The 57,671-nt window shown below is 72.8% G+C and carries 48 protein-coding genes and 1 tRNA gene (1 of these 49 running past the window's edge); 37 read left to right on the forward strand and 12 right to left on the reverse strand.

Annotated features, from left to right (window positions below; genetic code table 11):
- Both E4622_RS18535 and npdG read left to right on the forward strand, forming a co-directional pair.
- Window positions 1–681, forward strand: a 681-nt coding sequence (locus tag E4622_RS18535) for an NAD(P)-dependent oxidoreductase (RefSeq protein WP_209022016.1), incomplete at its 5' end; no start/stop codon positions are given.
- Entirely contained in the window at window positions 678–1,364 is a 687-nt protein-coding gene (gene npdG / locus E4622_RS18540) for an NADPH-dependent F420 reductase (protein WP_134741747.1), read from the forward strand. The genes E4622_RS18535 and npdG, both read left to right, overlap by 4 nt.
- Before the next feature lie 23 nt (window positions 1,365–1,387).
- On the opposite strand, the gene E4622_RS18545 is transcribed toward npdG, so the two are convergent.
- A complete protein-coding gene (locus E4622_RS18545) occupies window positions 1,388–1,744 on the reverse strand; it encodes a YciI family protein (RefSeq protein WP_134741748.1) in 357 nt (118 codons plus the stop codon).
- A gap of 98 nt (window positions 1,745–1,842) precedes the next feature.
- On the reverse strand, window positions 1,843–2,751 hold the full coding sequence (locus tag E4622_RS18550; protein ID WP_134741749.1) for a hypothetical protein: 909 nt from the start codon (window positions 2,749–2,751) through the stop codon (window positions 1,843–1,845).
- A gap of 107 nt (window positions 2,752–2,858) precedes the next feature.
- Between E4622_RS18550 and E4622_RS18555 the strand changes: the two genes are divergently transcribed.
- The 5 genes from E4622_RS18555 to thpR are packed head-to-tail and all read left to right on the forward strand — an operon-like array spanning window position 2,859 to window position 6,067.
- Window positions 2,859–3,470 (forward strand): class I SAM-dependent methyltransferase, encoded by a 612-nt coding sequence (locus tag E4622_RS18555; RefSeq protein ID WP_134741750.1) that lies wholly within the window; start codon window positions 2,859–2,861, stop codon window positions 3,468–3,470.
- A complete protein-coding gene (locus E4622_RS18560; protein ID WP_209022017.1) occupies window positions 3,467–4,153 on the forward strand; it encodes an NAD-dependent deacylase in 687 nt (228 codons plus the stop codon). The genes E4622_RS18555 and E4622_RS18560 overlap by 4 nt, the downstream gene beginning before the upstream one ends.
- 35 nt (window positions 4,154–4,188) lie before the next feature.
- Window positions 4,189–4,710: a DUF3592 domain-containing protein gene (locus E4622_RS18565; protein WP_134741752.1), complete on the forward strand. Its 522-nt coding sequence runs from the start codon at window positions 4,189–4,191 to the stop codon at window positions 4,708–4,710.
- A gap of 42 nt (window positions 4,711–4,752) precedes the next feature.
- Window positions 4,753–5,481, forward strand: coding sequence for a VIT family protein (locus tag E4622_RS18570; protein ID WP_134741753.1), 729 nt, complete (start codon window positions 4,753–4,755; stop codon window positions 5,479–5,481).
- Between the two features lie 13 nt (window positions 5,482–5,494).
- Window positions 5,495–6,067 carry an RNA 2',3'-cyclic phosphodiesterase gene (gene thpR / locus E4622_RS18575; RefSeq protein ID WP_134741754.1) on the forward strand — a complete coding sequence of 191 codons (573 nt, stop codon included), beginning with the start codon at window positions 5,495–5,497 and terminating at the stop codon, window positions 6,065–6,067.
- Between the two features lie 101 nt (window positions 6,068–6,168).
- On the opposite strand, the gene E4622_RS18580 is transcribed toward thpR, so the two are convergent.
- From E4622_RS18580 to upp, 5 genes are all read right to left on the reverse strand, one after another.
- Window positions 6,169–6,354: a hypothetical protein gene (locus E4622_RS18580; protein WP_134741755.1), complete on the reverse strand. Its 186-nt coding sequence runs from the start codon at window positions 6,352–6,354 to the stop codon at window positions 6,169–6,171.
- Between the two features lie 53 nt (window positions 6,355–6,407).
- Window positions 6,408–7,199 carry an inositol monophosphatase gene (locus E4622_RS18585; protein ID WP_134741756.1) on the reverse strand — a complete coding sequence of 264 codons (792 nt, stop codon included), beginning with the start codon at window positions 7,197–7,199 and terminating at the stop codon, window positions 6,408–6,410.
- A 49-nt stretch (window positions 7,200–7,248) separates the two neighbouring features.
- Window positions 7,249–8,706 carry a Re/Si-specific NAD(P)(+) transhydrogenase subunit beta gene (gene pntB, locus E4622_RS18590; RefSeq protein WP_134741757.1) on the reverse strand — a complete coding sequence of 486 codons (1,458 nt, stop codon included), beginning with the start codon at window positions 8,704–8,706 and terminating at the stop codon, window positions 7,249–7,251.
- Between the two features lies 1 nt (window position 8,707).
- On the reverse strand, window positions 8,708–10,237 hold the full coding sequence (locus tag E4622_RS18595; RefSeq protein ID WP_134741758.1) for a Re/Si-specific NAD(P)(+) transhydrogenase subunit alpha: 1,530 nt from the start codon (window positions 10,235–10,237) through the stop codon (window positions 8,708–8,710).
- Between the two features lie 117 nt (window positions 10,238–10,354).
- Window positions 10,355–10,996 (reverse strand): uracil phosphoribosyltransferase, encoded by a 642-nt coding sequence (upp, locus tag E4622_RS18600; RefSeq protein WP_134741759.1) that lies wholly within the window; start codon window positions 10,994–10,996, stop codon window positions 10,355–10,357.
- A gap of 109 nt (window positions 10,997–11,105) precedes the next feature.
- Between upp and E4622_RS18605 the strand changes: the two genes are divergently transcribed.
- The 3 genes from E4622_RS18605 to E4622_RS18615 are packed head-to-tail and all read left to right on the forward strand — an operon-like array spanning window position 11,106 to window position 13,287.
- Entirely contained in the window at window positions 11,106–11,591 is a 486-nt protein-coding gene (locus tag E4622_RS18605) for a tRNA adenosine deaminase-associated protein (protein WP_134741760.1), read from the forward strand.
- 26 nt (window positions 11,592–11,617) lie between these two features.
- Entirely contained in the window at window positions 11,618–12,067 is a 450-nt protein-coding gene (locus E4622_RS18610; RefSeq protein ID WP_134741768.1) for a nucleoside deaminase, read from the forward strand.
- A gap of 38 nt (window positions 12,068–12,105) precedes the next feature.
- Window positions 12,106–13,287 carry a hypothetical protein gene (locus E4622_RS18615; RefSeq protein WP_134741761.1) on the forward strand — a complete coding sequence of 394 codons (1,182 nt, stop codon included), beginning with the start codon at window positions 12,106–12,108 and terminating at the stop codon, window positions 13,285–13,287.
- Between the two features lie 34 nt (window positions 13,288–13,321).
- Here the strand turns inward: E4622_RS18615 and E4622_RS18620 are convergent, their stop codons facing one another.
- A complete protein-coding gene (locus tag E4622_RS18620) occupies window positions 13,322–14,350 on the reverse strand; it encodes a LacI family DNA-binding transcriptional regulator (RefSeq protein ID WP_134741762.1) in 1,029 nt (342 codons plus the stop codon).
- A gap of 208 nt (window positions 14,351–14,558) precedes the next feature.
- On the opposite strand from E4622_RS18620, the gene E4622_RS18625 reads away from it, so the two are divergent.
- The 12 genes from E4622_RS18625 (at window position 14,559) to E4622_RS18685 (ending at window position 37,913) form a co-directional block, all read left to right on the forward strand.
- The gene (locus tag E4622_RS18625; protein ID WP_134741763.1) at window positions 14,559–19,208 is read left to right on the forward strand and encodes a glycosylhydrolase-like jelly roll fold domain-containing protein; all 4,650 of its coding nucleotides are present in this window, start codon (window positions 14,559–14,561) and stop codon (window positions 19,206–19,208) included.
- A 118-nt stretch (window positions 19,209–19,326) separates the two neighbouring features.
- Window positions 19,327–20,844, forward strand: coding sequence for a sugar ABC transporter ATP-binding protein (locus tag E4622_RS18630; protein ID WP_134741764.1), 1,518 nt, complete (start codon window positions 19,327–19,329; stop codon window positions 20,842–20,844).
- Window positions 20,841–21,875, forward strand: a complete 1,035-nt coding sequence (locus E4622_RS18635; RefSeq protein ID WP_134741765.1) for an ABC transporter permease — start codon at window positions 20,841–20,843, stop codon at window positions 21,873–21,875. Before E4622_RS18630 ends, E4622_RS18635 begins: the two co-directional genes overlap by 4 nt.
- The gene (locus E4622_RS18640; protein WP_134741766.1) at window positions 21,862–22,962 is read left to right on the forward strand and encodes an ABC transporter permease; all 1,101 of its coding nucleotides are present in this window, start codon (window positions 21,862–21,864) and stop codon (window positions 22,960–22,962) included. Before E4622_RS18635 ends, E4622_RS18640 begins: the two co-directional genes overlap by 14 nt.
- A 142-nt stretch (window positions 22,963–23,104) precedes the next feature.
- Window positions 23,105–24,094, forward strand: a complete 990-nt coding sequence (locus tag E4622_RS18645) for a substrate-binding domain-containing protein (RefSeq protein WP_134741767.1) — start codon at window positions 23,105–23,107, stop codon at window positions 24,092–24,094.
- 171 nt (window positions 24,095–24,265) lie between these two features.
- Window positions 24,266–25,429 carry an L-rhamnose isomerase gene (gene rhaI / locus E4622_RS18655; RefSeq protein WP_134740967.1) on the forward strand — a complete coding sequence of 388 codons (1,164 nt, stop codon included), beginning with the start codon at window positions 24,266–24,268 and terminating at the stop codon, window positions 25,427–25,429.
- Between the two features lie 64 nt (window positions 25,430–25,493).
- Entirely contained in the window at window positions 25,494–27,530 is a 2,037-nt protein-coding gene (locus tag E4622_RS18660; protein WP_134740968.1) for a bifunctional aldolase/short-chain dehydrogenase, read from the forward strand.
- A 31-nt stretch (window positions 27,531–27,561) separates the two neighbouring features.
- Window positions 27,562–29,007, forward strand: coding sequence for an L-fucose/L-arabinose isomerase family protein (locus tag E4622_RS18665; protein ID WP_134740969.1), 1,446 nt, complete (start codon window positions 27,562–27,564; stop codon window positions 29,005–29,007).
- A 1-nt stretch (window position 29,008) separates the two neighbouring features.
- Window positions 29,009–30,520, forward strand: coding sequence for an FGGY-family carbohydrate kinase (locus tag E4622_RS18670; RefSeq protein ID WP_134740970.1), 1,512 nt, complete (start codon window positions 29,009–29,011; stop codon window positions 30,518–30,520).
- A complete protein-coding gene (locus E4622_RS18675; protein WP_134740971.1) occupies window positions 30,517–31,746 on the forward strand; it encodes an alpha-hydroxy acid oxidase in 1,230 nt (409 codons plus the stop codon). The genes E4622_RS18670 and E4622_RS18675 overlap by 4 nt, the downstream gene beginning before the upstream one ends.
- A gap of 7 nt (window positions 31,747–31,753) precedes the next feature.
- The gene (locus E4622_RS18680; protein WP_134740972.1) at window positions 31,754–31,990 is read left to right on the forward strand and encodes a helix-turn-helix domain-containing protein; all 237 of its coding nucleotides are present in this window, start codon (window positions 31,754–31,756) and stop codon (window positions 31,988–31,990) included.
- Window positions 31,991–32,105: 115 nt separating this feature from the next.
- On the forward strand, window positions 32,106–37,913 hold the full coding sequence (locus E4622_RS18685) for a family 78 glycoside hydrolase catalytic domain (protein ID WP_134740973.1): 5,808 nt from the start codon (window positions 32,106–32,108) through the stop codon (window positions 37,911–37,913).
- Between the two features lie 92 nt (window positions 37,914–38,005).
- On the opposite strand, the gene eda is transcribed toward E4622_RS18685, so the two are convergent.
- Genes eda through zwf form a run of 3 tightly spaced genes read right to left on the reverse strand, consistent with a single transcriptional unit; the run spans window position 38,006 to window position 42,004 of the window.
- Window positions 38,006–38,644, reverse strand: coding sequence for a bifunctional 4-hydroxy-2-oxoglutarate aldolase/2-dehydro-3-deoxy-phosphogluconate aldolase (gene eda, locus E4622_RS18690; protein WP_245156042.1), 639 nt, complete (start codon window positions 38,642–38,644; stop codon window positions 38,006–38,008).
- The gene (gene edd / locus E4622_RS18695) at window positions 38,628–40,499 is read right to left on the reverse strand and encodes a phosphogluconate dehydratase (protein ID WP_134740974.1); all 1,872 of its coding nucleotides are present in this window, start codon (window positions 40,497–40,499) and stop codon (window positions 38,628–38,630) included. Before edd ends, eda begins: the two co-directional genes overlap by 17 nt.
- Window positions 40,496–42,004, reverse strand: coding sequence for a glucose-6-phosphate dehydrogenase (gene zwf / locus E4622_RS18700; protein WP_245156043.1), 1,509 nt, complete (start codon window positions 42,002–42,004; stop codon window positions 40,496–40,498). The genes edd and zwf overlap by 4 nt, the downstream gene beginning before the upstream one ends.
- Before the next feature lie 113 nt (window positions 42,005–42,117).
- Between zwf and E4622_RS18705 the strand changes: the two genes are divergently transcribed.
- Entirely contained in the window at window positions 42,118–43,293 is a 1,176-nt protein-coding gene (locus E4622_RS18705) for an ROK family protein (protein WP_134740976.1), read from the forward strand.
- Window positions 43,294–43,358: 65 nt separating this feature from the next.
- Here the strand turns inward: E4622_RS18705 and E4622_RS18710 are convergent, their stop codons facing one another.
- The gene (locus E4622_RS18710; RefSeq protein ID WP_134740977.1) at window positions 43,359–44,153 is read right to left on the reverse strand and encodes an AraC family transcriptional regulator; all 795 of its coding nucleotides are present in this window, start codon (window positions 44,151–44,153) and stop codon (window positions 43,359–43,361) included.
- 48 nt (window positions 44,154–44,201) lie between these two features.
- Here E4622_RS18710 and E4622_RS18715 point away from each other — a divergent pair, with 48 nt between their 5' ends.
- The 14 genes from E4622_RS18715 to E4622_RS18780 all read left to right on the forward strand — a co-directional run.
- Window positions 44,202–44,642 carry a DUF2000 domain-containing protein gene (locus E4622_RS18715; RefSeq protein ID WP_134740978.1) on the forward strand — a complete coding sequence of 147 codons (441 nt, stop codon included), beginning with the start codon at window positions 44,202–44,204 and terminating at the stop codon, window positions 44,640–44,642.
- A gap of 50 nt (window positions 44,643–44,692) precedes the next feature.
- Window positions 44,693–45,742 (forward strand): LacI family DNA-binding transcriptional regulator, encoded by a 1,050-nt coding sequence (locus E4622_RS18720; protein WP_209021957.1) that lies wholly within the window; start codon window positions 44,693–44,695, stop codon window positions 45,740–45,742.
- The gene (locus tag E4622_RS18725; RefSeq protein ID WP_134740979.1) at window positions 45,739–46,791 is read left to right on the forward strand and encodes an aldose epimerase family protein; all 1,053 of its coding nucleotides are present in this window, start codon (window positions 45,739–45,741) and stop codon (window positions 46,789–46,791) included. Before E4622_RS18720 ends, E4622_RS18725 begins: the two co-directional genes overlap by 4 nt.
- Before the next feature lie 123 nt (window positions 46,792–46,914).
- Complete coding sequence (locus tag E4622_RS18730) at window positions 46,915–47,907, forward strand: ABC transporter substrate-binding protein (protein ID WP_134740980.1); 993 nt, start codon at window positions 46,915–46,917, stop codon at window positions 47,905–47,907.
- Window positions 47,908–47,979: 72 nt separating this feature from the next.
- A complete protein-coding gene (locus tag E4622_RS18735; RefSeq protein WP_245156044.1) occupies window positions 47,980–49,560 on the forward strand; it encodes a sugar ABC transporter ATP-binding protein in 1,581 nt (526 codons plus the stop codon).
- On the forward strand, window positions 49,553–50,575 hold the full coding sequence (locus tag E4622_RS18740; protein WP_134740981.1) for an ABC transporter permease: 1,023 nt from the start codon (window positions 49,553–49,555) through the stop codon (window positions 50,573–50,575). Before E4622_RS18735 ends, E4622_RS18740 begins: the two co-directional genes overlap by 8 nt.
- Window positions 50,572–51,582 carry a galactofuranose ABC transporter, permease protein YjfF gene (gene yjfF / locus E4622_RS18745; protein ID WP_134740982.1) on the forward strand — a complete coding sequence of 337 codons (1,011 nt, stop codon included), beginning with the start codon at window positions 50,572–50,574 and terminating at the stop codon, window positions 51,580–51,582. The genes E4622_RS18740 and yjfF overlap by 4 nt, the downstream gene beginning before the upstream one ends.
- On the forward strand, window positions 51,579–52,634 hold the full coding sequence (locus E4622_RS18750) for a LacI family DNA-binding transcriptional regulator (protein ID WP_209021959.1): 1,056 nt from the start codon (window positions 51,579–51,581) through the stop codon (window positions 52,632–52,634). The genes yjfF and E4622_RS18750 overlap by 4 nt, the downstream gene beginning before the upstream one ends.
- A 5-nt stretch (window positions 52,635–52,639) precedes the next feature.
- Window positions 52,640–54,325 carry a ribulokinase gene (gene araB / locus E4622_RS18755; protein WP_134740983.1) on the forward strand — a complete coding sequence of 562 codons (1,686 nt, stop codon included), beginning with the start codon at window positions 52,640–52,642 and terminating at the stop codon, window positions 54,323–54,325.
- Window positions 54,322–55,011, forward strand: a complete 690-nt coding sequence (locus E4622_RS18760; protein WP_134740984.1) for an L-ribulose-5-phosphate 4-epimerase — start codon at window positions 54,322–54,324, stop codon at window positions 55,009–55,011. Before araB ends, E4622_RS18760 begins: the two co-directional genes overlap by 4 nt.
- Window positions 55,008–56,519: an L-arabinose isomerase gene (gene araA / locus E4622_RS18765; RefSeq protein ID WP_134740985.1), complete on the forward strand. Its 1,512-nt coding sequence runs from the start codon at window positions 55,008–55,010 to the stop codon at window positions 56,517–56,519. The genes E4622_RS18760 and araA overlap by 4 nt, the downstream gene beginning before the upstream one ends.
- A gap of 75 nt (window positions 56,520–56,594) precedes the next feature.
- The gene (locus E4622_RS18770) at window positions 56,595–57,077 is read left to right on the forward strand and encodes a hypothetical protein (RefSeq protein WP_134740986.1); all 483 of its coding nucleotides are present in this window, start codon (window positions 56,595–56,597) and stop codon (window positions 57,075–57,077) included.
- A gap of 171 nt (window positions 57,078–57,248) precedes the next feature.
- Window positions 57,249–57,335, forward strand: a tRNA-Ser gene (locus tag E4622_RS18775).
- A gap of 155 nt (window positions 57,336–57,490) precedes the next feature.
- Window positions 57,491–57,671 carry the start of a hypothetical protein gene (locus E4622_RS18780; RefSeq protein ID WP_134740987.1) on the forward strand. 521 nt of this gene lie beyond the right edge of the window, so 181 of the gene's 702 nt are visible here — the first part of the coding sequence; its start codon is at window positions 57,491–57,493; the stop codon falls past the right edge of the window.

Below are 57,671 nucleotides of genomic sequence, written 5' to 3' on the forward strand. Positions count from 1 at the left end.
CACAGCCTGTTGAAGGCCCAGGGTGGTCGTGGGGTGCTGATGGGGGGTGTCGGCGGTGTCGCGAACGCGAAGGTCGTGATCATCGGCGCCGGTGTCTCGGGTCAGAACGCCGCGAACATCGCGCTCGGGATGGGTGCGGACGTGACGTTGCTGGACACCGACCTGGACAAGCTGCGGATGTCGTTCTGGCGTTACCACAACCGGGTCCATGGCCTGGCGTCGTCCAGGCTGGCGGTGGAGCAGCAGGTGATGGAGGCTGACATGGTGATCGGGGCGGTCCTGATCCCGGGTGCTGCGGCGCCGAAGCTGGTCTCGAACGAGCTGGTGTCGCGGATGAAGCCGGGTTCGGTGCTGGTCGACATCGCGGTGGACCAGGGTGGGTGCTTCGAGGACACCCGCGCCACGACGCATGACGACCCGACGTATGAGGTGCACGGGTCGACGTTCTACTGCGTGGCGAACATGCCGGGTGCGGTGCCGAACACCTCGACGTATGCGTTGACGAACGCGACGCTGCCCTACACGGTCAAGCTCGCCGACCACGGCTGGGCCGAGGCGAGCCGTCGTGACCACTCGCTCGCGCTGGGCCTCAACACCCACGCCGGCCAGCTCACCAACGCGCCGGTGGCCGAGGCCGTCGGCATCGACGCCGTGTCCCTCGACTCCGTCCTCGCCCGATGAGCGCCGTGGAGGCACTGCCCGAGTCCCTGGCCGGCAGGACCGTCGCGGTCCTCGGCGGCACCGGACCCCAGGGCCGGGGCCTGGCGCGGCGCTTCGCCGCCGCCGGCCTGAGCGTCGTCATCGGCAGCCGCAGCGAGGAGCGGGCCGCGGAGGCAGCCGCCACCCTCGCCGAGGCGGTCGGCGGTCAGGTGACCGGAGCCGACAACGCGGCGGCGGCGGCCGCCGGCGACATCGTGGTGGTCGCGGTGCCGTGGGAGGGGCACGGCGAGCTCCTGACCGAGCTCGCGTCCGCGCTGGCCGGCAAGGTCGTGGTCGACTGCGTCAACCCGCTGGGCTTCGACAAGCAGGGCGCCTTCGCCCTGGCCGTCGAGGAGGGCTCGGCGGCCCAGCAGGCACAGGCGATCCTGACCGACAGCACGGTGGTGGGCGCCTTCCACAACGTCAGCGCCGTGCTGCTGGAGGACCCCGAGGTCGCGTCCGTCGACACCGACGTCCTCGTCCTGGGCGACGTCCGGGAGGCCACCGACCTGGTCCAGGACCTCGCGGGCACCATCCCCGGTGTCCGGGGCGTGTTCGCCGGCCGCCTCCGCAACGCTCACCAGGTCGAGGCCCTCACCGCCAACCTGATCAGCATGAACCGTCGCTACAAGGCGCACGCCGGGGTGCGGGTCACCGACGTCTGAGCCGGTGAACCGGGCGGGCCTGCTCAGTCGTCGTCGGGCATGGACCCGAAGAGGCGGACCTCCTGGGGCCAGCCGCAGGCCTCGGCGAGCCTGCCCGCCCACAGGTCGGCGGTCGCCTGGTCGGGGACGTCGATGATCGCCAGCCCGCCCAGGACCTCCTTGGTCTCGACGTACGGGCCGTCGGTGATCAGGAGCTCGCCCGAGGTGGCGTCGGCGGTGGAGACCGGCCCGTCCTCCACGAGGCCGCCGGCGAAGATCCAGACGCCGGCGTCCTTCATGTCCTCCACGACCCCTGCCGCGAGCGGCCCGCGCGAGCGGAACCACTCCTCGGTGTGGTCGCCCACCCACTGCTGGTTGAAGTAGATCAGGTACTGCGCCATGAGGACCTCCTGGTCGGTGCGGACCGCCTGTCCGCCGTCACCACTCCTACGAACAGGATGGACGGCATACGACAACCCTGGGCGACGGGCCGAGCGGGCTAGCGCCTCACCCGGATCCGGACCACGGCGGGCGTGGTCTCGACCTTGCCGTTGGCGCCGATCGAGCGGACCCGGAGGACGTGCTTTCCGACCTCGAGCCGCTTCCGGTACGGCGAGGAGCACGCGCGGAACTTCGTGGCGGAGTCGAGGGCGCACTGGAAGCGCCCGCCGGGCTTGCTCGCCCGGAACGCGACGGTGACCTGGCGCCCGCCCCGGACGAGCTTCTTCGCGATGCGTGGCTTCCCGGCCCTCGTCTGGGGCGCGGGGCAGGCGGCGTGGGTCCTCGCCTCCGTCGGGCATCGGTCCTGGCTGACGTCGCCGTAGCCGTCCGCGTCGGCGTCCGGCTCCAGCGTCGCGGCGACGGCGAGCTGGAAGCCGGCGAAGGCGGCGGGATCCGTCGCGGGTCCGGAGGTCAGGTTGCCGGCGACGTAGAGGGCGGTGTCGTCCGGCGAGCCGGTGCCGCGCGCGCAGCGCGAGCTCTCGAGGGGCCCGGCGACGTACAGCCCCAGCATGTCCCCGGCCCGCGCCCGGATCCGCACCGCCCGGGCGACCTTCACCCCGCTCGTCACGGGGACGTCGGCGGAGGCGCCGACCACGGAGTACGTCGTGTCGCTGCCGCTCCCGCTGGCGCGTCCGAGTCGGAAGCCGACCGTGGTGGGGGCGCCGACCGTGGGCGTGCCGAACTGCCAGCCGGTGATGACCCCGTTGCTCGGGACCCGGTAGCGCGACGCGCTCGACCCGGTCTGCAGGTAGGTGTAGCCGGAGTCGCCGTCGCACTGGGCGTTCTCGCCGGCCGGCGAGGCGTCGCCTAGGCCGGTGCCGGCGGCGGTCGCCGGTAGGGACAGGCCGCTGAGCAGCAGGGCGGAGAGGGCGGCGGAGGAGCAGACGAGGGAGCGGAGGCGGGTCACGGCAGGCACGCTACGGCGCGCGCGGGGTCGCCGTTCGGCGTTCACGCAAAGCTGTCGTGGCTCTGCGACCCGGGGGGCCGTGGTACGACTTGGCGAGTGATGGAGCCGTGACCCTGTGGGAGCGCATCGCGCGCGAGACGACCGGTGAGGACTACGCCGCGGCGTACGCACGCCGTTTCCGGGCCCTGGCCGAGCGCGGCCAGGACATCCACGGCGAGGCGGCGCTCGTCAACGCGCTGGTCGAGCCGCCGGCGCGGGTGCTGGACGCCGGGTGCGGCACGGGGCGGATCGCGACACGCCTGCACGAGCAGGGCTACGACGTCGTCGGGGTCGACGTGGACTCCTCCATGCTGCGCGAGGCGCGCGCCGACGCGCCCGAGCTCGACTGGCGCGAGGCCGACCTGGCGACGTTCGACCTCGGGCGGACCTTCGACGTGGTGCTGCTCGCGGGCAACGTCATCCCGCTGCTCGAGCCGGCCACGCTGGCGGCCACGGCCCGCCGTCTCGCGGCGCACGCCGAGCCGGACGGCCTCGTCGTGTGCGGCTTCGGGCTCGACGCCGACCACTTGCCGGGTGACTGCCCGGTCACGCCGCTCGACGACGTCGACGCGGCGTTCGCCGAGGCCGGCCTGGTCCCGCACGAGCGCTTCGCGACGTGGGACGGCGCGCCGTACGACGACGGCGGGTACGTCGTGACCCTGCACCGGAGGCTCGCGTGAGGATTGTCGTGCTCACCGGCGCCGGGATCTCCGCCGAGAGCGGGGTGCCGACGTTCCGCGACGCCGACGGGCTCTGGGAGGGCCACCGCGTCGAGGACGTCGCGACGCCCCAGGCCTACGACGACGCGCCGATCACCGTGCACCGCTTCTACGACGCCCGTCGGGCCGCGCTCGCCGGCGTCGAGCCCAACCCGGCCCACCACGCGCTTGCGCGCCTCGAGCAGGCGCTCGGCGACGACCTGCTCATCGTCACGCAGAACATCGACGACCTCCACGAGCGCGCCGGCTCCACGCGGGTGCTGCACATGCACGGGGAGCTGCTCTCGGCGCTGTGTCGGGCCTGTGGGCAACGGGTGCGCTGGGACGGCGACCTGGTCGACCTCCCGCCGTGCCCGCGCTGCGGGGTGAGCGAGCTGCGGCCCGACGTGGTGTGGTTCGGCGAGGTCCCCCACGAGATGGACCGGATCCTCGACCGCCTCGCCGAGGCCGACCTGTTCGTCTCGATCGGGACGTCGGGTGCGGTCTACCCGGCCGCCGGCTTCGTGCAGGCAGCGGCGTCCTACGGCGCCCGCACCATCGAGCTCAACCTGCAGCGCAGCGAGGGCACCGACTGGTTCCACGAGTCGCGCCACGGGCCTGCCGGGGTGCTGGTGCCCGCCTGGGTCGACGAGCTCCTGGGGTAGGTAGCCTGTCCGCTCCATCGTGGGAGGGCGCGCGCATGTGGGGCAGGCTCGGGTTCTGCGGCGTGCTGCTGCTCGCCGCCGGCTACGCCGGCGACCAGGCCAACGGCGACGACCGGCTCGAGGCGTTCGAGCGCTTGCGCGACGGCGCCGGGGTGCAGGTCGAGGGGCGGGTCACGGGCACCCACGAGGTGCAGCGCCGGCAGAAGACCGGTCGCCGCAGCGCGACCACCCGCACCGTGACGTGCCCGGTCTACACCTACGCCGACGCCTCGGGCGCCGAGCGCGAGCACCGCGAGCGCTACGCCTGCAAGGGCGTCGAGGTGGGGGACGCCGCGCCCCTGGTCTACGACCCGGACTCAGCGTTCGAGGCCTACATCGACAGCGACGAGACGGCCGACCGGCTCGAGAGCAACGCCCGGATGCCCTTCTGGCTCACGCTGGGCGGCGCCGTCCTGCTGCCGCTCTCGGTCGTCGGCGGCGTGCGTCGGGCCGTACGTCGCCGCCGGGCCCGCGCCGCGCCCGTCCCGAGTCCTCCGGGGCACGCCAGCGCAGGCTGACCTTGGTTGCGGCCCACCCCGGTGGCTCGCGACGATGAGTCCATGAGCACCGCGGCCGGGATCGAGGTCGGCCCCCACGAGGGCGAGCCGCACGAGGAGTCCTCGCGCAGCCGGCTCAACTGGCTGCGCGCCGGCGTCCTCGGCGCCAACGACGGCATCGTGTCGACCGCCGGCATCGTGATGGGCGTCGCCGGTGCCACCACCGACCGCAGCGCGATCATGATCGCGGGCGTCGCCGGGCTCGTCGCGGGCGCGATGAGCATGGCGGCCGGTGAGTACGTCTCGGTCAGCACCCAGCGCGACTCCGAGCTGGCCCTGCTCGACAAGGAGCGCCGCGAGCTGCGCGACGACCCCCAGGACGAGCTGGCCGAGCTCGCCGGCCTCTACGTCGACAAGGGCCTCAGCGAGGAGCTCGCGCTCGAGGTGGCGCGGCAGCTGACGGCGTACGACGCCCTCGGCGCCCACGCCGAGGCCGAGCTCGGCATCGACCCCGACGACATCACCAGCGCCTGGAACGCCGCCCTCGCCTCGATGGTCAGCTTCACGCTGGGGGCGCTGCTGCCGCTGCTGACCATCCTGCTCGTCGCCCAGGACGCCCGGGTCGGGGTCACCGTCGGGGCGGTGACGGTCGCGCTCGCGCTGGCCGGCTGGACCAGCGCCCGCCTCGGCTACGGCCCGGCGGGGCGGGCCGTGGCGCGCAACGTGGCCGGTGGTCTGTTCGCGATGGGGGTCACGTACCTGATCGGCTCGCTCCTCGGCACGCACGTCTGACTAGGCTCCTCGGATGGGGCAACGCATGTTCGTGGCCGTCGTGCCACCGCTGGTCGTGACCGAGCACCTCGACGCGTTCCTGGAGCCCCGGCGCGAGGCGGCCGCTTTCCGCTGGGCGCCGTTCGACCAGCTGCACCTGACGCTGGCCTTCCTCGAGTCCGTGCCGGACCGCCGGCTCGACGACCTCGTGGAGCGCTTGGGGTCCGCCGCCGCACGCCGTACGCCCTTCGCGACGCGGGTGACCGGCGGCGGCGCCTTCCCCGACGTCGCCCGCGCCCGGGTCCTCTACGCCGGGCTGGAGCTCGACGCCGACGAGAGCAGCTCGCTCGAGCGGCTCGCCGCGGGCACCCGCACCGCCGCGGCGACGTCCGGCATCGAGATCGACGGCCGCCGCTTCCGCCCCCACGTGACCGTCGCCCGCATCGGCCGCCCCACCGAGGCGAGCAGCTGGGTGCGGCTGCTCGACTCCTACGAGGGCCCGACCTTCACCGTCGACCAGGTCGCCCTCATCGCCTCCCACCTCGGCGAGGGCCCGCGCCGCCGGCCGCGCTACGAGCTCGTCGAGACGTTCCCGCTGGGGCGCTGAGCGGCCGCAGTTTCACCAAGGTATGCACCTGGAGCGTCACTTCCCTCGGGTTGCAACCCCCGGGAAGTGACGGTCGGCCTGCATACCTTGGGGAAACTGCCCTACGCGGCCCACCGCACCGACTCGTGGATCAGGTCCGCCATCGCGACGACGCCGCCGAGGTCGGTGCGCCGCTCGAGGAGCACGTTGACGCCGCTCCAGTGGCGCAGGGTCGCGTCGTGGCGGCGGACGGCGCGCGCGATGGCGTCGTCGGTCACCTGCTCGGGGGTGCTGGCGTGGGTGTCCATGGTCGGCTCCTGTCGGTTCGGCTTAGTGGAGTAACCATATCAACTTAAACCAACTAAGACGACGAGACGCCCGGCAGCGACGGGACCAGCCCCTGCACCAGGTCGTACGTCGCCGGGTCGGCCGCGGCGATGAGCCCGCGCGGCTCCGGTTCCTGGGGCCGGTAGGCCGCGCCGCCGAACGTGCCGACGTGGCCCCCCGTCTCGCTCAGCAGCAGTGACCCGGGCGCGTGGTCCCACGGCTTCGTGCCGGCGTAGAGCGCGTAGTCCGCGCCGCCCTCGACGAGCTGCGGGTAGTCCACGCCGCAGCACACCCACGTCAGGTCGAGAGCCTGCAGCGTGCCGAGCGCCCGCCCGATCCAGGTACGGCGTGAGGTCACCCCGCGCACGGCGTCACGCAGCGGTGGGCGGACCAGCCGCTCGCCGTTGCGCCAGGCGCCGGCGCCGCGCTCGGCGACGTAGGCCACCTCGTGCTGCGGCTGCCAGATCCAGCTGCGCACGACGTCACCGCCCCGCAGCTCGGCGACCATGACCGCGTGGTCGGGGGAGCCGGCGACGAAGTTCTTGGTGCCGTCGACCGGGTCGACGGTGAACGCGTGCTCCGCGGCGCCGTAGCGCTCCAGCACCGAGGCGTCGGCGGCGGTGGCCTCCTCGCCGAGCACGACCGCGTCGGGGTAGGCGCGCTCGAGAGCGTCGGTGATCAGCACCTCGGCCTCGCGGTCGGCGACGGTGACCAGGTCGCCAGGTCCCTTGTGCGAGATCTCGGCACTCGCGAGGGCGCGGAAGCGAGGGTTGATCACCTCGGCTGCCACGTCCTTGAGCAGGGTCAGGACGGCGTCGGTCTCCACCCTGCGAACCTACCCAGGCCGGGTGAACGCCCGGCCAACGCGGTGCCGGTCAGGAAGGCAGCGCCCGGACGATGTCCTCCACGCGGTCCTTGGCGTCGCCGAACAGCATCCGGGAGTTCTCCTTGAAGAAGAGCGGGTTCTGCACGCCGGCGTAGCCGGTCGCCATCGAGCGCTTGAAGACGATCACGTCGCGCGCGTGCCAGACCTCGAGCACGGGCATGCCCGCGATCGGCGAGCCGGGCTCGTCGAGGGCGGCGGGGTTGACGGTGTCGTTGGCCCCGATGACCAGCACCACGTCGGTCGACGCGAAGTCCGCGTTGATCTCGTCCATCTCCAGGACGATGTCGTAGGGCACGCGGGCCTCGGCGAGCAGCACGTTCATGTGCCCCGGCAGCCGGCCGGCGACCGGGTGGATCCCGAAGCGGACGTCGACGCCGCGCGCCCGCAGCCTCGCGGTGAGCTCGGCCACGGGGTACTGCGCCTGCGCGACCGCCATGCCGTAGCCGGGCGTGATCACCACCGACGTGGCGTCGGCCAGCAGCTCGGCGGCCTCGGCGGCCTGGATCTCGCGGTGCTCGCCGTAGTCGCGGGCCTCGCCGCTCACGGCGCCGTCGGAGCCGAAGCCGCCGGCGATGACCGAGATGAACGAGCGGTTCATCGCCTTGCACATGATGTAGGACAGGATCGCGCCGGAGGACCCCACGAGGGAGCCGGTGATGATGAGCAGGTCGTTGTCGAGCAGGAAGCCCGCCGCGGCCGCCGCCCAGCCCGAGTAGCTGTTGAGCATCGAGACGACCACCGGCATGTCGCCGCCGCCGATCGCGGCGACCAGGTGGAAGCCGAGCGCCAGCGCCAGCGCGGTCATCAGCAGCAGCGGGACGATGCCGTGGTCGTGGTCGTTCATGAACCACACCAGCAGCGCGACCGACAGCACGATGATCGCCAGGTTGAGCAGGTGCCGGCCCGGCAGCGCGAGCGGCGTCGACTTCATCTTCGCGCTCAGCTTGAGGTTGGCCACGATCGAGCCGGTGAACGTCACCGCGCCGATGAAGACACCGATGAACACCTCGACCTCGTGGATCGTGCCGAGCGACCCGATGGTGGGTGCCTCGGGGTCGAGGAAGGAGTTGATGCCGACGAGCACGGCGGCCAGGCCCACGAAGCTGTGCAGGATCGCGACCAGCTCCGGCATCCCGGTCATCTGGACGGTGCGCGCGCGCCACGCGCCGATGGCCGCGCCGATCAGCATCGCCACCACGATCACGCCGAGCGTCGAGCCCAGCCCGCGCCAGTGGTCGAGCGGGTCGGGCAGCTCGGCGCGGCGCGCGGCCAGCAGCAGGGTGGCGACGAGGGCGAGGCCCATGCCGACCATGCCCGCAAGGTTGCCGCGCTTGGCGGTCTCGTGCCGGGACAGGCCGGCCAGGGCGGCGATGAACAGCACGGCCGCGATGATGTACGCCGCCTGCACCAGCCCCGGCAGCTTGTCCGAGGTCAGGAAGTCACTCATGTCAGTCCTTCCTGAACATCTCGAGCATCCGCAGCGTCACGAGGAACCCGCCGAAGATGTTGATGCTCGCCACGAGCACGGCCGCGGTCGCCAGGACCGCGATGGCCGGGTTGGTCGAGCCGACCTGGAGGATGCCGCCGACCAGGATGATCCCGCTGATCGCGTTGGTCTCGCTCATGAGCGGGGTGTGCAGCGCGTGCGCCACGTTGGAGATCACGTAGTAGCCCACGAAGACCGCGAGCACGAAGACCGTGAAGTGGTTGAGGAACGGCCCCGGCGCGTACGCCGCCAGCACGGCGAACAGCACGGCGCCGAGCGCCGCGGCGTAGACCTTGCGGCGCGGGTCGGGCGGCGGCTTCGGCGCCACCGGCTCGGCCGCGACCACCGGCGCGGCCGCGGGCGCCGCCGAGACCTGCACGGGCGGTGGCGGCCACAGCAGCTCGCCGCCGTGAGTGACGGTGATCCCGCGCTGCACGACGTCGTCGAGGTCGAGGACCAGCTGGCCGTCCTTGGCGGGGGTGAGCAGCTTGAAGAGGTTGACCACGTTGGTGCCGTAGAGCTGCGAGGTCTGCGCGGCCAGGCGGCCGGCGAGGTCGGTGTAGCCCAGGATCGTGACCAGGTTGTCGGTGACGACCCTCTCGTCGGCGCGGGTCAGCTCGCAGTTGCCGCCGTTGGCCGCGGCCATGTCGACGATGACGCTGCCGTTGGCCATGCCGGCGACCGTGTCGGCCGTGACGAGCACGGGGGCCGGGCGACCGGGGATCAGCGCAGTGGTGATGACGATGTCGGCGTTGCGCGCCTCCTCGTCGTACATCGCCGCGGTGGCGGCCACCTGCTCGGCGGTCATCTCCTTGGCGTAGCCGTCGGAGCTGACCTCCTGCTCCATGTCGACGGTGACGAACTGCGCGCCCATGGACTCGACCTGCTCGGCGACCTCGGGGCGCACGTCGAAGGCGCGCACGACGGCGCCCATCGCCCCGGCGGCGCCGATCGCCGCGAGGCCGGCGACCCCGGCGCCGACGACGAAGACCCGGGCGGGCGGGACCTTGCCGGCGGCGGTGACCTGGCCGGTGAACTGGCGGCCGAAGACGTGGGCGGCCTCGATCACCGCGCGGTAGCCCGCGACGTTGGCCATCGACGACAGCACGTCCATCGACTGCGCGCGCGAGATGCGCGGGACCGCGTCCATGGCCAGGGCCGTGACCCCGGCCTGGTGCAGCCGCTCGACGAGCTCGGGGCTGCGCGCCGGCGCCATCAGCGACACGACCGTCGCCTGCGGGCGCAGCGTCCGGATCTCGGCGGGCGTGGGGGCGTTGACCTTGACGACGACGTCGCTCTCCCACACCTCGTCGGCCGGGACGACGGTGACACCGGCCTCGGCGTAGGCGGCGTCCGGCTGGTCGGCCAGGAGCCCCGCGCCGGACTCGACGACGACCTCGTAGCCGAGCCCGATCAGCTGGGACGCGGTCTTCGGGGTGGCGGCGACGAGGGTCTCGCCGGCCTTGGACTCGCGCGGGATGCCGATGCGCACGGCTGCCTCCTGTGGGGTTGAACCGCAGGTCAACCTACACAGCAGGGCATGTGACCTGGGCCACTGCCCAGGGCGGCCCGATCGCCGGCTCGATCGCCGGCCCGAAGGGGCGTCGGGTCAGTGGGCGAGGCCGTAGAGCCGGTCGCCGGCGTCGCCGAGTCCCGGGACGATGTAGCCCTTCTCGTTGAGCCGCTCGTCCATGGCCGCGGTGACCACGGTGACGGGCACGTCGAGGCCGGTGAGCTCCTCCTCGAGGCGCGCGCAGCCCTCCGGTGCGGCGAGGAGGCAGATGGCGGTGATGTGGTCGGCGCCGCGGTCGGTGAGGAAGCGGATCGCCGCCGCCAGCGTGCCGCCCGTGGCGAGCATCGGGTCCAGCACGTAGCACTGGCGGCCCGAGAGGTCCTCCGGCAGCCGCTCGGCGTACGTCGACGCCTCGAGCGTCTCCTCGTTGCGCATCATGCCGAGGAAGCCGACCTCGGCCGTCGGCAGCAGCCGCATCATGCCGTCGAGCATCCCGAGCCCGGCGCGCAGGATCGGGACGACCAGCGGCTTGGGGGTGGCCAGCTTGACGCCGGTCATGGGCGACACCGGGGTCACGATGTCGTGCGGGTCGACGCGCACGTCGCGGGTGGCCTCGTAGGCCAGGAGCGTCACCAGCTCGTCGGTGAGGCTGCGGAACGTCGGCGAGTCGGTGCTCACGTCGCGCAGCGTCGTGAGCTTGTGGGCGACGAGCGGGTGGTCGACGACGTGGGTACGCATGCGCAAACCGTAGTGGAACCCGGGGGGAACAGGGTTGGCCGTCACCGCCGGGCGTGCCACTCTGGACGCGTCCGGTGCACGACCGGCGCGAGCGAGCGGAGGAGCAGCGGTGTCCGAGACCTCCGACGGCGTCGACTTCGCCCTGGCCGCCTACCGCGAGGAGGGGGCCTGGACCGTGCACGAGCTGGCCCACGACACCCTCGTCGACGTCGAGACGCTGGCCCACGCGCTGCGCCGGTTCCCCGGCGACCACGGCGCGGTCGGGCTGGTCGCCGTCGACGAGGACTTCTTCGTCCTCGTGCGCGTGGCCGGCCCCCAGACGCGCGTCCTGCTCTCCGACATCACCGCCGCCGACGAGTGGGAGCTGGCCGCCTCCGCGGTCGACTTCCTCCACCTGCCGCCGCCCGAGGACGACGACGAGCAGGCGCCGGCCGGCGACCTCGACCTCCTGGGCGACCTCGGCGTGCCCGCCATGGACCTGGCGATCCTGCTCGACGACGTCGACAGCTACCCCGACGAGATCCTCTCGGACGTCGCCCGCCGGCTGGGCTTCGGCGAGCAGTTCGACGACGCGGTCGGCCTCACCTCCGCGTGAGCGGCCCCGCCCGGTGGCGCGAGCCCATGCTGGCCGCCCTGGAGCAGGCGCGCGCCGCGCTCGCGACCGGTGACGTCCCGATCGGCGCGGTCGTCCTGGCGGCCGACGGCACCGTCGTCGCGACCGGGCGCAACGTGCGCGAGGCCGAGGGCGACCCCACCGGCCACGCGGAGATCGTCGCCCTGCGCGCGGCTGCGGCAGCCCGGGGGGAGTGGCGCCTGGACGGCTGCACGCTCGTCGTCACCCTCGAGCCCTGCACGATGTGCGCCGGCGCCGCCGTGCTGAGCCGGGTCGACCGGGTGGTCTTCGGCGCCTACGACGACAAGGCCGGCGCGGTGGGCAGCCTGTGGGACGTGGTGCGCGACCGGCGGCTCAACCACCGGCCCGAGGTGGTGTCCGGAGTGCTGGCCGCCGAGTCGGCCGAGCTGCTCGCCGCGTTCTTTTCGCACCAGCGCACTACAGATTCATCCCATTAGGGGGACGTGTTCACCCGAGCAGGGTTAGGCTTCTGCTCGTGTCGATCCGAGCCGGTCTGGGAGTCCTCGCCACGCTGGCGGCGGCCACCGTGGCGTCGGTGGCGTCCGTCGCCCCCGCCCACGCCGACTCCACCGTGACCGTCCGCGGCACCGCCTTCCCGGACGCCCGCGCCCAGCTCGGTTTCGTCGGCTGCGGCTCGCTCTTCGCGCGCACCGCGGAGCCCGTGCAGCCCCGCATCGGCCGCGCCCCCGGGCTCGCCCCGGCCGGCCAGCGCAGCCTCGGCTTCGACCTCGCCGGCGGCAACGCCATGGGCGGGCTGTTCTCCGTCGCCTCCGTCACCCGCACCGTCACGGCCGGCATGACCGTCCACGCCCCCGTCGGCGCGACCGGGGTGGCCTACGCCGGCTACCGCTCGCCCGCCGACGCCGGCACCAGCCTGGCGTGGTTCGGCCGGGCCACGGTGACCGCGGCCGCGGGCATCTGGCAGAACGTCGACGCCACGCTGCTGTCCTACGTCTGGACCCAGTACGACCTCGCCACCGGCCGGGTCGTCACCCCCGCGTCCACCGCGCCGGCCACGACCGTGCGGACCTTCGCGGCCGCCCACGGCGGCGACGGCCCCGGCCTCTTCACGGTCGGCTTCGGCTGTGACGGCCAGCCGTTCAGCATGGACGCGCTGCGCTCCGGCACCGCCGGCGACGTCACGACGTACGACGTCGAGGGGCTCGCCACCTCCACCGAGATGGTCGGCGACCGCACCACCGTCGAGGCCGGTGAGAGCGTCGAGCTCCACGGCGTCCTCAACGTCGAGGGCGGGGTCGTCCCCCACGCCACGCTGCTCCTCGAGGAGCTGCCCGCGGGCGCGCAGCGCTGGACGACGGTCGCCGTCGTCGACGCCGACGACGCCCACGTGACGGTGACGCCCACGACCCGCACGTCCTACCGCTGGCGCTTCGTCGACCGGCCGCTCGCCGAGGCCAGCGAGTCGCTCACCTACGTCGTCGACGTCGCCGCACCCGCCGCGCAGACCCCGGCTCCGGCCCCGTCCGCGACGCCGACCCCGCGCAGCACCCCGTCGCCGAAGCCCGCGCCCGCCCCCAAGCCGACGCCCACGCCTGCGGCGCCCTCGGTGACGCCGACCCCGTCGTCGGCGCCGTCCGCCACGCCCCCCACGCCGTCCGTGACGGCGACGCCGGGCGCCACGCCCGCCTCCGACTAGCTCGGGCGACCAGCTCGGGCGCCAGCCCTGGGGGCTAGCTCTGGGTGGAGCGGCGGGCCACCAGGTCCGGCGTGAAGGTGATCTGCTGGTGCCGGTGCGCCGGGTTGGTCGCCTCGTCCAGCAGCAGCTCGGCGGCGGCCCGCCCGAGGCTCGTGCGCGGCTGGCGCACCGACGTCAGCGGCACGGCGGCGGCGGCCGCGAAGTCGATGTCGTCGAAGCCGACGATCGCCAGGTCCTCGGGGACCCGCTGCCCGGCCTGGGTGACGTGCTGGAGGAGCCCCAACGCGACCAGGTCGTTGGCGCAGAACGCCGCGGTCGGCCGGTTGCGCGAGGGGAGCCCGGCCAGCCGCTCCCCGGCCTCGCGGCCGTCGGCGAAGGTGAGTCCCGGGGTGGTGATCGTGACCAGCGCGTCCTCGCCCAGCCCGGCGTCGCGGCAGGCCTCGAGCGCACCCTGGTGGCGGTCCCGGACCTGTCCGATCGCAGTGGGCCCGCCGACGAAGGCGATCCGGCGGTGCCCCTGGTCCACGAGGTGCTCGACCGCGAGGCGCCCGCCGGCGACGTCGTCGGCCGCCGCCGAGCAGAAGCTGTCGTCGTCGCGCGTCCGGTCGACGATCACGAGGGGGGTGTGCCGCGCGATCTCGTCGAGCAGCGCCGAGGACGCGTCGACCGGCGTGAGCAGGATGCCCTGCACCCGTTGCTGCTGGAGGTTGCGCAGGTAGGCCGCCTCGCGCCGGGGGTCGTTGTCGGTGTTGCAGAGGAAGAGCGACAGGTCGGAGTCGGCGGTCGCGCGGTCGATGCCGCGCGCCACGTCGGTGAAGAACGGGTTGCTGACGTCGAGCATCACGTAGCCGATGACCCGGCTCTGCCCTGCGCGCAGCTGGCGGGCGGACTCGTTGCGCACGAAGCCGAGCTCGAGCATGGCCGCCTGCACCTTGGCCCGGGTGGCGGGGCTGACCCGGTCGGGGCGGTTGAGCACGTTGGAGACGGTGCCCAGGGACACGCCCGCGGCGGCGGCCACGTCGACCACGGAGGCGTCACGGCTCCCTGGCTGGACCACGCGCACCGCACCCCTCTCCTCACCAGCCCGAACGCCGCCACCCTACGGCAGCCCGTGGGCCACCGAAGTGAAACCTTTTCAACCTGGTGCCGGGCTCGGTCGGCCCCTGGCCGGATGCTGCCACGTCGGCCTCTTGTGACGGGCGTCACCCCCGTCCTAGGGTGACGCACTGAATCGTTTCACCCCGTCGCTTCTCCACCCGATCGGACTCGTCATGCGCCTCGTCCCCCGTCTCGCCGCCGCCGCGGCCGTCGTCTCCCTCGGGCTGACCGGGGTCGCCGCCGTCCCGGCCGCAGGGCACCCCGCCACCGCCGCGGCGCCGGCCGCCGTCGCCCGGCTCGCGGCCGACCCCGACCTCGAGATCCCCGGCTTCGACCGGGAGGCGTTCGCGGACCCGACGACGCAGAAGCCCGCGGTGCTGTGGTTCTGGAACCGCATCCAGACCGAGGCGCAGGTCGACCAGACGCTGCAGGACATGCACGACGCGGGGTTCACCGAGACCGTGATCTTCCGGATGGACGCCGAGCCGTTCTTCAGCCCGGCGTGGTTCGCCCGCGTCGAGCAGGTCCTGGAGAAGTCCCAGGAGCTCGGCATGAAGGTCTGGCTCGACAACGACTCGCAGTTCCCGAGCGGCGCGGCCGGCGGGCTGATCGTCAACGGCGGCACGGTCGGCGACAAGGTCTACGAGCCGCGCCCCGACCTCGGCGTGAAGACCGCGGTCCGCACCGGCAACGTCGTGGTCCGCGGCGGCACCGAGGTGGACCTCGAGGGCCTGTTCGGCTCCAGCATCCAGATCGAGGGCGGCGAGGTCGTCGCCGACGCCACCGTCTTCCCGGGGATCACCCTGCTCAAGCAGGGGGCCGCCTGGTCGGACTACTCCGTCGAGGCCGACTTCTCCGTCGAGGCCGGCACGGCGGGGTTCATGGTGCGCTCGCCCGACAAGCGCAACGGCTACCTCGTCGACGTCCGCAAGAACGGCGTCGTCGACTTCTGGAAGCAGGTCGACGGCAGCTTCTCCCAGCTGCGCCTGGGCTCGGGCTCACCCGCCGGGTGGAACCCCGAGGGCCGTCACACCATCCGGATCCGCGCGGTGGGCGACCAGCTCTCCGCGACCCTCGACGGGATGGAGGTCGCGCCCGTGACGGACTCGACCTTCCCGACCGGCCGGGTGGGCATGCGCGTGGACGGCCCGCAGAAGTGGCGTCTGGCGGATCTCGAGGTCACGCCGGCGGCCGGCGGGGAGCCGCTCTACAGCAACGACTTCAGCGACCAGGCGTCGGTCAACGACTTCGACGTGACCGTCACCCCGCTGGAGAACGTCATCGCCGTCACGGCGCGCCCCCTCACGGGCCCGGCGTCCACGGACCTCGACCAGGTCGTGGACCTCACCGACGAGGCCGCGGGCGACGGGACCTGGGCGGCGCCGGCCGGTGACTGGCGCGTCGAGGCCTTCACCTACCGCTTCCGCGGCGACAACTACGCCGACACCCTCGACGCGGAGGCGATGGCCCTCTACGACGACATCGTGATGGGGGAGTACTACGAGCGCTTCCCCTGGGCGTTCGGGACCGTGCTCCAGGGCTTCGCCGACGACGAGCCCTCGCTGAGCGACCGGCCCAACGAGAACGCCGTGCCGTGGACGCCCACCCTCGCCGACCGCGTTCAGGACAGCGGCACCACCGTGGCGCGCGCCATGGTGTCGGTGTTCAACGACATGGGCCGCGCCGGAGCCACGGCCAAGGGCCGCTTCTACCGCGCCGCGTCCGACCAGTGGGTCGAGACCTACTGGAAGCCGAAGTTCGAGTGGACCGAGGCGCACGACGTCTCGATCATCTCCAACCCGCTGTGGGACGAGCACGGCCCTCTCGAGGAGCTGCGCCACTCGGGCAACCTGCTGACGGCCCACCAGTGGTCGCAGATCCCCGGCACCGACCTGATCTTCAACGACGTCGGCAACGGCGCGGCCCGCTTCCTCCCGCGCACCGCCGCGAGCGTCGCCCACCAGATGGGCAAGCCGCTGGTCTACGACGAGCTCATGGGCGCGACCGGCTGGGAGAAGTCGCTGGACGACCTGCGCGAGGGCGCCGCGATCTCCGCGCTGCGCGGGGTCAACAAGGCGCTGTTCCACACGACGTACGACGCGATCGAGGGCATCCCGTACCCGCCGGTGTTCATGGAGGAGAACACCTGGTGGCCCTGGATGGACGACGTCAACACCTGGACCGGTCGGCTCATGGAGCTCGGTCGCCACACCACGGCCGCGCCCACGGCGCTGCTACAGATGCAGCGCTCCAACGAGGCCGCGCAGCGGTCGTCCGTCGGCTTCCGGCCTGACCAGGACTGGGTCGCGACGATGAACGCCCTCGAGGACTCCCAGGTCGACTTCGACCAGCTCGACGAGGGCGCCCTGACCGCGGATCCGCAGGTGCTGACCCCTGCCTCGGTCGTGGACGGGACGCTCCGAGTGGGCGACATGACCTACACGACCGTCGTCGTGCCCCGGGCGCCCTTCGTCTCGCTCGAGGCGGCCACCACCCTGCGCGACCTGGTCGCCTCCGGTGGCGAGGTGGTCTTCGCCGGCGCCGCCCCCCTCCAGGAGGTCGACGGGCGCGACGACGAGCTCGCCGCCGTCGTGGCGGAGATCCGCAGCCTCGGCGGGGACCGGGTGGTCACCGTCGACGGGCCCGCCCAGGCGGGCAGGGCGGCGTCGGGTCTCGGGCAGGCCGCGGTGCGCCTCTCGACGCCAGACCCCGGTGTCCGGGTGCTGCGCTTCGAGGAGGAGGGCACCGACGGCTACCTGCTGCTCAACGAGGGTGGCGCGCCCGTCACCACCGACGTGACCTTCCCCGCCGACGGCGTGCCGGCCCTCTGGAACCCCGAGACCGGTGACGTCACGCAGGCGACGACCTTCCGGGCCACCGCCGACGGCACCGTCGTGCCGATGACGCTGGAGCCCCGTGCCCCCGTCATGGTCACGGTGAGCGGCGAGCCGGGCGCCCACGTCACCAAGGTCGTCGGTCCCGCCGAGGTGACCTCGGCCGAGGTCGTCGACGGCGCCCTCACCGCGCAGGTCCGCACCCGGCGCTCCGGGACGACGTCCCTCCGGGGCGACGACGGCGCCGGCGGCATGCTGACCGGCACCACCCCGTCGGTGTCCGTGCCGGACGCCCTCGCCCTGGACCAGGACTGGACCATGGCGCTGCAGAACGGCGCCCCGCCGGTCACCCGCCCGCTCGCGGGCTGGACCGACGTGGCCCCCCGCTACTCCGGCAGCGCCACCTACACCACCCAGGTGACCCTCGACGCCGCGCAGGTGGCCGACGCCGACTGGACGCTCGACCTCGGTCGCGTCGCGGACGTCGCCGAGATCAGCGTCAACGGCGAGCACGTGGCCGACCGCATCTGGGCGCCGTACCGGCTCGACCTGGGCGAGGTGCTGCACGAGGGCGCCAACACGATCGAGGTCCGGGTCACCAACACCCAGGGCAACGAGAAGAACCAGCAGGCCTACGACTCCGGGCTCTACGGTCCCGTGCGCCTGGTCCCCTCGGTGACCGTGGCCGTGGTCCTGGCACCCACCGGCGTCTCCGCCGGGACCGCCACGGCCACCGCGGTGGGCGACGATGCGGAGGTCCGCCTTACTGTGCACAACACCGGCCGGACGGCCGTGACCGGCGTCGTCACCGCGACCGGTCCAGCCGGGTGGACCTCCAGGAGCTCCGCCCCCGTGACGGTGCCGCCCGGTGGCTCGGCCACCGGGGTGGCGCTCCTCGTCCCGGGCGGCTTCGAGCCCGACGGGGACGTGGCGGTGGAGGCGGCGTTCGTCGTCGGCGGGACCGTCCTCGACGGCACGACCACGACGCTCGCCTGGTCCGTCGGGACGCCGCCGACCGGGGCGACCGACCACGTCGACCTCGGTGACGCGGCGTCAGAGAGCGCCCACGGGCTGACCGCCTCGCCCACCAGCGGCACGAACGTCGAGGCCGGGCTCACCCGCCGCTACGGCGGCTACCGCGTGCCGGACGCGTGGTACGAGTTCGACCTTCGCGTGGCAGCCGGCAAGGGCTTCGTCCTCCAGGGCCTGGAGACCTACGACGACAACCCGCAGCAGAAGAGCTACCGCGTCCTCGTGGACGGTCGGCTGGTGGCGACCCGGCTGAACGTCAGGCCGGTCCGCCAGCAGGGCACCGTCGCCTACCGGCTGCACGTGCCGGCGTCGTTCGTCACCGGCGACACGGTGCGGGTCCGGCTGCAGAGCCGATCCGACCCCGACTTCGCCGACCCCTCGCTCGCCGACGTGTGGGCACTGCCGCCCGACACCCTCACCTCCGTCGCGGCGCCGCGGGTCACCGGGACCCCGCAGGTCGGTGCGGTGCTGAGAGCCACCGCCGGCTCGTGGAGCACCACGGGGCTGGAGCTCGCCTACCAGTGGCTCCGCGCCGGTGCGCCGGTCGCGGGAGCCACCGGCTCCTCCTACCGGCCGGGTGTCGCCGACGTCGGACGACGGCTGTCGGTGCGAGTGACGGCCTCGAAGCCCGGTCGTCCGTCCGCTGCCGCGACCTCGGCTGCGACCGGCGCCGTCGTCAAGGCACGGTCCACGACGCGCCTCACGGTCCGCAAGGCCAGGGTCCCTCGCAGGAAGCCGGTGCTGCTGACGGTCGGAGTCGTCTCCTCGCCCGCAGCGACCGGCAAGGTCGTGGTCCGCGTCGACGGCCGCGTCGTACGCCGCGTCACGCTGCGTGCCGCAGGAGGCCGGGTGCTGCTCCGGCTGCCTCGGGGCAGGCACCGGGTCACGGCCGCCTACGCGGGGTCGCCCGCGGTCGCGGGGTCGACCTCGCGGGTCCTGCGCGTGACCGTGACCTGAGAGCGGAAGCGCACGCGCGAGGTTTTCACGAATCGCGCGAAAGTGGTTGACGTCACATGGCACCGATGCCATAGTCGGCGCGTGATGAAACGATTCATTCCCGGAAAGGCGACCGAGCGTGGCTGCTGACGTGGTGCTGGGGATCGACGACCTGACGGTCGAGTTCCCGGGCGTGAAGGCGCTGGACGGGGTCTCGTTCGCCGTCCGCCCGGGGGAGGTGCACGCCCTGGTCGGCGAGAACGGCGCCGGCAAGTCGACGCTGCTCAAGGTGCTCGGAGGCGTCATCTCCGCGACCCGCGGCAGCGTCAGCCTCGAGGGCCGCCCCTACCGCCCCTCCCGCCCCCGGGACGCGCAGGAGGCCGGCATCGCCGTCATCTACCAGGAGTTCACGCTCTTCCCCGACCTCACCGTCGCGGAGAACGTCTTCACCGGCCGCGAGCCGCACCACCGGGTCACCCGCGCCCTCGACTACGCCACGATGCGCGCCGAGTGCCGCCGGATCTTCGGCCAGCTCGACGTCGACATCGACCCGGACGCGCGGGTGGGGGACCTCAGCATCAGCGAGCAGCAGCTGGTCGAGATCGCCAAGGCGCTCTCGGTGGACGGCCGCGTCATCATCATGGACGAGCCCACCGCGGCCCTGGCCTCGAGCGAGGTCGCGCGCCTGCTCGACGTCGTACGACGCCTGCGGGCCGAGGGTCGCTCGGTGATCTACGTCAGCCACCACCTCGAGGAGGTCTTCGAGGTCGCCGACCGGGCCACGGTGCTGCGCGACGGCCGCTTCGTGGCCACCCTCGACATCGCCGCCACCACCGAGGACGAGCTCGTCCGCAGGATGGTCGGACGCGACGTCGAGTCGGTCTTCCACCGCGAGGACGCCGAGCGGGGGGCGGTCGTCCTGCAGGTGCAGAACCTGCGGGCCGGTCGGGTGCTCAAGGACGTCACGATCGACGTCCGCGCCGGCGAGGTCGTCGGCATCGGCGGCGTGGCGGGCGCGGGGCAGATCGAGCTCACCCAGGCTGTGTTCGGGGCGCTGCGCGTGCACGCCGGCTCCATGACGCTCGACGGCAGGGCGTTCACGCCCGGCAGCCCGGCCGACGCCATCCGGGCCGGCGTCGGCTTCCTGCACGAGGACCGCAAGTCCGCCGGCAACTTCCCCCACCTCTCCGTGGAGCACAACCTCACGATGACCGTGCTCGACCGCGTCCGCGGCCTGGGTCGGCTGATCTCGACCCGCCGGCAGCGCGAGGTGTGGACGACCTACCGCGAGCGCATGCGGATCAAGGCCAGCAGCCACGCCCAGCTGATCAGCAACCTCTCCGGCGGCAACCAGCAGAAGGTGCTCCTCGGCCGCGCCCTCGCCCCTGGCGGGCACCTCCTGGTGCTCAACGAGCCGACCCGGGGGGTCGACATCGGCGCCAAGGCCGAGATCCACCAGCTCGTCAACGAGCTCACCTCGCAGGGCGTCGGGGTCCTGATGGTCTCCAGCGACCTGCCCGAGCTGCTCGGCATGAGCGACCGCATCGTCGTCCTGTCGCAGGGCCGCGTCGTCGGCCGGCTGTCCGGCGAGGACGCCACCGAGGAGAACGTCATCGCCTGCGCGACGACCGGGCGCCGGATCGGGGTGGCTGCATGAGCACCGTGCTCACCACGACCGAGCCCGACGGCGGGGGCGCCCCGCCGCGGGTGCCGCCCACCTCGGGCCTGGGGCAGACCCTGCGCGGGACCGTCGCGGCGCTGCCGCTGCTGCCGCCCCTCGTGCTGGTCGTCGTCGGCTTCGCGCTCTTCGCGCCCAACTTCCTGACCGGCACCAACCTGGAGAACATCGTGGTCGCGGCGAGCATCATCGTCGTGCCCGGCCTGGCGATGACGCTGTGCATCACGATGGGGGAGTTCGACCTCTCGGTGGGCGCGACGGTGGCCCTCACGGGCGCCGTCACCTGCACGGTGATCCGGGACGGCAGCAACGCCCCCACGGCGCTGGCGGCCGGGGTGCTGGTCGGGCTGGCCGTCGGTGTCGCCAACGGGCTGGTCGTCACCAAGCTGGGCGTCACGCCGTTCATCGCCACCCTGGCGAGCATGGTGATCGTGCGCGGCCTGGCCCGCGCCTACACCGACAGCCGCGACGTCATCGTCAACGACAGCACGCTGAAGTACCTCGCCGCCGGCCGGCCGCTGGGGATCCCCTTCCCGGTCGTGCTGGCCGTGGTCGCGATCGCCGTCGCCCTCTACCTCACCTACCGCACCCGCTTCGGCCGCTGGGTCGCCGCGATCGGCAGCAACCGCGACGCCGCCGCCCTCTCCGGGCTCCCGGTCGACCGGGTCCGGATCACCGTCTACGCCCTCATCGGCCTGACCGGCGCCATCTGGGGCGCCACGATCTCCGCCCAGCTGCAGAAGGGCTCCGGCAACCTCGGCCTCGGCTTCGAGCTCGACGCGATCACCATCGTCGTCATCGGGGGCACCAGCCTGCTGGGCGGCCGGGCGTCGGTCTTCGGGACCGTGCTCGGCGCGCTCCTGATCGAGGTCATCCGCAACGGGCTGAACCTGCTGAACGTCGCGCCGGCCTACCAGCGCATCAGCATCGGGCTGCTCCTGGTGGCCGCCCTCGCGATCCAGGCGATCCGCCGCAAGGTCCCGCTGGAGGCACTCGATGACAAGCACTGAGCTCGACGACGGGAAGCAGGGACAGCGCGTGACGTCGACCGTGACCACCACCGAGGCCGTCGCGGACGGCGGCCGGCCGCGCCGCACCGGCGGGCGTGACCTCGGCCACCTGTGGGACTCCTGGGGGATGACCGCCTGCCTCGCCGTCCTCGTGGCCTTCGCCGCCGCGACCGACCCCGAGTTCCTGCAGCTGGCCAACATCCAGTCGGTGCTCACCGAGAGCGCCTACCTGGGGATCGTGGCCGCGGCCATGACCGTGGCGATCGTCAACGGCACCTTCGACCTGTCGGTCGGCGGCCAGCTGGCGCTGGTCAGCGTGGTGTCGCTGATGGGCTACGAGGCCGGAGGCACCGGGCTGGCCGTCGCCGCGGCCCTCGGGTGCGGGCTGGCCTGCGGCCTCGTCAACGGCACCCTGGTGACCCTGCTCCGGGTCCCGCCGTTCGTCGCGACGCTCGGCATGCTGTTCGTCTTCCGCGGCGTCGCCTACATCCTCACCGAGGACTCCCCGGCCGTCCTGCCCTACACCGAGATCGACTCCGGCTTCGCCCAGCTCGGCAGCATGCGCATCGCCGAGGTGCCGCTCCCGTTCCTGCTCATGGTCGGCTTCTTCGCCGCCACCTACGTGTTCCTGCGGCGGACCACGGCCGGCCGGCGGGTGGTGGCCTACGGGTCCTCGCCCGAGGCGGCGCGCTTCTCCGGGGTCTCCGCCACCCGCGTCCGCTTCCTGGTCTTCGGCCTGCTCGGCCTGGCCGTGGGGATCGCCGTGCTCACCTACATCACCCGCATCTGGACCGCCGACGGCGCCACCCAGGACGGCTTCGAGCTCCGCGTCATCACGGCCGCCGTCCTCGGCGGCGCCAGCCTGCAGGGCGGCAAGGGCTCGCTCGTCGGCACCTTCTCGGCCGTGCTCCTCGTGGCCGTCCTGAACGACCTGATGGTCGGGCAGGGCGTCAGCGCCGGCGTGCAGCAGATGGTCCTCGGCGGCGTCCTCATCCTGGCCCTCGGCATCGACGGCGTGCGCACCAAGTACGGCCATCGGTTCCGGGCCGTGCTCTCCCGCCGCCGAGAGGTCGCGGCGCCGTCCTGATCCCCCGCACTCGGGGCACGGTTCGGCCCGCCGGGTTGAAACGTGTCACTCGCACCACCGCACCACCTCCTCACCACCACCACCGCCCCACCCTTCATATCGGCTCGGCACCGTCGCCGGCCCCACAGAAAGGCACCACTCCATGAAGCGCTTCAAGCACCTCGCGCTGGCCGCGGCCTCGCTCACCCTGGCGCTCAGCGCCTGCAGCAGCTCGACCGACGACTCGGGTGACGGGGGGAAGGACAAGAGCAGCGAGGACAAGCTGGTCGTCGGCTTCTCCGTCTACGACATGCAGTACGAGTTCTTCCAGAAGATGGCGGAGGGCACCCAGTCGGCGGTCGAGGCCAAGGGGTGGGAGTTCAAGCTCCACGACGAGAAGAGCGACGAGAACGAGATGGTCACCGGCGCGCAGGCGCTGCTCGACCAGGGCGTCGACGTGCTGATCATCAGCCCGTTCAAGCCCGACGCGCTCGGCCCGATCATCGCCAAGGCCGACCAGATGGACGTGCCGGTGATCGTGGACGACATCGGCGGCGGCGGCACCCCCTACGACGCCATCGTCATCTCCGACAACGAGGACGGCGGCGTCCAGGCGGCCGAGTACATGGACGCGCAGATCAAGGCGGCCGGCACGACCAGCAAGAAGGTCGTCTCGATCACCTGCGAGCCGTCCGCGGTCTACGCGGCTCGTCGCAACGAGGGCTTCCGCGCCAAGGTCGAGGAGCTCGGCTACGAGGTCGTCACCGAGCTCTCCGGCAACTCCAAGGCCGAGGAGGCGTACAAGATCATGAAGGACGCCCTCGCCAAGGACCCCGACGTCGCCGGCGTCTTCGCCTGCAACGACCCGATGGCCGTCGCCGCCTCCAACGCGATCGCCGACGCGGGCAAGGACCCGGTCAAGGACATCGTGACCGTGGGCTTCAACGGTGACGAGGAGGCCCTGACCGCCATCGAGAAGGGTCAGCTCTCGGCCACCATCGCCCAGGACCCCTCCGCGATGGGTGAGCTCACCGTCGAGCTGGCGGCCACGGCCGTCGAGGGCGGCGACCTGCCCTTCGACAACGCCGAGGACCGCGAGGTCTACCAGGACGTCACGCTGATCACGCCGGAGAACGTCGCCGACGCCCGCTGACCAGACCGGCCCATCCAGCACCTCTGACGGTCGTGGGGGGCGCCCCCCCCCGCCCCCCCCCCCCCCCCCCCCCCCCCCCCCCCCCCCCCCCCCGGGGGGGGGGGGGGGCCCCCCCCCCCGCCCCCCCCCCGACCCCGGAACCAGCCGGTCCGACCCGGCAAGGAGAACGTCATGCCCGCCTTCGACGCCATCGCGTCAACCCTCGAGCGCCTCGCGATCGAGGTCCCCTCCTGGGCCTACGGGAACTCGGGGACCCGCTTCAAGGTGTTCGGCACCCCCGGCACGCCCAGGACCATCCAGGAGAAGATCGACGACGCGGCGATGGTGCACCGGCTGACCGGCCTCGCGCCGACCGTCGCCCTGCACATCCCGTGGGACCTCGTCGACGACTACGACGCGCTGCGCGCGCACGCCACCGACCGCGGCGTCGCCCTGGGAACGGTCAACTCCAACACCTTCCAGGACGACGACTACAAGTTCGGCGCCCTGACCCACGTGGACCCCAAGATCCGCCAGAAGGCCATCGACCACCACTTCGAGTGCATCGACGTCATGGGCGCGACCGGCTCGCGCGACCTCAAGATCTGGCTGGCCGAGGGCAGCAACTACCCCGGCCAGGCCGACCTGCGCGGTCGTCAGGACCGGCTCGCCGAGTCGTTGTCGTCGATCTACGAGCGGATCGGCGCGGACCAGCGCCTGGTGCTCGAGTACAAGTTCTTCGAGCCGGCGTTCTACCACACCGACGTCCCGGACTGGGGCACCTCCTTCGCCCAGGTCAGCGCGCTCGGTGAGCGCGCCATGGTGTGCCTGGACACCGGCCACCACGCGCCCGGCACCAACATCGAGTTCATCGTCATGCAGCTGCTCCGGCTGGGCCGGCTGGGCTCGTTCGACTTCAACTCCCGCTTCTACGCCGACGACGACCTCATCGTCGGCGCCGCCGACCCCTACCAGCTGTTCCGGATCCTCGTCGAGGTCATCCGCGGTGGCGGGCTCGACGAGGGCAGCGACGTCGCGCTGATGCTCGACCAGTGCCACAACGTCGAGGACAAGATCCCCGGCCAGATCCGCTCGGTCCTCAACGTGCAGGAGATGACCGCCCGAGCCCTGCTGCTCGACCGCGAGGCGCTCGCCGTGGCCCAGGCCGAGAGCGACGTCCTGGGCGCCAACGAGATCTTCATGGACGCCTTCCAGACCGACGTCCGGCCCACGCTGGCCGCGTGGCGCGAGGAGCGCGGCCTGCCCGCGAACCCGATGCGGGCCTACGCCGAGTCCGGCTACCAGCAGCAGATCGACGAGGCCCGCGTCGGCGGGACGCCGCTCTCGTGGACCTGACGCCTCCCCACCACCCGACACCCGACCGCGGGCGGCCCGCCCCCCGGTCACGCGAGAAGGACTCATGACCACCTCCACCGCCGCCGAGCTCATCGCTCGCTCCCACCGCCTGGGCTCCGACCCCAAGAACACCAACTACGCCGGGGGCAACACCTCGGCGAAGGGCACCGAGACCGACCCCGTCACCGGCGAGCCCGTCGAGCTGCTCTGGGTCAAGGGCTCCGGCGGGGACCTGGGCACGCTGCGCGAGCCCGGCCTGGCCGTGCTCCGCCTCGACCGCATGCGCGCCCTCGTCGACGTCTACCCCGGCGTCGACCGCGAGGACGAGATGGTCGCCGCGTTCGACTACTGCCTGCATGGCAAGGGTGGCGCCGCGCCGTCGATCGACACCGCCATGCACGGTCTCGTCGACGCCGCCCACGTCGACCACCTGCACCCCGACTCGGGCATCGCGATCGCGACCGCGGCCGACGGTGAGGCACTGACCGCCACGATCTTCGGGGACGAGGTCGTGTGGGTCCCGTGGCGCCGTCCGGGCTTCCAGCTCGGGCTCGACATCGCCGAGATCAAGGAGAAGAACCCGCAGGCGGTCGGCTGCATCCTCGGCGGGCACGGCATCACCGCCTGGGGCGACACCAGCGAGGAGGCCGAGGCCCGCTCGCTGTGGATCATCGACACCGCCGCCGCCCACATCGCCGAGCACAGCCGGCCGGAGCCCTTCGGCCCGGCCCTCGAGGGCTACGCCGCCCTCCCCGAGGAGGAGCGTCGCGCGAAGGCCGCCGCCCTCGGCGCGACCATCCGGGGCATCGCGTCCCAGGACCGCCCGATGGTCGGACACTTCACCGACTCCGAGGTGGTGCTGGACTTCCTGGCCCGCAGCGAGCACCCCCGCCTCGCCGCGCTGGGCACGTCGTGCCCCGACCACTTCCTGCGCACCAAGGTCAAGCCGCTGGTCCTCGACCTCCCGGCCTCCGCCTCGGTGGAGGACTCGGTGGCCCGGCTGCGCGAGCTGGCGGTGTCCTACCGCGAGGACTACCAGGCCTACTACGACCGGCACGCGACCCCGGACTCGCCGGCGATCCGCGGCGCCGACCCGCTGGTCGTCCTGGTGCCGGGCGTCGGGATGTTCAGCTACGGCAAGGACAAGCAGACCGCCCGCGTGGCCGGCGAGTTCTACACCAACGCCATCAACGTCATGCGCGGCGCCGAGGGCCTGTCGACGTACGCCCCGATCGACGAGAGCGAGAAGTTCCGCATCGAGTACTGGGCGCTGGAGGAGGCCAAGCTGCAGCGGATGCCGGCCCCCAAGCCCCTGGCCACCCGGATCGCCGTGGTGACCGGCGCCGCCGGCGGCATCGGCAAGGCGACCGCCAAGCGGCTCGTGGCCGAGGGCGCCTGCGTGGTCGTCGCCGACCTGTCGCTGGAGAAGGCGCAGGCCGCGGCGGCCGAGATCGGTGGCCCCGACGTCGCCGTCGGCGTGGCCGCGGACGTCTCCGACGAGGCGGCCGTCCAGGCCATGGTCGACGCGGCGGTCCTCGCCTTCGGCGGCGTGGACCTCGTCGTCAACAACGCCGGGCTGTCCCTGTCCAAGTCGCTGCTCGAGACGACCGAGGCCGACTGGGACCTGCAGCACAACGTCATGGCCAAGGGCTCGTTCCTGGTGTCCAAGGCGGCGGCGCGCGTGCTCATCGACCAGGGGATGGGCGGCGACGTCATCTACATCTCGTCGAAGAACTCCGTCTTCGCCGGACCCCACAACATCGCCTACTCCGCGACCAAGGCCGACCAGGCCCACCAGGTCCGGCTGCTGGCCGCCGAGCTCGGCGAGCACGGCGTCAAGGTCAACGGCGTCAACCCCGACGGGGTCGTGGCCGGGTCCGGGATCTTCGCCAGCGGCTGGGGCGCCAACCGCGCTGCGGTCTACGGCGTGGAGGAGAAGGACCTCGGCAAGTTCTACGCGCAGCGGACCATCCTCAAGCGGGAGGTGCTGCCCGAGCACATCGCCAACGCGGTCTTCGTGCTCTGCGGTCCCGACCTGACCCACACCACCGGGCTGCACGTGCCGGTGGATGCTGGGGTCTCCGCGGCGTTCCTGCGCTGACCGCCTCCCGACGACGACAAGGACCGACACGATGACCCAGAGCCTGGACGCCGCCGCCCCTCCCGGGCTGGAGCGGATCACGCCGCGCAAGACCCGCATCGGGCTCGTGGCCGGCGGGCTCGGCGCCTACTGGCCGCAGTTCCCCGCCCTGCTGCCCCAGCTGCAGGCGAGCGCGCGACGGGTGTCCGAGCGGTTCGCCGAGCTCGACTGCGAGGTCGTGGACGTCGGCTTCATCTCGGACGCGCAGGAGGGGGCGCGCGCCGCCGAGCAGCTGCGCCTCGCCGACTGCGACCTCATCGTCGGCTTCCTGACGACCTACATGACCGCCTCGATGCTCGTGCCCGTGGCCCAGCGCTCCGGCGCCCCGGTGCTGCTGCTCAACCTGCAGCCCACCGAGTCGATGGACCACGCGGAGTTCGACACCGGCGCCTGGCTGGCCTACTGCGGCGCCTGCCCGCTTCCCGAGATGGCCAACACGTTCCGCCGCTGCGGCATCGACTTCCGCTCGGTCTCGGGCTACGTCGAGGACCCTCGTGCCTGGACCCGCATCTCCCGGTGGGTCAAGGCGGCCGGCGTCCGGGCGGCGTTCCGGCACGGCCGGCACGGCCTCATGGGCCACCTGTACCCCGGGATGATGGACGTCTCCTCCGACCCGACGCTCGTCTCGGCCCAGCTGGGCGGGCACGTCGAGGTCCTGGAGATCGACGACCTGCGGGTCCGCGTCGAGCAGGTCACCGACGCCGAGACCGACGCCCGGATGGCGGTGGCGCGCGAGGTGTTCGTCCTCGACGACAGCGTCGTGGACGACGACTTCCGCTGGGGGTCGCGGGTCTCGGTCGCCCTCGACCGCCTCGTCCAGGACTTCTCGCTCGACTCGATGGCCTACTACCACCGCGGCCTCGACGGCGAGATGCACGAGCGGGTGGGCGCCGGGCTGATCCTCGGCGCCTCCCTGCTGACCGCGCGCGGCGTGCCCGTCGTGGGTGAGTACGAGCTGCGCACGTCGCTGGCGATGCTGCTCATGGACCGCATCGGCGCCGGCGGGTCGTTCACCGAGCTCCAGGCGCTCAACTTCCACGACGACGTCGTCGAGATGGGTCACGACGGACCGGCCCACCTCGCGATCAGCGCCCGCAAGCCGCTGCTGCGCGGCCTCGGCGTCTACCACGGCAAGCGCGGCTGGGGGGTCTCGGTCGAGTTCGACGTGGACCACGGACCCGTGACGGTGTGCGGGCTCGCCCAGGACCGCGACGGGCGCTTCTCGCTGGTCGCCTCGGAGGGCACCACCGTGGCCGGGCCGGTCCTCCAGATCGGCAACACCACCTCGCGCGTGGACTTCGGTCGCGACCCGGGGGAGTGGACCGACGAGTGGTCCGGCACCGGCATCGCCCACCACTGGGCGCTCGGCACCGGTCACCGGGTCGAGGAGCTCCGCGCCGTCGCGGACCTCCTCGGCCTGGGGATCACCGTCGTCTGACATGGGCAGCCACGCATCGGCCCCGCTGCGCCTCGCGGCCGTCGACCTCGGGGCCACGAGCGGCCGGGTGATGTCCGCGCGAGTGGGCCCCGGCACCCTGCGGCTCGACGAGGCGCACCGCTTCCCCAACGCCGCCGTGCGCGCGCGGGGGTCGCTCTTCTGGGACATCCTCGGCATCCATCGCGAGATGCTCGCCGGGCTCAGGATGGTCGCCGGCACCGGCCCGCTGGACGGGATCGGCATCGACTCGTGGGCCATCGACCACGGCCTGCTCGACCGCGACGGGGTCCTGCTCGGCAACCCCTACTCGCACCGCGACCCGCGCACGGACGGCGTGTCCGGTCGCATCGCCGAGGAGGTCGGTGCCGCCGCGCTCTACGCGACCACGGGCCTCCAGGACCTGCCCTTCGCCACGATCCACCAGCTCGTCGCCGCGCGGGGCACGGCCGCGCTCGAGGCGGCCGACACCCTGCTGCTGCTGCCCGACCTGCTCGGCTACTGGCTCACCGGCCACGCCGGCGCCGAGCGCACCAACGCCTCGACCACGGGGCTCTACGACGTCAACACCCGCGCGTGGGCGGTGGACCTGGCCCGGGCGGTCGGCATCCCCTGGGGCCTGCTACCGCCCCTGCGCGACCCCGGCACGGTGATCGGCCCCCTGCTGCCCGAGGTCACCGACCAGCTCGGGGTGTCCTCCCCCGTCCCGGTGGTCGCCGTGGGCTCGCACGACACCGCCTCGGCCGTGGTGGCCGTCCCCGCCGCGGACGACGACGTCGCCTACATCTCCTCCGGCACCTGGTCCCTGGTGGGGCTGGAGCTGGAGAAGCCGGTGCTCAGCGAGGCGGCCCGGCTCGCCGACTTCACCAACGAGGCGGGGGTCGACGGGACCGTGCGCTTCCTCAAGAACGTGACCGGTCTCTGGGTCCTGTCCGAGTCGCTGCGCACGTGGAGCGAGCGCCGCCTGGCCGGCGCCGACCTCGCCTCGGTGCTGGCGGCCGCCGCCGAGGCGCCCGCGCTGCGCACGGTCGTCGACATCAACGACCCGCGGCTGCTGGCCCCCGGGGACCTGCCCGGGCGGTTGCAGCTCCTCGCCGAGGAGGCCGGTGAGCCGGTCCCGCGGACCCCGCAGGCGATCACCCGGTGCATCCTCGACAGCCTCGCGCTGGCCTACCGCCGGCACCTGCGCACGGCGGCCGAGCTCGCCGGGCGGCGTGTGTCGGTCGTGCACGTGGTGGGTGGCGGCTCGCAGAACCGGCTGCTCTGCCAGCTCACGGCGGACGCCACCGGCCTGCCCGTGCTCGCCGGGCCGGTCGAGGCCGCGGCGCTCGGCAACGTGCTCGTGCAGGCGCGCGCCCTCGGCGCCGACCTGCCGGACCTGGGGGCGATGCGTACGTTGGTCCGCACCACGCACGAGGTGCGCCGCTACGAGCCGCGCCCCGGCGTCGACTGGGACGCCGCCGAGCGCCGCCTGGGCGCCGTCACCGCTGCGCCACCGACGAGAGGGACCTCATGAAGCGTCAGCTCCCCCGGCGCCACGACCTGGCGCCGCTGCTCAAGTTCAAGAGGCCGGTCCTCTCGCCCAAGGAGCGGCGCCTGGCCTCGGCGCTGACCATCGAGGACCTGCGCCGGATCGCCAAGCGTCGTACGCCCAAGGCGGCCTTCGACTACACCGACGGCGCCGCGGACGGCGAGGTCTCGCTGGCCCGGGCCCGGCAGGGTTTCGCCGACGTGGAGTTCCACCCCTCGATCCTGCGCGACGTGTCGCGCGTCGACACCTCGCGCGAGGTGCTGGGCGGCCGGGTGGCGCTGCCGTTCGGGATCGCGCCGACCGGCTTCACCCGCATGATGCAGTCCGAGGGCGAGATCGCGGGCGCCACGGCCGCGGCGGCCGCAGGCATCCCGTTCGCGCTCTCGACGATGGGCACGACCTCGATCGAGGACGTCGCCGCGGCGGCGCCGGGCGGGCGCAACTGGTTCCAGCTCTACATGTGGAAGGACCGCGAGCGGTCCATGGCCCTGGTGGACCGTGCGGCCGCCGCCGGCTACGACACCTTGCTGGTCACCGTCGACGTCCCGGTCGCCGGCGCGCGCCTGCGCGACGTGCGCAACGGCATGACCATCCCGCCGACTCTGTCGCCGCGGACGGTCGTCAACGCGATCCCGCGACCGGCGTGGTGGATCAACTTCCTCACCACCGAGCCGCTCGCCTTCGCCTCGCTGGACTCCTGGTCGGGCACCGTGGCCGACCTGCTCGACACGATGTTCGACCCCACCGTCACCTTCGACGACCTCGCGTGGATCCGGTCGCAGTGGCCCGGCAAGATCTCGGTGAAGGGCGTGCAGAACGTCGAGGACTCGCGCCGCCTCGCCGACCTCGGCGTGGACGCGATCGTGCTGTCCAACCACGGCGGCCGCCAGCTGGACCGGGCTCCGGTGCCCTTCCACCTGCTGCCCGACGTCGTCCGTGAGGTCGGCTCGGACCTGGAGGTGCACCTCGACACCGGGATCATGTCCGGCCAGGACATCGTGGCGGCCCTCGCCCACGGGGCCCACTTCACGATGATCGGGCGCGCCTACCTCTACGGCCTGATGTCGGGCGGTCGCGAGGGCGTGGACCGCACCATCGAGATCCTGACCGGACAGATCGAGCGGACCATGCGGCTGCTCGGGGTCACGTCCCTCGACGAGCTCGAGCCCCGTCACGTCACGGCGCTGCGACGGTTGTCCGCCCGGGACTGAGGCAGGCATGCCCGAGGAGATCCCGCAGGGCCACGTGGTCGCGCGCGCGACGTGGCGGCCCGAGCCAGCCGACCTGGAGGTGCTCAGCCTGCTCGCGGGCGGGCTCACCGTGGACGCGGTGGCCCGTCGGCAGGGGGTCTCCGAGCGCACGGTACGACGACGGCTGCGCTCGATCGCGGACCAGATCGGCGTCGACTCAACGATCGAGGCGGTCGTTCACGCGGTCCGCTCGCGGCTGATCTGAGGTGTCCACGCATTCGGCGTGACCGGATGCGGACAACCGCATTGTGACGGGCGTCACGAGGGCCTACGTTGCTGGTTGCAACGTTTCAAAGCCTCTCGAGTCAGGACCTCTCCCCATGCCGTCTGCCTCCTCGCTCCGCCTGCGCTCGCTCGCCTCGGGACTCGCGGTCGCGCTGTCCGCCGGCGCCCTCGCCCCCCTCGCCCTGGGGGTCCCCGCCCACGCCGCCGCGCCCGCGCACGCGGCGCGGTCGGCTGCGGCCGGGGAGGCGCTGACGGTCGGCCACCTCACCGCCAACGGCCGCGTCGACCCGCTCGGCATCCCCGGAGCACCGCCCAGCCTGGGCTGGGTCTCGGAGTCCACCGGGCGCGGTGTCGTGCAGTCGGCCTACCAGGTCCGCGTGGCCTCCGACGAGGACGCGCTCGAGGACGCCGACGTGTGGGACAGCGGCCAGGTGGAGTCGGCGCGGCAGGTCGACGTCGTCTACGGCGGCCCCGAGCTGACCTCCGGCACGTCGTACGTCTGGCAGGTCAAGGTCTGGGACGGCGAGGGTCGGGAGTCCGCCTGGAGCGCGCCCGCGACCTTCGAGACCGGCCTGCTGGAGCCCGCCGACTGGGGCGATGCCGCCTGGGTCGGCAAGCCCGCCGGCACGGAGATCAACCGCTGGACCGACTACACCGTCGACTTCGACTTCGACATCGACAACCTGACCTTCGGCACGTTCGTCCGCGCCAGCAGCGCCGCCAACGGCTACATGTGGCAGCTCAGCGTCGCCGACGGCACCCCCCGCTTCCGCCCGCACCTGCGGGTCAACGGCAACTACACCCTCCTGGACAACAAGAGCATCGCCTCGGTCATCTCGGCCGCCGACCTCGTCGCCGGCGAGCACACGATGAGCGTCACCTTCGACGGGCCGACGATCACGACCAGGCTGGACGGCACCACGATCGACACCCGCACCGACTCGACGTTCGACCGGGGCTTCGTCGGCTTCCGGTCCGACCAGGCCAACGAGGGCACCGAGCGGGCCACCGTCCACGCCGTCCGCGTGACCGCCGAGGGCGGCGACACGCTGCTGGACACCGACTTCACCGCCGGCAACCCGTTCAGCGGCGGCACCCTGGTGCCCGGCGGCCTCCAGCTGGCGGGCCGGCTCGAGGCGCTGTGGCGCTCGCCCGACGCCAACCGGCCGCTGCTGCGCACGGAGTTCGCCACCGACGAGGGCAAGACCGTCGAGAGCGCCCGCGTCTACGCCTCCGCCCACGGCATCTACGAGCTGAACCTCAACGGCGAGGAGGTCGGCGACCAGCTCCTCGCTCCCGGGTGGACCGACTACCGCAAGCGGATCCAGTCCCAGACCTACGACGTCACCGAGCTGGTGCGCTCGGGCGAGAACGCCTTCGGTGCCGAGCTCGCCGACGGCTGGTGGGCCGGCAAGGTCGGCATGTGGGGACCCACGATGTACGGCGACCAGCTCGCCCTCGTCGCCCGCCTGCGGGTCGACTACACCGACGGCACCAGCGAGTGGGTCGACACCGACGACAGCTGGAAGTCCCACTACGGCCCCTACGTCTTCACCGACAACATCGACGGCCAGACCTACGACGCACGCGCCGAGCAGACGGGCTGGGAGCTGCCGGAGTTCGACGACGCGGGCTGGTCCGACGTGGCCGTCGTGCCCTCCGACACCGCCAAGCTGGTGCCGCAGCGCGACGAGCCGGTGCGGGTCACCCAGGAGGTCGCGACCCTCGCCCGCACGGAGCCGACCCCCGGCGCCTTCGTCTACGACCTCGGCCAGAACATGGTCGGCGGCGCTCGCATGCGGCTCTCCGGCCTCGCCGGGCAGACCGTGACCATCCGCTACGGCGAGATGCTCAACCCCGACGGCACGCTCTACACCGCCAACCTGCGCGCGGCGAAGGTGACCGACCGCTACACGTTCGCGACCACCGGCGCCGTGACCTACGAGCCGACGTTCACCCAGCACGGGTTCCGCTACGTCGAGATCGTCGGCGCCTCCACGCCGCCGGCCACCGCCGACGTCACCGGCGTGGTCTGGGGCTCGGACCTGGCCGCCACGGGCACGCTCGAGACCTCGGACCCGATGCTCAACCAGCTGGTCAGCAACATCTCCTGGGGCCAGCGCGGCAACTTCCTGTCCATCCCCACCGACACCCCCGCGCGCGACGAGCGCCTGGGCTGGACCGGCGACATCAACGTCTTCGCGCCGACCGCGAGCTACCTGCGCGACACCCGTGCCTTCCTAGGCAAGTGGATGGTCGACCTGCAGGACTCCGCGCGTGAGAACGGCAACTTCCACGGCATCGCGCCGGTGCCGCCGGGCATCGACCTGGGCAGCGGTCTCGGCTGGTCCGACGCCGCCGTGACCGTGCCGTACGCCGTGTGGCACGCGCACGGCGACACCGCGATCGTGCGGGAGAACTACGCCGCCATGGAGAAGTTCCTCCGCTTCACCGAGCAGGGCGCGGGGGCCGACCTGATCGACACCGCCCGCGGCAACTGGGACGACTGGCTCAACCTCAACGACAACACGCCCACCAGCGTGCTGGGGACGGCCTACCTGGCGGAGAACGCCCGGATGATGTCCGAGATGGCAGCCGCCGTCGGCGAGGACGCCGACGCCGAGGAGTTCGCGCAGCTCTCGGCCGACGTGCGCGCCGCCTTCGCGGACAGCCTCGTCCAGCCCGACGGGACCGTCGACGGCAACAGCCAGACGGCGTACGCGATGGCGCTGGGCATGGACCTCGTGCCGGACGCCGCCCTGCGCGACAAGGTGGCGGCCAGGTTCGTCGCCAAGCTCGCCGCGAGCGACAACCACTTGACGACCGGGTTCCTCGGGACCCCGTGGCTGCTCCCCGCGCTCAGCAGCATCGGCCGCGACGACCTCGCCTACACGCTGCTCATGCACAAGGACTACCCGTCCTGGGGCTACGAGGTGGCGAAGGGCGCGACCACGATGTGGGAGCGCTGGGACTCCATCAAGCCCGACGGCACCTTCGGCGACGTCGGCATGAACTCCTTCAACCACTACGCCTACGGCGCCGTGGGTGACTGGATGTACCAGAACATCGGTGGCATCAAGGCCCTCGAGCCCGGCTACAAGAAGATCCGCGTGGCGCCGGTCGTAGGTGGCGGGCTGACCCACGGTGGCGGTGACATGGAGTCGGTCTACGGCACCATCGCCACCGACTGGGAGCTCGAGGGTGAGGACCTGTCGCTCACCGTCGACGTCCCGGTCAACACCACCGCCGAGGTGGTGCTGCCCGCCGACACCACGTGGGCCGTCACCGAGAGCGGCACGCTGCTCGACCAGGCGGACGGCGTCACCGGCGCGACCGCCGAGTCGGGCCTCGTGACCGTCACCGTCGGGTCGGGTCACTACGAGCTCGCCGTGACCCAGGGCAGCGCCGAGCTGGGCGCCATCCTGGACGCCGTCGACGGCCTCAGCGCCCACGTCGGCGGCCTGGCCGAGGCCGGCGACCTGGCCGCGGGCGACCGCGAGCAGCTCGACGCCGGTCTCGCGGCGGCTCGCGGCGACGTGACCGACGCCCTCCTCGCCCGTCTGGCCGGCGACGACGCAGACGTGACGTCGGCGCTGCGCTCCGCGCTCGGCGAGGTGCGCGACCTGCGCGCCTGGCTGACGGGCTCCGAGGTCGCCGCCCCGGTCAAGGCGGACCTCGACTCGCGGCTCGCCGCGGTCGAGAACCAGCTCGTGCTGGCGGTGACCTCGTCGCTGGGGTTCTCCGTGACGCTGCCGCCGGTCGCGGCCCCCGCCCTGCCGGGTGGTGCGGTGACCGGGACCGTCGAGGTCACCAACACCTCCACCTCCGCCATCACGGGTCTCTCGGGCACGGTCACGGTGGACGGCTGGGACCCGGTGGAGGTCTCCGCCGCGAGCGTGGCGGCGGGTCAGAGCGTGCAGCTGCCGGTGACGGTGGCCGTGCCGAAGCACCAGGCGCCCGGCTCCTACGACGCCACGCTGTCGCTGAGCTTCACCCTCGGCGGGGAGACCTTCACCGTGAAGGACACCACCGCCGGCTGGGCGAAGGTCACCTCCGGGCTGGAGATCGGCGACCTGGTCGCCGAGCTCGGCACCGGTGAGCCGGCCGAGCGGGCCACCTTGGACGTGCCGGTCTCCAACACCGGGACGTCGGCGGTCCGCGCCCGGGTCGCGGTGGAGCTGCCCGCGGGCTGGAGGGCGGTGCCCTCGCGCGAGGTCCTCGTCCCCGCCGGCGGGTCGGCCGTCGCCGAGGTGCCGGTGATCGTGCCCCTCGACCGGGTGGCCGGCAGCGTGCCGGTGACGGTCTCCGTCCTCCGCGCGGGCGCGGTCCTGGCCTCGGAGGAGTCCGCGGCGACGTTCGGCCTCGTGACCCCGCCCAGCGCCGGTGTCGTCGACCACGTCGACTTCGGCAACGGGCCCTCGGAGTCGGCGCACGCGCTGCAGGCCTCCCCCTCCAGCGGGACCAACACCGAGGCCGGCCTCACCCGCCGGTACGCCAACTCCGGGACCCCGGGCTCGTGGTACTCGGTGGTCGTCGACGTCCCCGCCGGGCAGCCGTTCGTGCTGCGCGACATCGAGACCTTCGACGGCGCGCGGACGAAGAAGTACCACGTCTACGTCGACGACGTCCTGGTCAAGACGCAGCTGGTGCCGCGCAGCGAGGGTGGTGCGGGCACCAAGGTCTACGACGCCCTGGTCGACGACCCGGCCGTGCTCGACAACGACGGCAGCGTGCGGGTGAGGTTCGAGTACCCGACGGACGCGTCGGGCTTCTTCGACCCGTCGATCGCCGACCTGTGGGTGCTGCCGGTCCCCGCCGACACCCAGGCGCCGGACGTCTCGGCCGCGGTCTCCTCGGGGACCGTGGGCGACGACGGCTGGTTCCGCTCCGACGTCCTGGTCGGGGTGGATGCTGCGGACAACCGCGACGGTGCGCCGACCGTGGAGACCGGGGCGGGCGCGGGCTGGGAGGCCTACGTCGGACCGGTGCCGGTCACCGGTGACGGCAAGCGCGAGCTGACCTTCCGGGCCCGCGACCTGGCCGGCAACACCTCGGCCGTGGGCACGCTCCCGGTGTGGATCGACACCGTCGCTCCGATGACCACCCTGGCGGTCACGCAGAAGCCGGGCGTGGAGTTCTCCGACCGGGCCACCCTCGCCTTCACGGCGCAGGACGCGACCAGCGGGGTGGGCCGGACGGCCTACCGCGTCGACGGTGGCGAGTGGCAGGTCGCCGGCGAGGCGCCCGTCGAGGTCACGGGCTACGGCCCGCACCTGGTGGACTTTGCGTCCACCGACGTGGCGGGCAACCCGGAGGCGGTGCGTCACGAGACCGTGACGCTGGCCGACGTCGAGACGGTCGCCGCGCTGGTGGCTCCTCAGGTGAGCGGACCGGCGCGGGTCGGGTCGACGCTGACCTCGACGACGGGCTCCTGGAACACCAAGGGGCTCGGCTTCGCCCGCCAGTGGCTGCGCAACGGCTCGCCGATCGCCGGCGCGACCGGACCGACGTACAAGGTCGGTGCGGCGGACGTCGGGCGGCGGCTCTCGGTGCGGGTGACCGCCACCAAGGCCGGCAAGGCGCCGGGGGTCTCGACCTCCACGGCCACCGCGCCGGTCACCAGGGCGACGTCCTCGACCAAGGTCTCGACGAACCGGACCAAGGTCGGGCGCGGCAAGCCGCTGCGGGTGACGGTCAAGGTGACCTCCAGCCCGACCGCGACCGGCACGGTAGCCGTGAAGGTCGACGGCAAGGTGGTCCGGCGGGTGGCGGTGAGGAACGGCAAGGCCGTGGTGACCGTCAAGATCGCCAAGCGCGGCCGCCACAAGGTCACCGCCGCCTACCAAGGCTCCGCGACGGTAGCCCCCTCCACCTCCCCGGTGCGGGTGGTCAAGGTGACTTGAGAGCACCCCCCGCCGGGATAGTCCCTAACGAACCAGTGGTTTGAGAGCCCTCTCACCCACGAATCTGTGAGGGACTATCCCGGCGGACAGGCTCAGCGGAGGTCGGCGGCCGCTCTCGCGAGCGACTCGACGCGGGCCCAGTCGCCGGCCTCGAGGACGGCGGGCGGGGTGAGCCAGGAGCCGCCGACGCAGCCGACGTTGGGCAGCGCCAGGTAGTCCGGCGCCGTGGTGGCGGTGATGCCGCCGGTGGGGCAGAAGCGCGCCGCGGGGACCGGGGAGGCCACCGACTTCAGGTACGCCGCCCCGCCGGACGCCTCCGCCGGGAAGAACTTCATCTGCGTGAAGCCGGCCTCGAGGACCGCCAGCGCCTCCGACACCGTCGAGGTGCCGGGCAGGAACGGCAGGCCGGTGTCGGCCATGGCCGCGAGCAGCGTCGGCGTGGAGCCGGGGGAGACCAGGAAGCGCGCGCCGGCGTCCTGGGCCTCCTTGGCCTGGCCGGGCGTGACGATGGTGCCGGCACCGACCAGGATCTCCGGCACGTCGTCGGCGATGGCGCGGATCGCGTCGAGCGCGACCGGCGTGCGCAGCGTGAGCTCGATGGCCGGCAGGCCGCCGGCGACCAGGGCGCGGGCCAGCGGGACGGCGTCCTCGAGGCGGTCGATGACGACGACCGGCAGCACCGGCACGACGTCGAGCAGCGATGTGGTCAGGGACTCAGGCAGGCTGGACAACGGGCACCTCCGTCTGGGGGAAGCCGTACGCCGGGAAGACGCTCGCGCCCGCGTCGGCGGGTCCGACCGTGGCGCGGAACGCCGAGAACAGCTCGCGACCGGTGCCGGCCCACTCCTCGCCCTCCGGCGCGCGGCCGGTGGGCACGCGCTGCTGCAGGGCGAAGACGTCGTCGACCAGCAGCTGACCGGTGAGGGCGTCGACCGTGATCAGGTCGCCGTCGCGCACCCGCGAGAGCGGACCGCCGAGCGCCGCCTCCGGCGTCACGTGGATGGCGGCCGGGACCTTGCCCGAGGCGCCGGACATCCGGCCGTCGGTGACGATGGCGACCTTCTGGCCGCGGTCCTGGAGCACGCCGAGGGCGGGCGTCAGCTTGTGCAGCTCGGGCATGCCGTTGGCGGCGGGGCCCTGGTAGCGGATCACGGCGATCAGGTCGATGCCGTCGAGTCGGCCGTCCTGGAAGGCCTCCAGGAACTCCGCCTGGTCGTCGAAGACCAGCGCCGGGGCGGTGACGACACGGTGCTCGGGCTTGACCGCGGAGGTCTTGATGACCGCGGTGCCCAGCGGGCCGGTGAGGACCTTGAGCCCGCCGTCGGCCGCGAACGGCTCGTCCGCGGGCCGCAGCACGTCGAGGTCGAGGCTGGCCTTGGGGCCCTCCTCCCACGTGAGGTCGTCGCCGCGCAGGACCGGCTCGGTCGTGTAGCGGCTCAGGCCGTGGCCCATGATCGTCTCGACGTCCTCGTGCATCAGCCCGTGCCGCAGCAGGGTGTGGATGAGGAAGCCGATGCCGCCGGCGGCGTGGAAGTGGTTCACGTCGGCGGAGCCGTTGGGGTAGATCCGCGCCAGCAGCGGCACGACGGCCGACAGGTCCGAGAGGTCCTGCCAGGTCAGGGCGATGCCCGCGGCGCGGGCGATCGCGACGAGGTGCAGCGTGTGGTTCGTGGAGCCGCCGCTGGCGAGCAGCGCGACGCAGGCGTTGACGATCGCCTTCTCGTCGACGACCTCGCCGATGGGGGTGGGCTCGCCGCCCTGGCGGGTGATCGCCACGGCGCGGGCCGCGGCGGCGCGGGTCAGCGCCTCGCGCAGCGGGGTGCCGGGGTTGACGAAGGAGGAGCCCGGCAGGTGCAGCCCGAGGACCTCCATCAGCAGCTGGTTGGAGTTGGCGGTGCCGTAGAAGGTGCACGTCCCGCGCGAGTGGTACGACGCCGCCTCGGCCTCGAGCAGCTCCTCGCGTCCGACCTTGCCCTCGGCGTGCAGCTGGCGCACGCGAGCCTTCTCGCCGTTCGGCAGGCCCGAGGCCATCGGCCCGGCCGGCACGAAGACGGTGGGCAGGTGGCCGAAGGACAGCGCGCCGATCAGCAGGCCAGGCACGATCTTGTCGCAGACGCCGAGCATCAGGGCGCCGTCGAACATGTCGTGGCTCAGCGCGATCGCCGCCGACATGGCGATCACGTCGCGGCTGTAGAGGGAGAGCTGCATGCCCGCGCGGCCCTGGGTGATCCCGTCGCACATCGCGGGCACGCCGCCGGCGACCTGGGCGATCCCGCCCGCGCGGATGGTGGCCTGCTTGAGGACCGGCGGGTACTCGCCGTAGGGCTGGTGGGCCGACAGCATGTCGTTGTAGCTGGTGACGATCGCCAGGTTGGGCTTGGTGCGCCCGCGCAGCGCGGTCTTCTCGGCCGGCTCGGACGCGGCGAAGCCGTGGGCGATGTTGGCGCAGCCGAGCTTGCCGCGGGCCGGGCCCTGGTCGGCGGCGGCACGGATGCGGGTGAGGTAGGCGCGGCGGCTGACGGCGCTGCGCGCGACGATGCGGGCGGTCACCTCCGCCACGACGGGGTTCGTGGGGGGTCGGCTCATTGGTCGGACTCCTGCCATTGTCGGCCGTCGCGCTCCATGAGCGTGGCGGCGGCGGTCGGCCCGCTGGTGCCGGCCGGGTAGCGCTTGGGGCGGTCGGGCGACGTCGCCCAGCGCCGGAGGATCGGCTCGACCCAGGTCCACGCGGCCTCGACCTCGTCGCGGCGCATGAAGAGGGTCGGGTTGCCGCGGATGACGTCCATCAGCAGCCGCTCGTAGGCGTCGGGGCTGCGCTGGGTGAACGTCGTCGCGTAGCTGAGGTCGAGCGAGACCGGCCGCAGCCGGATGCCGCCGGGGCCCGGCTCCTTGGCCGTCATGTGCAGGCGCATCCCCTCGTCGGGCTGGACCTGGATGTGCAGGCGGTTGGGCGAGGTCGCGCCCTCGCTGTGCGGGAACATCGCGTGCGGCGGCTCCTTGAAGACCACCACGATCTCCGACATCCGGCGGTCCATGCGCTTGCCGGTGCGCAGGTAGAACGGCACGCCGGCCCAGCGCCAGTTCTGCACCTCGGCGCGCACGGCGACGAAGGTCTCGGTGCCGCTGCCGGGGCGGCCGAGGTCCTCGGTGTACGACGCGGCAGGCACCCCGTCGACGAGCCCCTGGCCGTAGCGCCCGCGCACCGTGTCGCGGTCGACGTCCTCGGGTGTCATCGGCTTGAGCGCCTGCAGCACCTTGAGCTTCTCGTCGCGCACCGTCTCGCGACCGACGTACGTCGGCGGCTCCATGGCCACCAGGCACAGGAGCTGGAGCAGGTGGTTCTGGACCATGTCGCGCAGGGCGCCGGAGGTGTCGTAGTAGTCGCCGCGCTCGCCCACCCCGAGCGTCTCGGCCACGGTGATCTGCACGTGGTCGACCCAGCGGGAGTTCCACAGCGGCTCGAGGAAGGTGTTGGCGAAGCGCGTCACCAGGAGGTTCTGGACGCTCTCCTTGCCGAGGTAGTGGTCGATGCGGAAGATCTGCTGCTCGTCGAAGACCCGGCCCACGGCGTCGTTGATCGCCAGCGCGGACGCGAGGTCGCGCCCGACCGGCTTCTCGAGCACCACGCGCGAGGTCGGCTCGACGACGCCGGCGGCCTCGAGGCGCTCACAGGTCGGGCCGAAGAGCGCCGGCGCCACCGCGAGGTAGAAGACGCGCACGGCCTCGTCGCCGTCGTGGCCGCACGGGCGGTCCTTGAGCAGGTCGTGCAGCAGGTGCCAGCCCTCGGGCTCGTGGGAGTCCAGGGTCAGGTGGCGCACGCGGGCCAGCAGGCGGCGTACGGCGTCCTCGTCGAGCTCGTCGGCGACCACGTGGCGGTGCAGGGCGTCCTGCACCAGGTGGCGGTAGCCCTCGTCGTCGAGCTCGGAGCGGGAGACGCCGATGATGCGGGTCCCCTCAGGCAGCTGGCCCTCGAGCTCGCGCTGGTAGAGCGCCGGCAGGAGCTTGCGCAGCGCGAGGTCGCCGGTGCCCCCGAAGACGGTGAAGTCCGAGGTCGGGAGGCCGGGGGAGAGCTCGGTGGCAGGCAGGGTCACGACACCACGGTAAGGACACAAGGGTGCTTTCAACAAGCACAACTTAGGTATTTCTCGTACACAAGTCATCCACGACCCGGATCTGCGGGGGCTCAAGACCCTAGAATCGCGGCATGACCTCCGCCGGTGACGTGCTCGAGCTGGTGCGGTCGGGGCGGGCCAGCACCCGCTCCGAGCTGCGCCGGCTCACCGGGCTGTCGCGCACCGCCGTCGTCGCCCGGGTCTCGGCCCTGGCTGAGGCGGGCCTCCTGCTGGTGGGCGAGGAACTTGCCTCCACCGGTGGTCGCCCTCCCGGCAGCATCCTGTTCCACAAGGACGCCGGGGTGGTCCTGGCCGCCGCGATCGGACGCTCGCGCTCCCAGCTCGCGGTCTTCGACCTGATGGGCGACGAGCTCGGCTCGGCCTCGGTCGACCACGAGGTCGGCGCCGGCCCCGACGCGGTGATGCCGCCCGTGGCCGAGCACCTGTGCCGCCTGCTCGACGAGACGGCCGCCGCCCGCACCGTCCTCGCCGTCGGCGTGAGCCTGCCCGGCACCGTCGACCCGGTCCGCGGCGTCAGCGTCGACTCGCCCGTGATGGGCGGCTGGGACGGCGCCGACCTCGCGCCGTACCTCGAGGAGATCGGTGCCGCCCCGCTCTACGTCGGCAACGACGCCGACGTGCTCGCGCGCTCCGAGCGCCTCGGCCACGCCGCCCGCTTCCGCGACCTGCTCGTCGTCAAGGCCTCGACGGGTCTCGGGCTGGGCATCATCGCCGAGGGCCGGGTCGTGTCGGGACACCTCGGCGGCGCCGGCGAGATCGGCCACACCAAGGTCGACGCGGCCGAGGGCCGGCCCTGCCGCTGCGGCGACACCGGCTGCCTCGAGACGCTCGCCGGCGGGTGGGCGCTGGTCTCGCGGCTCAGCGAGTCGGGCCAGCCCGTCGACCACGTGCGCGACCTCGTGGCGTTGGCGCAGACCGGCGACCCCGAGGCCAAGCAGCTGCTGCGCGAGAGTGGCCGCCAGCTCGGCGAGGTGCTCGCCGTCGCGATCAACCTGCTCAACCCGCAGGCCGTCGTCCTCGGCGGCGACATGGCCGCCGCCTTCGACGTCTACGCCGCCGGCGTCCGCGAGAGCGTCTACGCCCGCGCCTCGGCCCTGGCCACCCGCGACCTGCAGTTCCTGCCGTCCACCTTCGGCGACCGCGCCGGCCTGGTCGGCTGCGCCTCCATGGCCCTCGACCAGGTCCTCAACCCCGCCGCCGTCGACGCCCGCCTCCTCGAGCGCCACGACGTACCCGCGACCACCTGAGGTCCGTCCGCCGGGATAGTCCCTAACAAATTCGTGGTCGAGGCGGCGTGCCGACCACGAATTCGTTAGGGACTATCCCGGGCGTACCTCCCCGGAGGGACGCCGAGGACGTGCTTGAAGTGGCGGGTGAGGTGGGACTGGTCGTGGAAGCCGACCTCGGCGGCGACCTGCGCGGCGGGCATCCCGTCGAGGAGCAGACGCCGGGCCGCGTCGACGCGGCGGCCCGTGAGGTAGCGGTGCGGGGAGATGCCCAGCTCGCGGCGGAAGGTGCGGACCAGGCGGGCCTCGGGGGCGCCGAGCGCCGCGGCCGCGGCGGCGAGCGTGACCCCCTCGACGACCGAGGCGTCCAGCAGCTCGCGCAGCCGTCCGGCCAGCGCGGCGTCGCTGCGCGACCTCTCGACCGGTACGCCGCGCAGCCGGCACGACAGCGACTCGACGACCAGCGCCAGCTGCGAGGTCGCCTCGAGCTCGTCGCCGGGGTGCCGCAGGGCGTGGTGAAGCGACCGCACGTGGCGCACCAGGGCAGGGTCGTCGCTGGTCGGCTCGTCCACGCTGCGGCCGGCGCCGGACTCGTCGAGCGTGCCGGCCTCCAGGTAGACCACGCGCTTGCGGAAGCCCTCCACCGTGGCGCCGCGGCCGTCGTGCGGCACGTGCGGCGGCAGCAGGGTCACCGACTCGCGGCGCGTGGCGTGCGCGCGGCCGCCGAGGTCGTAGAGCACGGTGCCGCTGTCGACGAGCAGCACCGTCCAGGTGTCGTGGGTGTGGGAGGGGTAGGCGTGGTGCGGGAAGTGCGCGTGCAGGACCTCCGCCACGCCGGGCACGGGCGGACGCCAGGCCCGGACGTCCGTGGTGGCCCCCATGTCACGAACGTACAAGACCCGCGTCGCGCCGACGGCCAGGATCGAGGCATGCACGACGCCCTCACCCCGCCCTTCGACACCAAGATCGCCGTCCTCGTCCGCGACGACCTCGCGGCCTGGCAGCGCCTCAACGTGACCGCCTTCCTCGCCAGCGGCATCACCGCCGCCTCGCCGCACCTCGTCGGCGACCCGTACGCCGACGCCGACGGCACGCCGTACCTCGCGATGCTCGGCATGCCGGTGCTCGTCTTCGCGGCGGACGCCGAGGTCCTGCGGGCCGCCCGCGAGCGCGCGCTGCGCCGGGAGCTGCCGGTGGCGGTCTACACCGCCGACATGTTCGCCACCGGCCACGACGAGGCCAACCGGGCCGCCGTCGCGGCCGTCGCCGGCGACGCCCTGGACCTGGTGGGGCTGGCGCTGCACGGGCCGAAGAACGCGGTCGACAAGGTGACCAAGGGCGCGCGGCTGCACCCCGCCACGATCGGCTGAGTGCCGGGCGCGGGTCGGGCGGTCGCCGCCGCGACGCCTAGCATGGCGCCATGTCCGGACCGCCCCGCGACCGCAACGGCGCGCACCGTTCGCCGAGCATGGCCGACGTCGCGGCGCAGGCGGGCGTCTCCCACCAGACGGTCTCGCGGGTGCTCAACAACTCCTCCGTTGTCAAGGACGCCACCCGCGCCCGGGTGCTGGCCGCCATCGAGGACATGGGCTACCGCCGCAACGCCGCCGCGCGGGTGCTGGCGACCAACCGCTCGGGACGCATCGGCATGATCTCCGCGCACCTGGCGCTGCACGGGCCGAGCATGATCGCGGTCGCCGTGCAGGAGGCCGGGCACGACGCCGGCTACGAGGTGTCCCTGGTCGGCCTCTCCGACTTCTCCGCCGACTCGCTGCGCGGCGCCGTCGACCGGCTGCTGGACCAGGCGGTCGAGGCGATCGTCGTGGCCGTGGCCCACCGCGAGGCGCTCGAGCGGACCCGCTCGCTGGACCTGCCCCTGCCGGTGGTCATCGTGCAGGGCGTCACCGCGGGCCAGCCGATGGCCGCCGGGATCGACCAGGAGCTCGGCGCGCGGCTGGCGACCGAGCACCTGCTCGACCTCGGCCACGAGCGCGTCGCGCAGGTCACCGGCCCGCTCGACTGGGTCGAGGCCGTCCAGCGGCGCAGCGGGTGGCAGCAGGCCCACGCCGACCGCGGGCTGCGGCCGGGGCCCGAGGTGTCCGGCGACTGGTCCTCGGCCAGCGGGTACGCCGCCGGCGACCGGATCGCCGCCGACCCCGGTGTCACCGCGGTGTTCGTCGCCAACGACGCCATGGCGCTCGGCGTGCTCCGCGCGCTGCACGAGCACGGCCGGCGGGTGCCCGAGGACGTGAGCGTCGTGGGCTTCGACGACGTCCCCGAGGCGGCGTACTTCTGGCCGGGCCTGACCACCGTGGCGCAGCAGTTCTCCGAGCTCGGCCGGCACGCCGTCGACCTCACCGTGCGGGCCCTCGGCGGCGAGCCGGGCGCCGCCGTCGCGCTGGTCCGCCCCCAGCTCGTCGTCCGGGCCTCGACCGGCCCGGCTCCCGCCCTCCCTACGATCAGGATGTGAACGTTCACATGGACCGCTTCAGCACGTGGGGCACGACCCCGTCGGGCGAGACCGTGCACCGGCTCGTCCTCGGGTCGGAGTCGGGGGCGGTGCTGCACCTGCTCACCCTCGGCGCGACCGTGCACCGGCTCGAGGTCGAGGCGGGCGGCCCCCGTCGCAACGTCGCGCTGGGCCACCGCGACCCGGCCGACTACCTGTCCTCCACCGACTACATCGGCGGCACCATCGGGCGCTACGCCAACCGCATCGCCCACGGGCGCGCCCCGCTCGACGGCCGCGAGCTCGTGCTGGGCACCCACGACCGCGGCCACCACCTGCACGGCGGACCCGACGGCTTCGACCGCCGGATGTGGGAGGTCGTCGAGCAGGACGACGACCGCGCGGTGCTCCGGCTGGAGAGCCCCGACGGCGACCAGGGCTTCCCGGGTGGCCTCACCACGCAGGCGACGTTCACCGTGACCGGAGACCGGGTGCGCCTCGACCTGGAGGCGACCACCGACGCCCCGACCCTGGTCAACCTGACCAGCCACGCCTACCTCAACCTCGACGGCGACGGAGCGGGCAGCATCGACCGGCACGAGCTGACGGTGCACGCCGAGCGCTACACGCCCGTCGACGCCGAGGGCATCCCGCTGGCCGACGAGCACGCGCCGGTGGCCGGCACGGCCTTCGACTTCCGCTCGCCCGCGGCCATCGGCCCGGCGGTCCGGCGCGACGAGGAGCAGGTGACCTGGGCGCGGGGGATCGACCACAACTACGTCCTCGACGGCGAGGGGTGGCGCGACGCGGCCGTGCTCGAGTCCCGCGCCTCGGGCACGCGGGCGGTGCTGCGCACCGACCAGCCCGGGCTGCAGGTCTACACCGGCAACTTCCTCGACGGCACCCGCCGCGACGCCGCCGGTGGCCTCTACCGCCAGGGCGACGGCGTCGCCCTGGAGCCGCAGCTGTTCCCCGACACCCCGCACCACCCCGCGTGGCCCTCGGCCGTGCTGCGTCCGGGCGAGACCTACCGCTCCGCGCTGGAGTGGGAGTTCACCGCGCTGAAGTGAGCGTTCACATTTTTCCGGGCGATCTGCCCGGAATCTCTTGACGCGGTCGAATGTTAGCGCTCACACTCACCACAGTGACACCGGTCACAAGGGCGCGACGCCCGTTGATCTGGAGGAATGACAGTGGGAAAGAAGACCCTGATCGCCGCGAGTGCGATCACGCTGAGCTCGATGATGCTCACCGCGTGCGGCAGTGACTCCGACTCCGCCGCAGGCAAGGACGACGGCTCGATCACGATGGGCTTCGCGCAGGTGGGCGCCGAGAGCGGCTGGCGCACGGCCAACACGAAGTCGGTCCAGGAGTCGGCCGAGGAGGCCGGCATCGACCTCAAGTTCTCCGACGCGCAGCAGAAGCAGGAGAACCAGATCAAGGCCATCCGCTCCTACATCCAGCAGAAGGTCGACGTGATCGCGTTCAGCCCGGTCGTCGAGACCGGCTGGGACGCGGTGCTGCAGGAGGCCAAGCGAGCGAAGATCCCGGTGATCCTGACCGACCGCGCCGTCGACTCCGAGGACACCTCGCTCTACGAGACCTTCCTCGGTTCCGACTTCATCCTCGAGGGCGAGAAGGCCGGCCAGTGGCTGGTCGAGAACGCTGCCGAGATGGACGTCGACGGCAACGGCGCGATCAACGTCGTCCAGCTCGAGGGCACCACCGGCGCCGCGCCGGCCCTCGACCGGGCCGAGGGCTTCGCGTCGGCGATCAAGGCGGAGGACACCGTCGAGGTCGTGGCGTCCCAGACCGGCGACTTCACCCGCGACGGCGGCAAGAAGGTGATGGAGACCTTCCTCGGCTCCGAGAAGGGCATCGACGTCGTCTTCGCCCACAACGACGACATGGGCCTGGGCGCCATCGAGGCGATCGAGGCCGCCGGCCTGGTGCCCGGCAAGGACATCAAGATCATCACCGTCGACGCGGTCAAGGACGGGATGGCGGCGCTGGCCGAGGGCAAGATCAGCTACATCGTCGAGTGCAACCCGCTGCTCGGTCCCCAGCTCATGGACCTGGCCAAGAAGGTCGTCGACGGCGAGGACGTGCCCGAGCGCGTCGTCACCGAGGAGAGCACCTTCACGCAGGAGCAGGCGGCCGACGTCCTGGCCGACCGCCAGTACTGAGCCCCTGCCCGTCGGGCCCGACCGGTTGTTGTCCCGGTCGGGCCCGACGCCGCACCGCACGAGAGGAACGAGATGACGCAGATGGACCTCCAGCCGCCCGACGTGGCCGAGCCCGCCGCGACCACGCCGGTCATCGAGATGCAGGACATCTCGATCACCTTCGGGGCGGTGCGCGCGCTCTCCGGCGTCGGGCTGCGGCTGTTCCCCGGCGAGGTGCACGCGCTCATGGGCGAGAACGGCGCCGGCAAGTCGACGATGATCAAGGCGCTCACCGGCGTCTACACGATCGACGGCGGGACGATCCGCGTCGGCGGCGAGGAGCAGCACTTCTCCTCCCCGGCGGCCGCGCAGGCGGCGGGCATCAGCACCGTCTACCAGGAGGTCAACCTGGTCCCCAACCTCACCGTCGCCGAGAACATGCTGCTCGGCCGGGAGCCCCGGCGCTTCGGCGGGATCCACGTCCGCGCGATGAACCGCCGGGCCCGCGAGACCCTCGACCGGCTCGGCATCGAGGTCGACCCCACCTCCACGCTGGGCGAGCACCCCATCGCCGTCCAGCAGCTCGTCGCCATCGCCCGCGCGGTCGACGTCGACGCGCGGGTCCTGATCCTCGACGAGCCCACCTCGAGCCTCGACGCCGACGAGGTCGCCAAGCTCTTCACGGTGATGCGCACGCTGCGCTCCCAGGGCGTCGCGATCGTCTTCGTCTCCCACTTCCTGGACCAGGTCTACGAGATCGCCGACCGGATGACGGTCCTGCGCAACGGCCGGCTCGTGGGCGAGCGCATGGTGGCGGACACCACGCAGCTCGAGCTGGTGCAGCTGATGATCGGCCGCGAGCTGGAGGTGCTCGAGCGGCTCGACCGCGAGGTGGCGGCCACCAGCGCCCGCGAGAGCGGGGCGCCGGTGATGAAGGCCCTGGGGCTCAGCCGCAAGGGCTCGCTGGAGGCCTTCGACCTCGAGCTGTACGACGGCGAGGTCGTCGGCATCGCCGGGCTGCTCGGCTCCGGGCGCACCGAGATGGCCCGCCTGCTGTTCGGCGCCGACACCGCCGACCACGGCGAGCTGCACATCCGCTCCGAGCGGCGCCGCCTGCGCAGCCCGCGCCACGCCATCGACCGCAAGGTCGCCTTCTCCAGCGAGAACCGCCGCGCCGAGGGCGTGATCGAGGACCTCTCCGTCGCCGACAACATGCTCCTGGCGCTGCAGGCCTCGCGCGGCTGGCTCCGCCCGATCCCCTCCGGCACCCGCCAGCGGCTGGTGACGGAGTACATCGAGACCCTCGACATCCGCCCGCCCGACCCCCAGGCCCTGATGCGCAACCTGTCCGGCGGCAACCAGCAGAAGGTGCTGCTCGCCCGGTGGCTCATCACCCAGCCCGAGGTGCTGATCCTGGACGAGCCCACCCGCGGCATCGACATCGGCGCCAAGGCCCAGATCCAGCAGCTCGTCGCCGAGCTCGCGCGCCGCGGCATGTCGGTCGTCTTCATCTCCGCCGAGCTCGAGGAGGTCCTACGCCTGAGCGACCGGCTCGTCGTGATGCGCGACCGCCGCAAGATCGCGGAGCGTCCCAACGACGACGTCAGCGTCGGCGACCTCCTCGAGATCATCGCCGGCGAGGCCCGCACCCAGCAGGAGGAGTCCCGTGCGTAAGGTCCTCGCCCACCAGCTCGTCTGGCCCGTCCTGGCCCTCGTCGTGCTGCTCGTCATCAACGTCGTGGCGACCCCGTCGTTCTTCGACGTCCGCATGCAGGACGGCCACCTGTTCGGCAGCCTCGTCGACGTCCTCCGCAACAGCGCGCCCGTGCTGCTGGTCGCCCTCGGGATGACCCTGGTGATCGCGACCCGCGGGATCGACCTCTCGGTCGGCGCGATCGCGGCCATCGCCGGCGCGGTCGCCTGCACCTACATCGTGGGCAGCGACGAGGGCGCCGCCGGCACCGCCATCGTGGCCTCCACGACGGCCCTGGGCGTCTGCGTCCTGCTGGGGCTGTGGAACGGCTTCCTCGTGGCGGTCCTCGGGATCCAGCCGATCATCGCCACCCTCGTGCTCATGGTGGCCGGCCGTGGCCTGGCGATGCTGGTCACGGACGGCCAGATCACCACGGTCAACAACGAGCTTTTCAGCGACCTGGCCTCGGGCTTCGTGCTCACCCTGCCGGTGGCCATGCTCGTGGCGCTCCTGGTCTTCGGGCTGACCGCGCTGGTCACCCGTCGTACGGCGCTCGGGATGCTGATCGAGGCGGTGGGCATCAACCCGGAGGCCAGCCGCCTGGCCGGCGTCCGCGCTTGCACGATCATCTGGACCGTCTACGTCTTCGCCGCCCTGTGCGCGGGGCTGGCGGGCCTGATCATCGCGGCCAACACCAACTCGGTGAACGCCAACAGCCTCGGGCTGTGGATCGAGCTCGACGCGATCCTGGCCGTCGTCATCGGCGGCACCTCCCTGGCCGGCGGCCGCTTCTCGCTGACCGGCACCCTGGTCGGCGCGCTGTTCATCACCACCCTCGAGAAGACCATCCCCAACATCGGCATCCCCTCGGAGGCCAACTACCTGTTCAAGGCGGTCGTGGTCGTCGCGGTGTGCCTGGTCCAGTCGCCCCAGGCCCGCGCCGCCCTGCGCGTACGCCGCCCGGCCCCCCTCGTCGCGAAGGCAGCCGTCTCATGAGCACCGCCACCGTCCCCGTCGCCGGCGTCTCCGCCTGGGACCGCGTCCGCGGCTTCCGCCCGCCCTCGCGCTACCTGCCCGTGCTGGCGACGTTCGCCCTCTTCGTCGGGCTCTTCGGCGTCGGCGGCCTGCGCTACGAGGGCTTCGCCGACCCGCAGGTCTTCCTGAGCCTGCTGCTCGACAACGCCTTCCTCATCGTCCTGGCCGTGGGCATGACGTTCGTGATCCTCACCGGCGGCATCGACCTGTCCGTGGGCTCCGTGGTGGCGCTGTCCACGATGATCGCGGCCAAGACGCTGGACATGGGCTGGTCGCCCTACCTCGCCATGGCCTCCGTCCTCGTCGTCGGCGCGGTGCTGGGCACCCTGATGGGGCTGCTCATCCACTACTTCGACATCCAGCCGTTCGTCGCGACGCTGGCCGGGATGTTCCTCGCCCGGGGCCTGACCTACCTGATCAGCGTCGAGTCGATCTCGATCAGCGACTCGACGTTCTCCCAGGTCGCGTTCTCCACCATCACCCTGCCCGGCGGCTACTACACGACGTGGACCGTCGTGGTCGCGCTGGTCGCCGTCGCGGTCGCCGCCTACGTGCTGGCCCGCACCCGGTTCGGTCGCACCGTCTACGCCATCGGCGGCAGCGAGAGCTCCGCGATGCTGATGGGGCTCCGCGTCGCCGCGGTCAAGGTCGGCGTCTACACGATCAGCGGGTTCTGCGCGGCCCTCGGCGGTCTGCTCTTCGCCTTCTACACACTGTCGGGCAACAGCCTGCACGCCGTCGGCATGGAGCTCGACGCGATCGCCGCGGTGGTCATCGGCGGGACACTGCTGACCGGAGGGCGCGGCCTGGTCGTGGGGTCGATGCTCGGCGTCCTGGTGCTGGGCACGATCCAGACCTTCATCTCCTTCGACGGCACCCTGAGCTCGTGGTGGACCAGGATCACGATCGGCCTGCTGGTGCTGGTGTTCGTCGTGATCCAGCGGGTCATGACGCGGCGGCAGTCGTGACGACGTCGGCTCCGGCCGGGCCGCCGGCCCGGCCCGCCGCCGCGCGCGTCCCGGTGATGGCCGACGTGGCCCGGCTGGCCGGGGTCTCGCACCAGACGGTCTCTCGCGTGGTCAACGGCCAGAGCAACCTGCGCCCGGCGACCCGCGAGCGCGTCGAGGAGGCCATCCGCCAGCTCGGCTACCGCCCCAACACCGCGGCCCGCGCGCTCGTGACCCGCCGCTCCGCGACCATCGGCGTCATCGGCTCCAAGAGCGGCTACTGGGGACCCAGCACGGTGCACCGCACCATCCAGGCGGCCGGCCGCGAGGCCGGCTACTTCGTCAGCTCGGTCAACCTGCCCAACCACACGCGCGCCTCGCTGACCGACGCCATCGACCACCTGCGCGACCACGCCGTCGAGGGCATCGTGCTCATCGCGGCCAACGACGACGCCCTGGAGGTGGCCCGGGCCCAGGAGGCCGGCGGCACGCCGGTCGTCGTGGTGGAGGGCGACCCCGACCGGGCGCGCTGGACGGTCGGCGTCGACCAGGTCGCGGGCGCCGAGCTCGGCACCCGCCACCTCGTCGACCTCGGCCACGAGGACATCGCCCACCTCGCCGGCCCCCAGGAGTGGACCGAGGCCCGGGCCCGCCTGCTGGGCTTCCAGACCGCGATGTACGCCGCCGGGCTGCGGCCCTCGCGCCACCTGGTCGGCGACTGGTCGGCCCGCAGCGGCTACGAGGCCGGCCGCGAGATCGCGGAGCGAGCCGACGTGACCGCCGTCTTCTGCGCCAACGACCAGATGGCCCTCGGCCTGCTGCGCGCGCTGTCGGAGGCCGGGCGCTCGGTGCCGGGCGACGTGAGCGTCGTCGGTTTCGACGACATCCCCGAGGCGGCGTACCTGATCCCGCCGCTGACCACCGTCCGCCAGGACTTCACCGCCGTCGGCCGCCGCGCCATCGAGATCCTGCGCGGCGCCATCGCGCACGACCCCGACCGCCCCGAGCCGGCCCGCCTGATCCGCCCCGAGCTGGTCGTCCGCGCCAGCTCCGCCACCCCGCGCAGGAAGTAGGAGAGATGACCGAGCAGCAGTACGTCGTGGGGGTCGACTTCGGCACCCTCTCGGGCCGCGCCCTCGTGGTGCGCGTGTCCGACGGCGCCGAGGTCGGCACCGCGACGCACGCCTACCCGCACGCGGTGCTGGAGGACAGCCTGCCGGGGGCGACGCGCCGGCTGCCCCCGGAGTGGGCCCTCCAGGTCCCGGAGGACTACCGCGAGGTGCTCCGCACGGCGGTGCCCGCGGCCGTGGCGAGCGCCGGGATCGACCCGACCGACGTCGTCGGGATCGCCACCGACTTCACCGCCTGCACGATGGTGCCGACGCTCGCCGACGGCACCCCGCTCTGCGAGCTCGACGGGCTGGCTGACCGGCCGCACGCCTACGCGAAGCTGTGGAAGCACCACGCCGCGCAGGGCCAGGCCGACCGGATCAACCGGCTCGCCGAGGCCCGGGGCGAGGCCTGGCTGCCGCGCTACGGCGGCCTGATCTCCTCCGAGTGGGAGCTGGCCAAGGGCCTGCAGCTCTTCGAGGAGGACCGCGAGCTCTACGACCGCACCGAGCGCTGGGTGGAGGCCGCCGACTGGATCGTCTGGCAGCTGTGCGGCGCCTACGTCCGCAACGCCTGCTCGGCCGGCTACAAGGGCAACCTCCAACGCCTCGACGGCGACGCTGCCAGCTACCCCTCCCCGGGGTTCCTCGGCGCGCTCGCTCCTGGCTTCGAGGGCTTCGTCGCCGACAAGGTCGACCAGCCGATCGGCCGGCTCGGCGACCGCGCGGGCTCGTTGACCGCTCAGGCCGCCGCGTGGACCGGGCTGCCCGAGGGCATCGCGGTCGCCGTCGGCAACGTGGACGCCCACGTGACCGCACCGGCGGCCCAGGCCGTGGGACCCGGCCAGATGGTCGCGATCATGGGCACCTCGACCTGCCACGTGATGAGCTCCGAGGAGCTGCGCGAGGTGCCCGGCATGTGCGGGGTCGTCGACGGCGGGATCGTCGCCGGGTCCTGGGGCTACGAGGCCGGCCAGAGCGGGGTCGGCGACATCTTCGGCTGGTTCGTGCAGCACGGCGTGCCGCCGGCGTACGCCGACGCGGCTGCCGCCGCGGGGGAGTCGCTGCACGAGCACCTCACCCGGCTCGCGTCGCAGCAGGAGATCGGCGAGCACGGGCTGGTGGCCCTCGACTGGCACTCCGGCAACCGCTCGGTGCTGGTCGACCACGAGCTCTCGGGCCTCGTGGTCGGCCTCACCCTGGCCACGAGACCGGAGGACACCTACCGGGCCCTGCTGGAGGCGACCGCGTTCGGGACCCGGGTGATCGTCGAGACGTTCCGCGACAGCGGGATCCCCGTCGAGGGGCTCACCGTCGCCGGCGGCCTGGCCCGCAACGCGCTGCTCATGCAGGTCTACGCCGACGTCACGCGGCTCCCGCTCTCCATCCTCGACTCCGACCAGGGCCCGGCGCTGGGGGCCGCGATCCACGCGGCCGTGGCGGCCGGCTGCTACCCCGACGTCCCGACCGCGGCCACGTCGATGGGGAAGGTCCGCCACGACGTCCACCTCCCGGACGAGGCGCGGGCGCAGGCCTACGACCGGCTGTTCGAGATCTACCTCGAGCTGCACGACCACTTCGGTCGCGAGCAGCCCACGATGCGCCGGCTGAAGGCGCTGCGGCGCGAGGCCGTCGCGCGAAGGGAGTCCCGATGACCGTCACCGCCGACGTCCGCGACACGGTGGTGGCGCTGCGCCGCGAGGTGTGCGCCCTCCACGAGCAGCTGACCCGCTACGCGCTGGTGGTGTGGACCGCCGGCAACGTCTCGGCGCGGGTGCCCGGGCACGACCTGCTGGTCATCAAGCCCAGCGGCGTCTCCTACGACGACCTGACGCCCGACAACATGGTCGTCTGCGACCTGAGGGGCCGGGTGGTCGAGGGCGAGCACGCGCCGTCGTCCGACACCGAGGCCCAGGCCTACGTCTACCGCGAGCTGCCCGAGGTCGGCGGCGTGGTGCACACGCACTCGACGTACGCCACGGCGTGGGCGGCGCGCGGCGAGCCGGTGCCGTGCGTGCTCACGATGGGCGCCGACGAGTTCGGCGGGGAGATCCCGGTGGGCCCGTTCGCCGTCATCGGCGACGACTCCATCGGCCGCGGGATCGTCGACACCCTGCGCGGCAGCCGCTCGCCGGCGGTGCTCATGCGCAACCACGGCGTCTTCACCATCGGAGCGACCGCGAGGGCCGCCGTGAAGGCGGCGGTGATGTGCGAGGACGTCGCCCGCACGGTGCACGTCTCGCGCCAGCTCGGCACCCCGCTCCCCATCGCCCAGGCCGACGTCGACTCGCTCTTCGACCGCTACCAGCACGTCTACGGACAGCAGAAGGACCCACGATGACCACGACCACCACGCCCCTCCCCGAGGTCTGGTTCCTCACCGGCAGCCAGGGCCTCTACGGTCCCGAGACGCTGGACCAGGTCGCCGCCCAGTCGCAGGGGATCGTCGAGCGGCTCGGCGCCGCCGGCGAGCTCCCGACCACCGTCGTCTGGAAGCCGGTGCTCACCGACGCCGCGTCCATCCACCGCCAGATGCTGGACGCCAACAGCGCCCCGCAGTGCGTCGGCGTCATCGCCTGGATGCACACGTTCTCGCCGGCCAAGATGTGGATCGCCGGGCTCGACGCCCTGCAGAAGCCGCTGCTGCACCTGCACACCCAGGCCGGCATGGCGCTGCCGTGGTCGACCATCGACATGGACTTCATGAACCTCAACCAGGCCGCCCACGGCGACCGGGAGTTCGGCTACATCCAGTCCCGCCTCGGCATCGCCCGCAAGACGGTCGCGGGGCACGTCGAGTCGCCGGCGGTCACGCGGCGCATCGCCCACTGGGCCCGCGCCGCCGTGGGCCGGCACGAGACGCGCACCCTGCGGCTGGTCCGCTTCGGCGACAACATGCGCGACGTCGCCGTCACCGAGGGCGACAAGGTCGAGGCCCAGCGCCGCTTCGGGGTCTCGGTCAACACCTACGGCGTCAACGACCTCGTCGCGGTCGTCGACCAGGTCGCCGACACCGACATCGACAAGCTCGTCACCGAGTACGCCGACACCTACCGCGTCGCCCCCGAGCTCCTGCCCTCCGGGGAGCGCCACGACTCGCTGCGCTACGGCGCCCGGGTCGAGCTGGGCCTGCGCGCCTTCCTCGGCGAGGGCGGGTTCGGCGCCTTCACCACCAACTTCGAGGACCTGGGCGGGCTGCGCCAGCTGCCGGGGCTGGCCGTGCAGCGGCTGATGGCCGACGGCTACGGCTTCGGCGGCGAGGGCGACTGGAAGACGTCGGTGCTGCTGCGCGCCACCAAGGTGATGGCCTCGGGGCTGCCCGGCGGCACGTCGTTCATGGAGGACTACACCTACCACCTGGTCCCGGGCGAGGAGAAGATCCTCGGCGCCCACATGCTCGAGGTCTGCCCGAGCATCACCAGCGAGCGTCCGTCGCTGGAGGTCCACCCGCTCTCGATCGGCGGCCGCGAGGACCCCGTGCGGCTGCGCTTCACCGGCGACGCCGGCCCCGCCGTGGTCGCAGGCCTCGCCGACCTCGGCGACCGGCTCCGCCTGACCGTCAACGAGATCGACTGCGTCGAGCCCGACGAGGACCTGCCGCGGCTGCCCGTGGCCTGCGCGGTCTGGAAGCCGCGCCCGTCGCTGTCGACGTCGGCGGAGTCGTGGCTGATGGCCGGCGCCCCCCACCACACCGTGCTCTCGCAGGCCGTGGGCGTCGAGATCCTCGAGGACTTCGCGGAGATGACCGGGGTCGAGATGGTCACCATCGACGCCGACACCACGCCCCGGTCCTTCCAGCGCGAGCTGCGCTGGAACGCCGCCTACCACCGCCTGGCCCAGGGCCTCTGACGCGTCGGTCGCCGCGGCTCGATTAAGCCGAATCACGCACGCGCCGGGGCGACCGGCCGCACTAGCGTCCGGCGCATGACCCCTCCCCGGCCCCGGCCGCTCCCTGCCGCCGCCCTCGCGCTCGCGCTGGCCCTGGGCCTCGGCGCGTGCTCCGGCGACGACGAGCCGGCGGAGACCTCCTCACCGTCGGCGGACGCGGGCTCCACCCCCGAGGAGTCCGCGCCGCCTGCGGAGGAGCCGGCCGAGGAGCCGGCCGAGGAGCCGGGGGAAGGCGCTCCGGCAGGCGGGGTCGTGTTCGTCGACAACGTGGCCGCGCCCGCCGCGACGGTCACCGTCAGCGACGCCGGCTTCGAGCCCGCCGAGACCTCGGTGGCCGTCGGCGACATCGTCGCGTTCACGACGGGCGGGGGCGAGGGCATCTTCGGTGTCATCGTCGGCGACCTGGACGGCTACACCGTCACGACCGGCCTCGACGAGTCCTTCCGCTTCGACGAGCCCGGCACCTACGAGGTCCGCGAGGACATCTCCGGCAACACCGCCACCGTCACCGTCGAGTAGCGCAGTCCGCTGCGGTCGTTTCGTTCCTGCCTGTCGGGATAGTCCCTCACATCCGCGTCGCGACACACCGTGAAGAGCGACGCGGTTGTAGGGACTACCCGGCCAGACAGCTCAGGGGCGGGGGTCACCCAGATTTCACCGACCCCGACGCGCTCCGGTAACCTTCCCCGCGGTGGCGTGTCCGAGCGGCCTAAGGAGAACGCCTCGAAAGCGTTTGTCGGTGCAAGCCGACCGAGGGTTCAAATCCCTCCGCCACCGCCGATGAGAGTGGCCCCCGACCGTTCCGGTGTCGGGGGTCTCTTTCGTCTTCAGTGTCCGAGGGCGTTGCCTCCCGCTGGGCCCGAGCGCATACTCCACCCCACGCGCAACGCCTCTCGGAAGGTACGTCGATGCCCCGTCACGGACGAGTCCTCATGCTGTTGCTCGCGCTGGTGACGGCCGTGCTGGTCGCGGTCCCCGCGAGCCCGGCCAGCGCCGACACCGAGAAGTCGAAGTACTTCAAGGAGGGCTACTCGACCTCCGGGACCATCCGTCTGCACAGTCCCAGCATCTGCATCAAGTGGACGGTGAACGGCGTCAAGGACTATCTCGCCG

Origin of the sequence: Nocardioides sp. 503 (genome assembly GCF_004522095.1) — a bacterium.
In the GTDB taxonomy this organism is placed as follows: domain Bacteria; phylum Actinomycetota; class Actinomycetes; order Propionibacteriales; family Nocardioidaceae; genus Nocardioides.

Coding starts and splice junctions, on each gene's coding strand:
- E4622_RS18705 (WP_134740976.1), top strand. CDS start 42,118: ATGACCTCCGCCGGTGACGTGCTCGAGCTGGTGCGGTCGGGGCGGGCC.
- E4622_RS18710 (WP_134740977.1), bottom strand. CDS start 44,153: ATGGGGGCCACCACGGACGTCCGGGCCTGGCGTCCGCCCGTGCCCGGC.
- E4622_RS18545 (WP_134741748.1), bottom strand. CDS start 1,744: ATGGCGCAGTACCTGATCTACTTCAACCAGCAGTGGGTGGGCGACCAC.
- E4622_RS18610 (WP_134741768.1), top strand. CDS start 11,618: ATGCTGGCCGCCCTGGAGCAGGCGCGCGCCGCGCTCGCGACCGGTGAC.
- E4622_RS18670 (WP_134740970.1), top strand. CDS start 29,009: ATGGGCAGCCACGCATCGGCCCCGCTGCGCCTCGCGGCCGTCGACCTC.
- E4622_RS18660 (WP_134740968.1), top strand. CDS start 25,494: ATGACCACCTCCACCGCCGCCGAGCTCATCGCTCGCTCCCACCGCCTG.
- E4622_RS18570 (WP_134741753.1), top strand. CDS start 4,753: ATGAGCACCGCGGCCGGGATCGAGGTCGGCCCCCACGAGGGCGAGCCG.
- thpR (WP_134741754.1), top strand. CDS start 5,495: ATGGGGCAACGCATGTTCGTGGCCGTCGTGCCACCGCTGGTCGTGACC.
- E4622_RS18715 (WP_134740978.1), top strand. CDS start 44,202: ATGCACGACGCCCTCACCCCGCCCTTCGACACCAAGATCGCCGTCCTC.
- rhaI (WP_134740967.1), top strand. CDS start 24,266: ATGCCCGCCTTCGACGCCATCGCGTCAACCCTCGAGCGCCTCGCGATC.
- E4622_RS18635 (WP_134741765.1), top strand. CDS start 20,841: ATGAGCACCGTGCTCACCACGACCGAGCCCGACGGCGGGGGCGCCCCG.
- yjfF (WP_134740982.1), top strand. CDS start 50,572: ATGAGCACCGCCACCGTCCCCGTCGCCGGCGTCTCCGCCTGGGACCGC.
- upp (WP_134741759.1), bottom strand. CDS start 10,996: ATGCGTACCCACGTCGTCGACCACCCGCTCGTCGCCCACAAGCTCACG.
- E4622_RS18645 (WP_134741767.1), top strand. CDS start 23,105: ATGAAGCGCTTCAAGCACCTCGCGCTGGCCGCGGCCTCGCTCACCCTG.
- E4622_RS18640 (WP_134741766.1), top strand. CDS start 21,862: ATGACAAGCACTGAGCTCGACGACGGGAAGCAGGGACAGCGCGTGACG.
- pntB (WP_134741757.1), bottom strand. CDS start 8,706: ATGAGTGACTTCCTGACCTCGGACAAGCTGCCGGGGCTGGTGCAGGCG.
- araB (WP_134740983.1), top strand. CDS start 52,640: ATGACCGAGCAGCAGTACGTCGTGGGGGTCGACTTCGGCACCCTCTCG.
- edd (WP_134740974.1), bottom strand. CDS start 40,499: ATGAGCCGACCCCCCACGAACCCCGTCGTGGCGGAGGTGACCGCCCGC.
- E4622_RS18675 (WP_134740971.1), top strand. CDS start 30,517: ATGAAGCGTCAGCTCCCCCGGCGCCACGACCTGGCGCCGCTGCTCAAG.
- E4622_RS18770 (WP_134740986.1), top strand. CDS start 56,595: ATGACCCCTCCCCGGCCCCGGCCGCTCCCTGCCGCCGCCCTCGCGCTC.
- E4622_RS18760 (WP_134740984.1), top strand. CDS start 54,322: ATGACCGTCACCGCCGACGTCCGCGACACGGTGGTGGCGCTGCGCCGC.
- E4622_RS18680 (WP_134740972.1), top strand. CDS start 31,754: ATGCCCGAGGAGATCCCGCAGGGCCACGTGGTCGCGCGCGCGACGTGG.
- E4622_RS18735 (WP_245156044.1), top strand. CDS start 47,980: ATGACGCAGATGGACCTCCAGCCGCCCGACGTGGCCGAGCCCGCCGCG.
- npdG (WP_134741747.1), top strand. CDS start 678: ATGAGCGCCGTGGAGGCACTGCCCGAGTCCCTGGCCGGCAGGACCGTC.
- E4622_RS18665 (WP_134740969.1), top strand. CDS start 27,562: ATGACCCAGAGCCTGGACGCCGCCGCCCCTCCCGGGCTGGAGCGGATC.
- E4622_RS18565 (WP_134741752.1), top strand. CDS start 4,189: ATGTGGGGCAGGCTCGGGTTCTGCGGCGTGCTGCTGCTCGCCGCCGGC.
- E4622_RS18625 (WP_134741763.1), top strand. CDS start 14,559: ATGCGCCTCGTCCCCCGTCTCGCCGCCGCCGCGGCCGTCGTCTCCCTC.
- E4622_RS18720 (WP_209021957.1), top strand. CDS start 44,693: ATGTCCGGACCGCCCCGCGACCGCAACGGCGCGCACCGTTCGCCGAGC.
- E4622_RS18685 (WP_134740973.1), top strand. CDS start 32,106: ATGCCGTCTGCCTCCTCGCTCCGCCTGCGCTCGCTCGCCTCGGGACTC.
- E4622_RS18580 (WP_134741755.1), bottom strand. CDS start 6,354: ATGGACACCCACGCCAGCACCCCCGAGCAGGTGACCGACGACGCCATC.
- araA (WP_134740985.1), top strand. CDS start 55,008: ATGACCACGACCACCACGCCCCTCCCCGAGGTCTGGTTCCTCACCGGC.